This window comes from Streptacidiphilus jeojiensis, assembly GCF_042510965.1.
In the GTDB taxonomy this organism is placed as follows: Bacteria; Actinomycetota; Actinomycetes; order Streptomycetales; family Streptomycetaceae; genus Streptacidiphilus; species Streptacidiphilus jeojiensis.
The window spans coordinates 481,730-539,400 of record NZ_JBEUKS010000004.1 but is presented as its reverse complement, the minus strand read 5'-3'; the positions used below and the strand labels follow the sequence as shown (position 1 = coordinate 539,400).

Sequence of the window (57,671 nt, the reverse complement as noted above, 5' to 3'; positions counted from 1 at the left end):
GACCCGCTCGGTACACCTTCTACTCTGCTGCACGGAGCAGGGCAGCGCACCCGGCAAGCGTCCCCTTCCGGGGGGACCTTGGTCCCTTCGGGTTCACCGGGACTTTAGCCGGGGCACGGAAGGGGCAGGTGGGATCCGGCCCGGGATTGCCGTCCACGACCGGATCCGGGAGCACTAAGCTTCGGCCATAGGAGTGGGGCGCTGGGAGGCGGGCGGGGTCATGGGGCAGGCGAAGAAGATCGCGATGTATTGCCTGGTCATCTTTGTGCTCTATACGATCATCACGTCTCCGGTGCGGGCCGCCGACCTGGTGCAGGTCGGCTTCACGGGCATCTCCAGTGCGGCCAAGTCGGTGGGGACCTTCATGACCAGCCTGGTCAAGTGAGGCTGCTGTCCCGGCCGGAGCATCTGCCGGACCATCCGTCGGAGCATCCGTCGCGGGAGCCGTGAAGTAGCCTCGGGCCGTCGGACACCACTCCCGAGGAGCCATCCATGATTCGCCACCTGGTCCTTTTCAAGCTGAACGAGGGCGTCGCCAAGGACGAGCCGCGGGTACTCGCCGGCGTCGCGGCGTTCGAAGGGCTCGGCAAGGAGATCGACGAGCTGCGCGAGTGGCAGTGCGGCTGGAACCTGACGGTCCGGGACATCGCCTACGACTACGCGATCAACAGCCTGGTCGACGACACCGAGGCGCTGCAGGCCTACCTCACCCACCCCGCACACCAGGCCGGGGTCGCCCTCTGGCGCGAGTTCGCGACCTGGGTGATCGCCGACATCGAGGTCTAGGACCTCCCCTCCCGTCCAGGGCCCCCGGGGGCGCGGCAGCCCACCGGCCACACCCCGACAGCCCACCGACAGCACCCCGACAGCGCGCCCCGGCGCCGCCACCCCGGAGCAGGACCGGACGGCGGCGCCGATTCACTCCTGGGTACCGACCGAGATCAACACGCCCATATGTGGTGCTTGCCCGAATAGCATCCCTCTTGTGATGCTATGACCGGTTTGCCGGATGGTGAACTGGGGCACGCGTTGCGCCTCCATGGAGCTCGCGAGGGGTGGCGTGTCGGTGCAGACACAGGGGAGCGCAAAGGACGAAGGTGACGCGCCAGCGGCTCCCGCGCCGGTCGACTCCAGCCGTGTGGACGTCCGCACCCTCACACGCGTGCTCTTCGAACGGATGGCCGAGCTCACCCCGGGGACCCCGGAGCACGAGCACGTCCGGGCCGCGCTGATCGAGGTGAACCTGCCCCTGGTGCGCTACGCCGCCGCCCGCTTCCGCGGCCGCAGCGAGCCCATGGAGGACGTGGTGCAGGTCGGCACCATCGGACTGATCAACGCCATCGACCGGTTCGACCCGACCAGGGGCGTGCAGTTCCCGACGTACGCCCTTCCGACCATCCTCGGCGAGATCAAGCGCTACTTCCGCGACAACGTCCGCACCATGCACGTACCGCGCCGGCTCCAGGAGCTGTGGGTCCAGGTCAGTGCCGCCATGGAGGATCTGACGGTGGCCCACGGGCGGATGCCCAAGGTGCCGGAGATCGCCGCCAGCCTGCGCATCCCCGAGGAGGACGTCCGGGCCTGCCTGGACGCCGGGCGCGCCTACAACGCCACCTCACTGGAGGCCACCCAGGAGCACGACGGCGGCCTGGCCCTGCTCGACCGGCTGGGGTACGAGGACTCCGCCCTCACCCATGTGGAGCACAGGGACATGGTCCGGCACCTGCTGGTGCAGCTGCCCGACCGTGAGCGACAGATTGTGATGTTGCGTTTCTTCGGCAATCTGACGCAGTCCCAGATCAGTACCGAGCTCGGAATGTCGCAGATGCACGTATCCCGTTTGCTGGCACGGATCTTCGCCCGGCTACGCAGCAGTAACGCCTGGGAGAACTGATTCCCGGGCCCGCCCGGGGCCGTTTCAAACCTGCAGTTCACTTGGTGACAATCCGTCACTTTCCGTGCCAAAGCCAGCATTGCAGCGCGTTACCATCGCGTGACGTCTGGTCGTGTTGGGGTTTGCGATGGATGCTGAGCCGGTATCCCAGTGGAGGTACATCGAGTCGTCGCCTTGTCGACTCGGGCAGCGGCGGTTTTGTCACCATGAGGGGGTAGCGTGTCCGTAGAACTGGGCAGCCCTGAGGTTCACTCCCACGCAGCAGTCCTCCCCGCCCCCCGGGCGGCCGAGGTCGAAGCTCCGATCCTTCCGGGCGCGACGCCCGGTACGCCGGCGGAGCCCGAGATCGCCACCGAGGCGGAGGCCGGGCTCGACACCCGCTCCCTCTCCCGCAGCCTGTTCCAGCGCTTCGCCACGCTGACCCCCGAGCACCCCGACCACCCGTACGTCAGGGACACCCTGATCGAGCTGAACCTCCCGCTGGTCCGCTACGCCGCGGCCCGGTTCCGCAGCCGCAACGAGCCGATGGAGGACATCGTCCAGGTCGGCACGATCGGCCTGATCAAGGCCATCGACCGGTTCGACAACGAGCGCGGCGTCGAGTTCCCGACCTTCGCGATGCCGACCATCATCGGCGAGATCAAACGGTTCTTCCGCGACACCAGCTGGTCGGTGCGGGTCCCCCGCCGGCTCCAGGAGCTGCGGCTCTCGCTCACCAGGGCCGGCGACGAACTGGCCCAGAAGCTGGACCGCTCGCCCACCGTCGCCGAGCTGGCCGCCTGCCTGGGCGTCAGCGAGGAGGACGTGGTCGAGGGCCTCGCCGTCGGCAACGCGTACACGGCCAGCTCGCTGGACACCACCCCGACCGACGAGGACGGCGACGGCCCGCTCGCGGAGCGCCTCGGCTACGAGGACACCGCGATGGAGGGCGTGGAGTACCGCGAGTCGCTCAAGCCGCTGCTGGCCCGGCTCCCCGCCCGCGAGCGCCGGATCATCATGCTGCGCTTCTTCGGGAACATGACCCAGTCGCAGATCGGCGAGGAGATCGGGATCTCGCAGATGCACGTCTCCCGGCTGCTGACGCGGACCCTGGCGCAGCTCCGGGAGGGCCTGATCTCCGAGGGATGACCGCCGGCCGGACGGCGGGCCCGCTGCCCACCGTCCGGCTCACGAACGGACCGGCCAGGCCTCAGGCCTCCAGCGGCCCGGCGGGCCGCGCTCAGTCCTCCAGCAGGTTCTTCCGCAGCGCGGCGAGCGTGGCGGCGTCCAGGCCCAGCCCTTCGCCGAGGAAGGCGTCGAAGCTCGGCCAGCCCTGCTCGACGGCCGCGAAGGCGGCGTCCAGGTAGGCGGCCTCGGCCCGGATGACCGGCAGCATCAGGGACGGGTCCTCCATCACCCCCCTGGTGTTGAAGACCTCCATGATCCGCTCGATCAGCGCGGCCGAGCGCGTGTTGGTCAGCAGATAGTCCTCGTAGACGGTGTCGCGGTCCACACCCAGCGCGGTCAGCACGATGGCGGCGGTCCAGCCGGTCCGGTCCTTGCCGGCCGTGCAGTGGAACATCAGCGGGATCCCGTCCGGGTCGGCCAGCAGCCGGACCGCTCGGGCGAACAGCTCGCGGATCGCGGGGTCGGTGACGAACCAGCCGTACATCTCCGCCATGATCCGCTCGGCACCGCCGTCGCCCAGCAGGGCGTGCTGCTCCCGGGCGTCCTGACCGGCCAGGACGTCGCGCAGCGAGAGGTAGATGTCGTGCTCGGGCGAGTAGACCGGCAGGTGCACCAGTCGCACCGGCCCGTCGGCGCCGGCCGGGACGCTCTCGGGCAGCCGGTCGCTGCCGTTCTCCTCGACCTCGTTGAGCCCGCGCAGGTCCACCACCTGCCGCAGCCCGAGCCCGGCGAGGACGTCCAGGTCGGCATCGGTGAGCCGGTTCAGCGCGTCGCCGCGCAGGGCGACCCCGCTGCGGACGGTGCGGCCGTCCGCGGTGCGGTAGCCGCCGAGGTCGCGGGCGTTGGCGGCAGCCTTGAGGCCGAGGCTGCGGGCGCGGGTCCCGTGCTGGTCTGCGGTCACGTCGTTCTCTCCCCTGGCCGAGTGCTGCAGGCCAGTCTAGGCAGGGCGGGGAGACTCGCCCTTTCCATCTGATGACTCGTCAGTAAATTGGCGGGGTCGACGGCTCCTGCCGGGCCGACGCCTGCCGGACGCAGGGCAGCACCCCGCCGACCGGCGTGCCCCTGCGGGGTGGGCGCGCCGGTCGGCGGGGTGCTGTGCTGCTGGTGCCGGTGCTGCCGGCCACGAGTGCCGGTGGTGCAGCGGTGCTGTGGTGCTGTGGTGCAGTAGTGCTCTGGTGCAGTGGTTGCTACTTGACTGCGAGGTAGACCACAGCGGCGATGATCGCCAGCGCGACGATCACGCCGACCGTGATGACGCCCGTGCGGCTGCTCTCGCTGACAGCGGTGGCGGGCTTGGGCTGGGGCTCGTCGACGAAGGCCCGGAACATCTGCGTGCTCGCGGAGGGGTCCTCGACAGGGGGGTTCTGGTAGTCGGCCATGGCAGGTGACTCTAGCCAATCAGGGTGAGCAGTGGTCGCGCGTGTCTGTCGCAGTCCTGTACCGATCAAGTGAAACTCCTGCCTCACCAACCCGGCGTGTGCGGCTGGTAACCCGGGTGCAACCGCTGCATGTACGCGGTGTCGTCCCGGCGTCGCTGCCCGCAGTCGAGGTACAGCCGGTGCAGCCGGTCCAGGGCGTCCTGGTCCAGTTCGACGCCGAGGCCGGGGCCGGACGGCAGCGCCACCGCGCCCTCGCGGAAGGTCAGCGCGCCGGGGACGATCACGTCCTCGTCCTCGCGCTTCCACGGCCAGTGGGTGTCGCAGGCGTAGCTGAGGTGCTGGGTCGCCGCCGCGAGCTGGACCATGGCGGCGAGGCTGATCCCGAGGTGGCTGTTGGAGTGCATGGACAGGCCCACGCCGAAGGTGGCGCAGAGCGCCGAGACCTGCTGGGAGTGGCGCAGTCCGCCCCAGTAGTGGTGGTCCGACAGCAGCACCCCGATGGCCTGCTGCTTCAGCCCCGGGGCCAGGTGCTCGGGGGCGACCACGCACATGTTGGTGGCCAGCGGCATCGGCGCCTGCCGGGCGACCTCCGCCATGCCCTCGATGCCGGCGGTCGGGTCCTCCAGGTACTCCAGCACACCGTCCAGTTCGGTGGCGACCTTGAGCGAGGTGGGGACGGTCCAGGCGGCGTTGGGGTCCAGCCGGAGCGGGAGGTCGGGGAAGGCGGCGCGCAGCGCGCGGATCGCTTCGATTTCCTCCTCAGGGGGGAACACCCCGCCCTTGAGCTTGACGGCGCCGAAGCCGTAGCGGTCGATCATGCGGCGCGCCTGCCGGACGATCCCGTCCGGGTCGAGCGCCGCGCCCCACTCGTCCTCCGCGCCGCCCGGGTGGGCAGCCCACTTGTAGAAGAGGTAGGCCGAGAAGGGCACCCGGTCCCGCACCGCACCGCCGAGCAGGTCGGCGACGGGACGGCCGACGGATTTGCCCTGGGCGTCGAGACAGGCGACCTCAAAGGCCGAGAAGACCGAGAGCACGGTCTTGGAGCTGGAGGAGCCGCCGGTCAGGCCGTGGCTGTCGGCGAAGGCCCCGCCGCCGACGGCGCGGCTGACGGCCTGCTCGATCAGGCCGAGGTGGAACACATCCAGGCCGGTGATCGCGTCGGCGGCGGCCTCCAGCAGGGCGAGGAAGGCGTCGTCTCCGTAGGACTCGCCGAGACCGACGACACCGTCGTCGCAGTGCAGCTGGATGATGCTGCGCAGGGCGTAGGGCTCGTGCACGCCGACGGCGTTGAGCAGGGCCGGGTCGTGGAAGGCGACCGGGGTGACGGTGACCTGGCGGATCTTCACTTGGCCTCCTCGACGGCGGATGCGGTGGCAGTGGATGCGCTGGCGGTGGATGCGGCGGCGGCGGATGCAGCGGCTGCGGCAGCAGTGGACGCCGCCAGGACGGCCCGGCCTGCGGCGATCAGCCGGACCAGCTCGTCCACATCCTCCTCCGCCGCCTCGACCAGCGGCGGACGGACCCGCCCGACGGCCAGCCCCTCGCGCACCGCGGCGGCCTTGACCAGCGAGACGGCATAGCCGGGGACCTTGTCGCGCAGGTCCGCCAGCGGCAGCAGGAAGGCCGCGAGCAGGGCGTCGACCAGCTCGTCGTCTCCGGAGTCCAGCGCCCGGGCGAAGCCGTGGGCCAGGTCGGGGGCGAAGGAGTGCACCGCCGAGGAGTAGCTGCCGACACCGATGGCCCGGTAGGCGCGGGCCGAGAGCTCAGCCGTCGGCAGACCGTTGAGGAAGTGGAAGTCGGCGGCGCGCCGGTGCCCGCTGGTGCGGACGGTGGCGACGATCCGCTGCATCTGCTCGACGTCGCCGAGGCCGTCCTTGAGCCCGACCACCTGCTCCAGGTCCAGCAGGGCGAGGGCGGTGGCCGGGTTCAGCCGGGCATTGGCCCGCTGGTAGACGATCACCGGCAGCGGGCTGTCCCGGACCACGTAGCGGATGTGGCCGAGGACCCCCTCCGGGGTGGAGCTGACCAGGTACGGCGGCAGCAGCAGCACCCCGTCCGCGCCGCAGTCCACGGCGTCGGCCAGGTACTCACGGGCGACGGCCGGACCGCCGCCGACGCCGGCGAAGACCGGGACCCGTCCGGCGACGGTCTTCACGGCGAGGGCGACCACCTCCCGGTACTCCTCCCGGCTGAGGGCGGTGAACTCCCCGGTGCCGCAGGCGATGAACACCGCGGCGGTACCGGCGGCCACCTGCTGCTCGACATGGACGGCGAGGACGTCCAGGGCGAGTCGGTCGTCGTCGGTGAAAGGGGTCAGCGGGAAGGACAGCGGTGGGGTGAGTACGGCGTGGAGGTCCATGGGGCTCCTCAGCAGGGCATCAGGTCGTTCATGTTCATGAACTGCATTCAGTTTACTGAACGATTTGGGAGCGCGGAAACCCCACCCCTCCCACTCGGGGCGGTGATCCGATCGATAATCGGCCAGAGTTGGGGTGCTGTTCGGCTGCCGGTCGACCGCTGATCAGTCGGCGATCGGTGTGCCGATGCGCTCCCAGATGTCCAGCACATGCTCCCGGAAGAGGATCCCGGCCACCTCCGGGACGCCGCCCTGGAGCGCCGCGACCAGCGGGGTGTGGTGCTCCACGATCTCCTCCAGCCGGCCGAAGTACACCTTGTTGGACACCGCGGTGAAGCTGCGCAGGCTGGCCTCGGTCACCGTCCACATCCGCGCCAGCAGCCCGTTCCCCGCCGCCTCCCAGACGTGCCGGTGGAACGACACGTCGCTGTCCACCACTCCGGCGACATCGTCGCGGCCGGCCGCCTCGCGCATCGCCGCGACGTCCGCGTGCAGCACCTCGACCAGCCCGGCCGGGGCCAGCCGGCACACCTCGGTGGCCGCGAACTGCTCCAGCACCGCCCGCACCCGGTAGGCCTGGCGGGCGTCCTCCTCGGAGATGTCGGCGACGTAGCTGCCCCGGCGCGGGAACTGCAGCACCAGGCCGTCGGCCGCCAGCCGCCGCAGTGCGTCGCGCACCGGCGCCTGGCTGACGCCGTAGCGGCGGGCCAGCTCCAACTCGACCAGCCGGGCACCCGGCACCAGCTCGCCCGCGGTGATGGAGGCGCGGACGAGGTCGTACACCTGGTCGGACAACCGTCCGCCGAGTACGGGCTCAACAGTCATGGCGGTGCTCCTCAGTGTCGGAACCGACTCTATCGGGCGGGGGGTATCCGGCATCCATCCAATCGATTATCGTTCGTGCTGCTTCATCAGGATCCGCTGCCGTCCCACCTGCCCACCTGCCTGCCCACCTGCCTGCCCGCCTGCCTGCCCCCGACTGCCTGCGCCTGGAGACCCACCCATGGAACTCGCCACCCCCCGTCCCCCCGTCCTCGACCTGCTGCGCCGGGAGCGGCTGGTCGCCGTCCTGCGCGGCGCCGACGCCGACGCGCTCACCGCCGCCACCGCCGTCCTCGCCGCCAACGGCGTCCGGTTGATCGAGCTGACCCTCTCCAGCGACGCCGGGCTCACCGCGCTGCGCCGCGTCGCGGCCGACGGCACGCTCCCGGCCGACACCGTGCTGGGCGCCGGGACGGTGCTGACCCGGGACCAGGCCAGGGCCGCCATCGACGCGGGGGCCCGCTACCTGGTCACCCCCGGTGTCACCGAGGAGGTCCTCGCTGAAGGCGTCGACCAGGGCGTTCCGGTGCTCTGCGGAGCGCTCACGCCCAGCGAGGCGATGGCCGCGGTACGGCTCGGCGCCACCGCAGTGAAGCTCTTCCCCGCCTACGCCGTCGGCGGCGCGCGCTACCTGCGGGACCTCCGGGCGCCCCTCCCCGACGTCCCCTTCATCGCCATCGGCGGCATAGCCCTGGACGACATCGCCGACTACTTCGCCGCGGGCGCCGTCGCCGTCGGCGTCGGCTCCCCGCTACTGCGCGAGGCCGGGACGGACAGCAGCCCGGCCGCGCTGGCCGCCCTCGCCGAACGGGCCCGGGCCTACGTCGCCGCGACCTCGGCGGAGCGCTGATGCCCGGCCTGGTCACCCTGGGCGAGACCATGGCCGTGCTGGGCTCCCCGCGCCCCGGACCACTGCGGCACGCCCCCCACCTGGAGCTCTCCATCGGCGGCGCGGAGTCCAACGTCGCCATCGGCGTGCGCAGGCTGGGGCACCCGGCAGCGTGGATCGGCCGGGTCGGCGCCGACGAGTTCGGCGCGCTGGTGCTGGAGCGGCTGCGCGCCGAACAGGTCGAGGTGAGCGGCGCCCTGGTGGACCCGGACGCCCCCACCGGACTGCTCGTCAAGGAGCAGCGCACCCCGGACGTCACCCGCGTCCAGTACTACCGCACCGGCTCGGCGGGCTCCCGGCTCTGCCCGGCCGACGTGGACGCGGCCGCCGCGGTGATCACCGGCGCCGGTGTCCTGCACATCACCGGAATCACCCCGCTGCTCTCACCGAGCGCGGCCGGGGCCGTCGCCCGGGCGGTGGAGCTCGCGGTCGCGGCGCAGGTCCCGGTCTCACTGGACGTCAACCATCGCGCCGCGCTGGGCGGAGCGGAACTGCTCCGGGAGCGGCTGGCGCCGCTGCTGCCGCACCTCTCCCACCTCTTCGGCGGCGAGGAGGAACTCCTGCTGCTCGCCGACGCGACCGACGAACCGTCAGCGGTGGCCCGGCTCGGCGGTCCCGAGCTGGTGGTCAAGCGTGGAGCGCGGGGCGCCTCCGTGTATCCGGCGGACGGCGGCCCCGAACTGCACCGCGCGGCCGTCCCGGTACGGGCCCTCGACCCGGTCGGCGCGGGCGACGCCTTCGTGGCCGGCTACCTCACCGCGCTGCTGGACGGCGCCCCCGTCGCGGAACGCCTCCGGCTCGCCTGCCTCACCGGAGCCTTCGCCGTCACCGTCCCCAATGACTGGTCCGGCCAACCGACCCGCGACGAACTGGGGCTACTGGACGCGGAGGCGGGCACGACGCTGCGGTAGCGGTAGCGGTAGCGGGGCGGGGGCGGCGGTGGAAATACCCCGCCGCACCGCCGCGTTGCCCCTGATCATGACCTCTACCTCCGCTTCCGGGTCCCCCTCCCCCTGGCGCACCACGCTCGGCGCCTCCGACCTCTCGGTCTCCCCGCTCTCCCTCGGCGGCAACGTCTTCGGCTGGACCGCGGACACCGAGCAGTCGTTCGCGGTCCTCGACGCCTACACCGCGGCCGGCGGCAACTTCATCGACACCGCCGACGTGTACTCCGCCTGGGCACCGGGGAACTCCGGCGGCGAGTCGGAGACCGTCCTCGGTGAGTGGCTGGCCGCGCGCGGCAACCGCGCCGAGATCGTCGTGGCCACCAAGGTCGGCTCACACCCGGAGTACCGGGGGCTCAAGGCCGCCACCATCGCCGCCGCCACCGAGCAATCCCTGCGCCGCCTCGGCACGGACACCATCGACCTGCTCTACACGCACTTCGACGACGAGAGCACTCCGGTGGAGGAGATCGTCACCGCGCTGGACGCCCTGGTCCGGGCCGGCAAGGTCCGCCACATCGCCGCGTCCAACATCTCGCCGCGCCGGCTCACCGACTCGCTGGAGTTCTCCAGGCGCGAGGGCCTGGCCGCGTACGTCGCGCTGCAGCCGAGGTACAACCTGGTCTCCCGCGACAGCTACGAGGGCGAGCTCGCCGACGTCGCCGCGGCGTTCGGGCTGTCAGCGGTCCCCTACGCCGGACTCGCCGCCGGCTTCTTGACCGGCAAGTACCGTCCGGGCGGCGCCGCCGTCGACAGTGTCAGGGCCGCCGGCGCGTCCAAGTACCTGGAGACGCCGACCGGGCCCAAGGTGCTGGAGGCGCTGGACACCGTCGCCGCCGAGCACGGCGCCGAGCTCGGTACCGTCGCCCTGGCCTGGCTGCTGGCGCAGCCGACCGTGGCCGCCCCGATCGCCAGTGCCCGTACCGTGGAGCAGCTCCCCGGCCTGGTCGCGGCCATCGACCTGGAGCTGGGCGCGGACGAGATCCAGCTGCTCACGGCCGCGTCGGCGTAACCGGTCGGCGTAACCGGTCGGCGTAATCGTAGGAAGGGATTGGGGATTGCCGTGGAGGTCCGTCCGCTGACACCGGCAGCGCTCGCCGACACCCTCGCGGAACGGGTGCACGCGCTGCCGCTCCCAGAGGGCGGGCGGCTGCGGGTGGCGGTGGACGGGGCGCCCGCCGCCGACCCCGGCGGCCTCGCGGAGGCCGCCGCCGCACTGCTGCGGCTGCTCGGACGGCCGGTGGTGCGCGTCAGCGCGGCCGACTACCTGCGCCCGGCCTCGCTCCGGCTCGAGTACGGCCACCAGGACGCCGACGCCTACTTCGACGGCTGGCTCGACACCAACGCCCTGTTCCGCGAGGTCTTCGACCCGCTGGAGCCGGGCGGCAACGGCCTGGTCCTGCCCGCGCTCCGGGACGCCCGGGCGGACCGTGCCGTCCGCGCGCAGCCGGTACCGCTGCCGCCCGGCGGCGTCCTGCTGCTGGACGGCCCGCTGCTGCTCGGCCGCTGGCTGCCGCTGGACCTGACGGTCCATCTGCGGCTCAGCCCCGCCGCGCTGGAGCGGCGGACCCCGGAGGACGAACGGTGGACCCTGCCCGCCTTCGCCCGCTACGAGGCGGAGACCCTGCCGACGGACGCCGCCGACCTGGTCGTCCGGGCCGACGACCCACGCCGACCGGCGCTGGTCGTCGGCTGAGCGGACGTCAGTACTGCGGGTGACGTCAGTACTGCGGGTTCTGCGGGAACTGCTTGGGCATCTCGACCTGGACCGTCAGCGGGATGGTGCAGAAGGAGCAGCGGGTCGCAGCGGCCGGAACCGTGCTCAGGCACTCCGGGCAGTCCTTGGTGTGGACGTCGGGCTCCTTCGCCGGGAAGAAGCGCTCGTGCAGCCGGTTGATCGGCATGACGACGAAGTAGTAGACGACGATCGCTATCAGCACAAAGCTGATCAGGGCGGAGACCAGGGCGCCGTACGGGAAGGTGACCCCGCTGACGTTGAAGGTCTTCTTGCTGTAGTCACCCGTCGAGTTGGTGATCAGGCCGACGATCGGCGTCAGGAACGCGGTGACGAACCCGTTCACCACGGCCGTGAAGGCCGCACCGATCACGATGCCGACCGCGAGGTCGACGACGTTCCCGCGCAGCAGGAAACTGCGGAAACCCTTCATGGTTCTCTTCTCCGTACTGTCCGGCGCCAGCGACTGGGACTGGGGGCTGGGACTGGGGGGTCTGACGGGGGTTGGGACAGGGGAACTGGCGCGGGCCACACCCTCCCAGGTTTGACCCCGAACATGCGAACGGCCCCACCTCACGGTGGGGCCGTTCACGCGTCGGACACTCCTACGAGCGGTCCTACGAGGCGTCAGCTTCCTTCGCCGCTGCCTTCTCCATCGCCGCGGCCGCGGCCTGCGCCTGGGCCTGGATGCCGGAGACGCTGCGCAGCGGCACCTCCTTGATGAAGAGCACGAGCACGAAGGCCAGCACCATCACACCGGCGCCGAGCAGGAACACCAGGTGCATCGAGTCGGCGAAGCCCTGCTTGAACGGGGCCGCGAACACGTCGTCCAGCTTCTGGATGAACGAGGAGTCGCTCAGCACCGAGGCACCGCCGCCGCTGGAGCTCGGGTGCTGGATCATCTGCACCACCGGCTGGTTGCCGGCCTTCCCCGCGACGGCGGGGTTGTTCAGCGCCTGCTGGAACTGCGGGGTCTTCGCCGCGGCCGTGAAAGCGTCGTTGATCTTGTCGCCGACGGTGCTGAACAGCACCGACAGGAAGATCGCGGTACCGGCGGTGGCACCGAGCTGGCGGAAGAAGGTGGACGAGGCGGTGGCCACGCCCATGTCCTTCGCCGGGACGGCGTTCTGCACCGACAGGGTCAGCGTCTGCATGGTGAGGCCCAGGCCGATGCCGAAGAGCAGCATGAAGACCATGGTCTCCATCAGCGGGGTGTTCCACTGCACCTCGAAGTGGAACAGCAGCATGGCGACGACCAGCAGTGCGGTGCCGATCACCGGGAAGATCTTGTAGCGGCCGGTGCGGGCGGTGAGCTGACCGGTGGCGATCGAGGCGGACATCATGCCCAGCATCAGCGGCAGCATCAGCAGACCGGACTTGGTCGGCGACGCGCCCTTCACGATCTGCAGGTACTGCGGGATCATCAGCATCCCGCCGAACATCCCCATGCCCACCAGCACCGACAGCACGCTGGTCTGGCTGAACACCTTGTTGCCGAACAGCCGCATCGGGATCAGTGCGGCGTCGCCCATCCGGCGCTCCACCAGGATCCAGGCGACCACGCCGGCCACGCCGATGACGTAGCAGGCCAGCGACCGGCCGGAGAGCCAGCCCCAGGTCTGCCCCTGTTCGGCGACCAGCAGCAGCGGGACGACGCCCAGGGCGATGGTGACCGCGCCCCACCAGTCGATCCGGTGGTTGCGGCGGGTGTGCGGGACGTTGAGCACCTTGGCGACCACGACCAGCGCGACCATGCCGATCGGCACGTTCACCAGGAACACCCAGCGCCAGCCGGCGATGCCGAGGATGGTGCTCTGACCGGCCAGGAAACCGCCGACCAGCGGGCCCAGCACGCTGGAGGTGGCGAACACGGCGAGGATGTAGCCCTGGTAGCGGGCGCGCTCGCGCGGCGGCACGATGTCGCCGATGATCGCCAGCGCGAGCGACATCAGACCACCGGCGCCCAGGCCCTGGAAGGCGCGGAACGCGGCCAGCTCGATCATCGAGGTGGCGAAGGTACAGGCGATCGAGCCGGTCACGAAGATGCTGATGGCCGCGAGGAAGTACGGCTTGCGGCCGTGCATGTCGGAGAGCTTGCCGTAGAGCGGCGTGGCGATGGTCGAGGTGATCAGGTAGGCCGTGGTGGTCCAGGCCTGCTGGCTGAGGCCGTGCAGGTCGTCGGCGATGGTCCGGATCGCGGTGCTGACGATGGTCTGGTCGAGGGCGGCCAGGAACATGCCGATCATCAGACCGCTGAGGATGGTCATGATCTGGCGGTGACTCAGCCCGCCCGGTGCGGGTATGGGCTCCGGTGACGCGACCGCCGTCCCCCCGCTGCTGCTGCTACTGCTCACTTGGGCTCTCCTTGCCGTGCCGCGGCGGACGCCGTCGGGGCGGTGGCCCCGAGCGTTCCGCCGAAGAGTTCGTGGTGGTTCTCTGCGAAGTCGTCGTTGAGGCGTCCGAACAGCCGGACCAGCTCGTAGCGGTCCTCGGCCGTCCAGGCCTCGAGCAGCCGGGCCAGCCGCTGGTTGCGCAGGTCCCGGTAGTGCTGGAAGGCGAGCACGCCGGCCTCGGAGGCCGACAGCAGCGTGCCGCGGCGGTCCTCGGGGTCGGGAGTGCGCTCGACCAGGCCCCGGTCGACCAGCGAGCGGACCTGCCGGCTCACCGTGGACAGGTCCAGCAGCGTCTCGGCCGCGAGGTCGGTGGCCCGTCGCGGACCGTAGTTCACCAGGCGCGCGAGCAGCAGGCGGTCCCCGCCGCCGTTGTCCTCCCGGGCCCGGAGCTTCCACGCGTGGATCAGTCGCGTGAACCGGCTGACCTCGTCACCGAGCGCGAGTGCGGCCTCCGCCGCGGTGGCGGTGCCCCCCGGCTTCATCGGTGCCGATGCCGGTGCCGGTGTCGATGCCGGCGCCGACGCTGGTGCCGCCGTTGCTGTCGCGGTCACTGTCCGTTCCATGGCGGTCCCTCCCGGATGCTGCTGGTCGCCACTTAATTGCTTGTCTCCAGCAAGTAACTGTACACGGCATCGTTTAATTCCCTCCTACATGCCTGCCCGGCATGCCCGTCCGGTCGCCGTTGCCGTCCAGCAGGGCCACGATGTCGGCCGCGTCCCACTCGCCTTCGGCGCCAGGCCGTCCGGCGAGGTAGTCGGCGATCTTCTCGCGCGTCCAGCCGTGGGACTCCCGGAGCCCCGAGGCCAGATTGCGCAGATACGCAGCCGACGGCTTGTTCAGCGGCGCCTCGGCGCTGCGCCAGGGAGCGGTGAACGTCAGCACCGGGCAGCCGTCCAGCACCCCCAGGCAGACGAGCGTCTGGTACCGCCCGTCGCCGAGACTCGCCCGTCCAGCGATGAGAACCGCACTGAGGTCGAGGTCCTCGCCGGGGGTCTCGTACATCTCCTGAGCAGCGATGTCAGCGAACTGCGAGGCCGTCAGGAGGTAGGCCCGGGCAGGCATCTCCCCTTCGTCCAGGGGATCGTAGAAGCCCATGCCACCGGTCCAGGCCATGGACTCCAGCGCGAAGTAGAGCCGACCGGGCAGCAGCACCGGGACCGTCTCCCGCGGAGGACGCCGATCGCGGCATCCGGGGTACGTACGCCTACCACCGGGGGGCCGTCCGCCCGAGAGGTAGTAGTTCAGTCGATCAAGATGCATGTTCGACCCGTATGCGGCGTACCAGACATTGCGCGCGGTCGCGGCACGTCCAGTGGCTCGCTCCGGCCTGCGGGGTGTGATCACCCCCTGGATCATGCTCAGCCTGCCGTCCGACCATGCCGGCGACGGTCCTGTCCCGGTTTTGGAGACAGGTTCGGGCGCAGGCTCGGGGGGCGTGCGGGAGTTCGACGCGCAACCGTTCGTGCAGTTCAGGGGCCCTATCGGTGCCGGTTTTGACGGTGGGTCACGGTAGAATCAGGGGTGTACGGAGTACCTGGAGGGGGTGGTTATGGTGGGCTGGTTGGAGGACGGGGATGCGCTGGCGGCGGGGTTGGCGCGGGCGGTGCCGGGGGCGGTAAGTGTGGCCGGGATCGCCGACCTGGAGGGGCTGGAGTTGTCGGCGGCCGGGCGGATCGATGCGCTGGTGGCGGTCGCGCGGGCGCGGTGCTGGCTGGAGGCGGTGCAGATCGCCATGCTGGCCGGGCTGCAGGAGCATCCGCTGACCTGCATCCCCGGGCATCCGGATGTGTTGGGGGATTTCCTGGAGACCCAGGAGCAGGTGGCCTGTGCGCTGCGGATCTCCCCGGACACCGCCCGGGGGCGCCTGGTCGAAGCCCAGCAGCTCACCGCCCGCTTCCCGGCCGCGCTGGGGCTGCTGGCCCAGGGGCAGGTGCAGATCATGCACCTCAAGGCCCTGCTGGAGCACACCGCCGCCCTCGACGACGAGACCGCCACCCAGGTGGAGGCCCTGGTGCTGCCCAAGCTGCCGACCCAGACGGTGGGTGCGGCGCGTAAGGCGATCAGCCGCGCGGTGATCAAGGCCGACCCGGCCGGGGCCGAGCAGCGCCACACCCGCGCTCGGGAAGACCGGCGCACCACCCTGCGGGCCCACCCCGAGGGCATGGCCTGGTACGGCGCCCTGCTGACGGCAGGCGACGCCGCCCTGGTCGACGCCGCCGTCACCGCCCACGCCCACACCCTCGACGCGGACGGCCGCACCCTGCCCCAGCGCTGCGCCGACGCGCTGGTGGAACTTGTCTCCGGAACCGCGACAAGTTCCACCACCGCCACGATCGTGGTCACCGTGCCGTTCGACACCCTGATCGGCACCGCCGACCACCCCGCCGACCTGCACGGCCATGGCCCCATCACCGCCGCCCAAGCCCGCACCCTGGCCACCCGCCCCGGCAGCATCTGGCGCCGCCTGCTCACCCACCCCACCACCGGCCAGGTCCTCAAAACCGACCCCACCACCTACCGGCCGACCACCGAGGTCACCCGGCACGTGATCGCCCGCGACCCGCACTGCCGCTTCCCCGGCTGCACCCGCCCCTCCCGCCGCTGCGACCTGGACCACGTAGTCCCCTTCAACCACACCAAGCCGCACAGCGGCGGGCTGACCACGCCCGACAACCTCATCCCCCTCTGCCGCCGACACCACCTCACCAAACACCGCGCCGGCTGGCACACCCGCTACAACCACCACACCGGCAACGTCACCTGGACCGCCCCCACCGGCCACACCTACACCGACCAACCCGTGCCCGCCACTTAGGCGTGACGCCGTCAGCTCCGTACCGATACTGTCAGCGCTCACAGGATCTTCATGCGAATCACTGGTGCGAAGTAGTAGCGCATTGCACGCGCTCCTCCGCACCCGGGGGGACGAACATGCCGCGCCCACGTGCGCTCATAGGCACCATCGCCATCGCTCTGCTCTTCGGCGGCCTCGGTGCGACCACCACCGCCCACGCTGACGGCCCGGCCACAGATCTCTACGTCCGCTCCGTCAGCGGTTGCAGTAACACAGGGCCGGGCAGTTCGGCTGTGCCGTTCTGCACCCTGCAGGCGGCAGCGGACGTCGTCCAGCCCGGCCAGACAGTGCACGGGGGCGATCTGGGCCTGACGAAGCCAGTGGTGGTCAATCGGTCAGGCACCGCTGAGCAACCCATTACGTTCACCGGCGGGAGCCTCAGCGCTGGAGCTGCCTCAGACGGTCCTCTGCTGATCATCAGTGACGCCCAGTACATAACGCTGGACAACCTGACAATTGGCGATTCCGGTCACACGCCACTCAACGTGCAGGGCTCACAGCACATCACCGTCACACGAAGCACGTTTTCCTGGGGAGCGACCGCATCGCCCGTCGACGCGGTGGACATCGACGGCGCTTCGTCGCATGTGAGCCTCACGGACACCGCCTTCGACAGCAGTTCGACGGGAGACGCCGTCAAGGTGGCCTCTGGAGCTTCGTTCGTCACCATTGCGAGCTGTGCCGTCACCAACAGCACCACCGGCGGCGGGGTCACTGCTGACGGCACGACAGGCCTGATCCTGGCTGGTGACAGTGTGCAGACCAGGGGTGGTGTCGGCATCACCGTCTCCGGAACCTCGACGGGCTCCATAGAGAACACGGTTTTCTCCTCTCCCGACAACGGGACCAGGATCAGCGTCTCCTCCGACTCCGCCGCCTCGGTCACCGCCGACTACAACGTCATCTCGCTTTCGGATGCGTCCCACCCTGCGTACGTCTGGGGCAGCACCGCCTACACCTCCGTTGCCGCCTTCGCTGCCGGCACCGGCCAGGGTCGTCACGACGCCTCCGGCGCCAGCGCCACCCCAGTCCCCTCCGAAGGTTCAGGACTGATCGACTCCGGCGACGCTGACGCCCCAGGAGAGACGCCGACCGACATCCATGGGAACCCACGCGTCGACGACTCCCTGGTCCCCAACACCGGGACGGGAACCGGCACGGTCGACCGTGGAGCCTACGAGTTCCAGAACCCGCTCCACCTCGCGATCCCGGGCGCAGACTCACGGCAAGGACCGGCGCCTCTCCCGGTGACCGCCACCACCTACGTCACCAACCCCTGGTCCACGACCGGTATCGCCTACACCTTCGACTTCGGCGACGGCAGCACCCCGGTGACCTCGTCGAAGCCCACGGCAACACACACCTACACCCAGGTCGGCCCACAGGGCGGCTATCCCCTCACGGTGACGGCCACCCTGCCGGACGGAACCGAGCGAACCGCCCCCGGAAGCGGTCACGTACAGGTCAACGCACCTGGGCCGCTCTCCGCATCGCTGAAGCTGACCGGCTCCACCCGGCTCACAGCCGATCTGAAGGCCCAAGCGGCGAGTCCCTGGGGCATCCTCGACATGATGGTCGTCTTCGGCGACGGCAGTCAGCCCGCCGAGGGCGATTCGGACATGAGTCTTGTCCACACCTATCCCGCACCGGGCACCTACACCGCCACTCTGTACGTCACCGACGAGGCGCAGCAGAAACTGACGATCACTCACCGACTGACCGTGGGCTCGACACTGGTACCGGTCACACCACTCCGGGTCCTGGACACACGCGTCGGCACCGGCGCGCCGAAAGCCAAGGTCGGCCCGGGATCTGTGCTCCGCCTCAAGATCGCCGGGGCGAACGGCATCCCGACCACCGGTGTGGCCGCTGTCACCATGAACGTCACCGGCACCAACCCGACCAGCGCCGACTGGGTCGTCGCCTACCCCGACGGCAGCCCCCGGCCCCAGAGCTCCGACCTCAATGTCAAGTCCGGAGAGACCGATCCCAATCTCGTGACCGTCCCGGTCGGCGCAGACGGCTACGTCGACCTCTACAACGCCGCCGGCAGGATCGACCTCATCGCCGACGTGCAGGGCTACTACTCCACCAGCCCTTCGACGCAGTCCGATCAGGGCACGGACGGCGGCCTGTTCACCCCTGTCGTCCCGACCCGCATCCTGGACACCCGGAACGGTACCGGCGCGCCCGAGCAGCCCGCAGGCCCGGGAAGCACCACCGTCGTGGCCCTGCCGGCAGGCACAGTCCCGCTTGATGCCACAGCCGCGATCGTGAACGTGACTGCGGCCTCACCCACCACCGACGGTTTCATCACCGCCTACCCCGGCGCCGGCGCGCTGCCGAACGTCTCCGACCTCAATCTCAAGGCCGGCCAGACCACCTCCAACGCAGTGGTCCTCCCCGTCGACTCCTCACGCTCGATCAGGCTGTTCAACCGTCTCGGCCGGACGGCCCTCATCGCCGACGTCCAGGGCTACTTCAGCAGCAGTCCTGCAGGCGCCGCGTACGTTCCCACGGCACCCACCCGTCTGGTCGACACCCGGGTGGGCAGCAGGCACCTCGGTGCCGGCGCCGATCTACGCATCAAGGTCACCGGGGTACAGGGGGTCCCGGCAGGGACCGGCGCTGTCACCGTCAACCTGACCGGCACCGGCAGCACTCGAGCCACCTACCTCACCGCCTTCGGCAGCGGGTCCCTGCCCATTGCCTCCAACCTCGACCTCACACCGGGCCAGACCCGTCCAGCCCTGGTCACCGTCCCGGTCGACAGCAACGGCTACATCACCGTCCACAACGCCTACGGCACCGTCGACGTCATCGCCGACCTCGAGGGCTACTACGCGGTCGGACGGTGAGGACCGGCTTCAGGCCCCGTTCGCGAAGTGGGTCACGGCTGGGACGAAGGCGGCTGCGTCCTGGAAGAGGAAGGCGTGGCCGGCGTCCGGGTCGAGCAGGAGGCGTGAGCGGGGAATACCGTGCGCCAGGAGGACGGCGTTGGCTGCCGGGTTCAGGGCGTCCTCCGTGCCGTCAGCGACCAGGGTGGGCACGTGGATCCGGTTCAACCGATGGCCCACCGGATCGTCGCCGGCCATCCACTCCTGGATGGCGGCGGTCTGCTCGGCCTTCACGGTGCTGGGTGCTGCGTAGAAGTTCGGGTACTGGGTGATCTGGGCGGCGTAGGCCCGTAGTGCGGCCAGCTGGTCGGCCGGGAAGAGAACCGAGAGCACCACTGCCGGGTTCGGACTGTTCAGCGCGGCGGCCGCAGCAGCCGGGATCGGCAACGCCCTGCCGGTGCCGGCCTGGGTGGCGGCCAGGACGAGGCGTCCGACCTGCCCCGGGTGCCGGACGGCCAGTGCCTGGGCGATCATGCCGCCCATGGACCAGCCGAGCACGGTCGGCCTGTGCAGTCGCAGCGAGGAGATCAGCGCACTGGTCTGCTCGGCCATCGCCGCAACGTCCAAGGGCGCGGGCAGGGCACTGGTCTGACCGACCCCGGCGTTGTCGAAGACGATGACGCGGAAGTGGGCGGCGAGGGCGTCGACGAACGAAGGGGCCCAGTCGTCCATCGAGCCGCCGTAACCCATGATCAGCAGGAGCGGTCGGCCGTGGCCCACCGTGCGGTAGGCGACGTCCCCCTTGGCTGTGGATGCGATGAGCGTCGGCGCGGTCAGGATGTCCGGGGCCGGGGCCGAGATCGACGCGGCGGCCGCACCGGCTCCCGGGGTCACCGCCGCTGCGGGTACGGCGCAGCAGGCTGCGGCGATCATGGCGATGCCCGAGACCGCTGCCGCACAACGGGTCAGGGAGCGACCTCGGCCCCGGTTCCGTGTTCCGCGCTGCATACGCCTACCCCCTGGTTCGGCATGTACGGAGTTCAGCATGTACGTACGACGACCACTCGGCGACACATTATTGGCTCCGATGACGAACCGTGCCAGGGCGCACGGCAGTTACTGCTTACCCGCAGCCGCCGCCGACCGCAGCCGATAGGTCACGAAGGCCAGCAGGGCCAGCTGGTACGGCAGTTCCGCCACCGCGCGGAACTGGCTGTCGCTGAAGTTGAGGACCTGGGTGATGAGCAGGTCGACCAGCAGCGCCGCGCGGAACCACCGGTAGGCCGACTGGCGATCGGCCCGCCACCGGATGAGCCCGACCGAGACCAGTAGCAGCGAGACGCCCCGTGTCCCCGCCTCGGCGACCACCGCCCAGTCCTCGGTGCCGGGGGCGAGGTGCTCCCCGGCGCCGAGCAGGCTGGCCTGGACGAGGAAGACGATGGCCACGACCAGGTGGGACAGGAACATCAGGACCGCCACCACCTCTCCCGCCCCGTGCCGGTCGGCCAGCCGCCGGGCCCGTGCTTCGAGGCCGCGCCGGATCCGCCGGAGCACCCCGGGCCTCCGCTCGGGTGCCAGTTCCAGCAGGCGGAGCACGGCGAGGCCGGCCGGGTCCTCGCGGCCCTCCAGCGCGGCCATCGCCCGGCTGCGACGCTCCGCACCGAGCCCTGAGACCAGTCCGGTCGCCGCGATGTGCGCCGCCTCACCCAGTCGGGCGTCGCCGTCGTCGACGGTTCCCCGCTCCAGCAGCGAGGCCAGCACCAGCAGTAGGGCGAAGAGCAGGTAGATGATGGCTGCGGCGGGTCGGTAGAAGTAGTCGTCGGTGCGGGTCAGGTATTTGCCGATCTCGTCGGCGAACAGACCCAGGCCCGCGCCGCCGAGCAGCACCGTCCAGGCCCGCGAGTCCGCTCCTGTGTACATCAGGGCGACCGCGATCGCCGCCAGCATCAGCAGTCCGCCCCAGAGCGCGTGGGCGATGTGCAGGGTGCCGTTCCCGACCTGCGGGTAGCCGGTGGCGCTCAGGTAGCCGCGGGTGACGAGCACCGTGCTGATCCCGGTGATCGCCAGCCACTGCAGGCTGACGGCCCCGTCGGCGACGCGCACCAGCCGCCTGGTCCGGCGCGTCCCGGGGTCGTCCGCGTCGATGCCGGCCGCCGCTGAACGAACTGCCATGGACCTCCCCCGCCCTGGAGCCCCCGATTCGGGTCGGCCGGTTCAACGCACCGCCTGCGAGCAGGGTTCCGCAGGGGCCGGCGGGCCGATCACGGTCCGACCGGCCCGGGCCATGCGAAAGGCCCCCTGATCCGGAGTCAATCTCCGGGCCGGAGGGCCTTCGTACTGTGCGCTCAGCAGGATTCGAACCTGCAACCTCTTGATCCGTAGTCAAGTGCTCTATCCGTTGAGCTATGAGCGCCTTGCGCGGCTTCCGGGCGTTTTTCGTTCGCCCCGCTGCCTTGCGATGACTACATTACACGAGCCCCGGCCTCGGGTGAAATCGAGTTATCGGGGGCCCTGACCTGGGCTGCGGCCGGGGACGGGGTTGCGGGCTGCGGCGTGGCGCGCTGGAATCGGCGGATGAGTGGTGGCCGTGGTTCGCGGGTTCTGTACGTGATCGTTTGCGCTGCCGCGCCGGCGCCCGGGGTCGGGGAGCTGATCGGGGCGGCGATCGACGAGGGGTGGGAGGTCTGCGTGCTGGCCACCCCGGCAGCGGTGGCGTTCCTCGACGTGGCGGCGGTCGAGGCGCAGACCGGGTGGCCGGTGTTCAGCGAGTACCGGCGGCCGGGCGAGGCCAAGCGGCAGCCGCCGGCGGACGCGGTGGTGGTCGCTCCGGCGACGTACAACACCATCAACAAGTGGGCGGCCGGCATCGTCGACAACTACGCGCTGGGCTCGTTCGCCGAGGCGACCGGGCTCGGGCTGCCGGTGGTGGTGCTCCCGTCCGTCGGCGACGCGCTCGCGGGGAACCTGGTCTTCGGGCGCAGCCTGGACGCGCTGCGGGAGGCCGGGGTGGACGTGCAGATCCGGTGTGGATCCGAGGACGAGGGGTTCCCCTGGGGGCTGGCGCTGGAAGCCCTGCCGAAGTGATGCGGGGCGAGATGCAGAGAGGGCCCCTCGCCGAAGCGAAGGGCCCTCGTCACGCGGAGGCTGAGGGATTTGAACCCTCGATGGGCTTGAAGGCCCAAACCGCATTAGCAGTGCGGCGCCATAGACCGGACTAGGCGAAGCCTCCCTGCATGGGACGTGACACGCCTACTGGCGATCACGGCCGTCTGCATGGATGATGCCACAGCCACGCGGGCTGCGGCTAACCGGAGACCACGTTACTAGGCGGATCGCCGCAATCGCAAAAATGAGTGTGGGATAGTGCTTGCTGGTGAGCCTGGGGGAGGTCAGCCGACGCAGCGGCGGACCGGGCCGGTGCGGCAGGGATGTTCAGCTAGGGAGGACGGCTCGTTGTGAGCAGCAGGCCGACCCGAGGCACTGCTCGCCTCGCAGCCATACTCGACGCGCTTCCGGATGCCTTGCTGCTGGTGAACAGCAACGGCACCGTGGTGGACGCGAATGCCGCAGCCGTGCGCACGCTGCAGGCCCCGGGCAGTTCGCTGGTGGGCATGGGCGTGCTCGACCTGCTCCCGGAGTTCGACCCGAGCCGGATCCCGGGCTCGATGCGCCCGCGCACCCGGGGCGAGGACGGCGCCGAGGAGGACGACGGCGCGCCGGTGCGGATGTCGGCACGGCGGACCGACGGGACGGTCTTCCCGGTCGAGGTGTCCGGCAACGAGTTCGAGGACGACGGCCTGCTCGGCGGCGGGCTGGGCGAGAACAGCAGCAGGGACGGCTACGGCCCCTACGACTCCTACGGCGGCGTGTCCCGCTACGGGTACGGCGCGAGCGGCGGCGGCAGTGGCCGTCCGGCCGACCGGCAGCTGCTGCTGATCGTGGTGCGGGACCTCTCGGGACGGCTGGAGGTCGAGGCCGAGCTGCGGCGCCAGCACAAGCAGACCGAGATGATCCTGCGCGCCGCCGCCGAGGGCGTGCTCGGTGTGGACATCGACGGCCGGGTGGTGCTGGTCAATCCGGCGGCCGCGCACATCCTCGGCTACCGGGCCAGCGAGCTCGGCGGCCAGGAGCTGCTGCCGCTGGTCCAGCACTCCAAGCCGGATGGCACCCCGCAGCCCGCCGAGGAGTCGCCGCTCGCGGACACCCTCGCCTCGGGCCGCAAGCACCGGGTGCGCACCGCGGTGCTGTGGCGCAAGGACGGCCGCCCGGTGAGCGTGGAGCTGTCCACGGCCCCGGTGCGGGACGGGGACCAGCTGGTCGGCGCGGTGATGACGTTCACCGACCGCAGCGCCTACCTGGCCCTGGCCGCGCGGCACAAGCACCTCACCGCCGTGCTGGAGGAGGAGCTGAAGGAGCCGCTGACACGGCTTCAGACCACCCTGGAGAAGCTGGCCGCTGACCCGGCCGGGCAGCTGTGGCCGGAGGCCAACTGGGTGCTGCGGCGGCTCGCCGCCGACATCTCGCGCAGCTCGCGGCTGGTCGACGGGGTGCTGTCGTACCAGCGCTTCGACGCCGCGCTGGACGCCGGACGGGAGACCCTGGACCGTCGGCCGATCGGGCTGGACCAGGTGGTCCGGCGTGCGGTCGCGGCCGCGACCGAGCTGGTCGGCGAGGACCGGGTGCGGTTCGCGGTGCATCCGTCCGAGGTCGAGGTGATCGCCGACCAGGAGCGGCTGGCGCAGGCCCTGGGACATCTGATCGCGGACGTGGCCTCGGCCGCGGACGGCCCCGCCGAGGCTTCCTCGGGGAGCAACGCCGGCCTGTACGGGATGGCCGTGGGGGTGGCTTCCGGGCTGACCGGGACGCCGACGCAGGGCCCGACCGTGGTGATAGCGGCGGCGCAGCGCGGCTCGGTGGCACGGATCGAGGTGCGCGGGCCGAGTGCGGGCGGCAGCCCGGTGCACCTGCCGATAGCTCGGGGCATGGTGGAGCGGCACGGCGGCGTGCTGCAGTCGCACGAGCTCCCGGGCAAGCAGGGCCGCACCTATGTGGTGGAGCTCCCGCTGGACCCGGCGACCGCGCAGGAGGCGGCCGAGCGTGCCGCCGCTGCGGCGCGGACGGCGGACCGGCCGAAGGAGAACGACACGGCGATGCTGCCGGAGCTCCCCGGGATGGGCGGGCCGCAGCCGCAGGAGGCTCCCGGAGCGGGCGTCGGAGCGGCGCTGCCGGCTGCGCGGCGGAGTGACGAGAGCCTGCCGGGGCAGGCCCCGGAGCGCAGTACGGGCGGCGGTGACAGCACTGGTGGTGGTGCCGGCGGCGGTGCCGGTAATGGTGGCAGTGGCAGTGCCGGGTCGGAGACACCTGCTGAGGGGATAGACCGCTCGCGGCGGCGCAGGGCGTTGCCGGCGCCCGAGGTGGTCCGGCCGCCGCGTGCGGTGACGGAGGCTCAGCAGGCGGCCGGGCGGCAGCAGCGCGAGGAGGAGGAGCGTCGGGCCCAGGGGCAGGGGCAGGTCCAGAATCAGGGTCAGTCGCAGGGGACGGGGACCAATGGGTTTCCCGGGCTGATCGGCGGACCTGTCTACCCGGGACTCGAACACGCCCTTCCGCCCGCCGGGGCCAGGCTCGACACCCCGGCCCCGGCCGCTGTCGCCGAGCTGCCCGCGCCGAGCGGCGGCCGGCGGCGACGTCTGGCCATGCCTCCGGGCACCGATGACGGCCGTGCGAATCAGGATGCAGCAAACCAGGGTGCAGCCGCCTCGGCGCCGTTGGAGCTGGAGCCGGTGCCGGTGCCGTCGCAGGCCCCCGCGCCGGCCCAGCAGTCCCAGGCGCCGCAGCCGCAGGCCGCCTCCGGTCCGGCGGCGCTGCAGCCGGTGCCGGCGGCGGCACCGTTCGGCGGGCGGTTCGGCCCGGACGGTGGTGGCGGAACGGTCGGCGGTGGCAGCGCGGCCCTGGCGCCGTCCCCGGACTCGCGCGCGCTCGAAGCCGGCCCGGACCAGGCGGACCAGGGCGCGGACGAGGCCGCCGGTACCGAGAGTCGGCTGGAGTTCATCGCCGGGGCCGACTACCCGACCATGGTCGCCCCCGCCGCGGACGGGCGGCCGCGCCGGCTGCTGGTCTGGCCCGAGCCCGACCCCTCCACCCGCCAGGCGCTGCAGGACCGCGGCTACCGTCCGGTCATCGTCCGTACCCGCGAGGAGGTCGAGGGACAGGTCGCCGGGTTCCCTGCGGCCCTGTTCGTGGACCCGCTGACCGGACCGATCACCCGGACGGCGCTGCAGTCGCTGCGCTCTGCGGCCGGGGACGCCAATGTGCCGGTGCTGGTGACGGCCGGTCTCGGGCAGGCGACCCGGGAGGCCGCGTACGGCGCCGACCCGGCCGTGCTGCTGCGCGCCCTGGCGCCGCGCGACAGTGAGCGGCACGCGCCGCGGGTGCTGCTGGTCGAGCAGGACCCGGACATCGCGGCGGCGTTCACCGCGACCCTGGAGCGGCGCGGCATGCACGTGGTGCACGCGCTGAGCGAGAACGACGCGGTGGAGAAGGCCGGCAGCGTCCAGCCGAACCTGGTGGTGATGGACCTGATGCTGATCCGCCGCCGCCGGGTGGGCATCGTGGACTGGCTGCGCGGCAGCAACCAGCTGCACCGCACCCCGCTGGTCGTCTACACCTCGGTGGACGGACCCGCGGAGAGTTCCGGTCTGCGCTCCGGCGAGACGGTGCTGTTCCTCGCGGAGCGCTCGACCAGTGCCGAGGTGCAGGCCCGGATAGTGGATCTGCTGGGGAAGATCGGCAGCCTCGGACAGTAGGAGGGCAGGAGCAGGGCCCGGGAGTGCCTACTCGCCCTTGCGGAGGTTGGTCACGTCCAGCTCGCCCTCGGCGTAGGACTTCCTGATCACCTTCTTGTCGAACTTGCCGACCGAGGTCTTGGGCACCGACTCGACGATCGACCAGCGCTCCGGCAGCTGCCAGTGGGCCACCCGGTCGGCGAGGAAGGCGCGCAGCTCGGCCAGGCCGGTGCCGGTGCCGGGCCGCAGCACCACCGTGGCCAGCGGCCGCTCGCCCCACTTCTCGTCGGGGACGGCGACCACGGCGGCCTCCAGCACGTCCGGGTGGGCCATCAGCTGGTTCTCCAGCTCCACGGACGAGATCCACTCGCCGCCGGACTTGATCACGTCCTTGGCCCGGTCGGTGAGGGTGAGGAAGCCGTCGGGGCTGATGGTGCCGACGTCGCCGGTGCGCAGCCAGCCGTCCTCGCTGAACTTCTCCCCCGTCTCCAGTGTTTCCAAGGCTGCGTCCTTGCCCTCACCGCCGTAGTAGGCGGCGGCGATCCACGGGCCGCGGACCTCCAGCTCGCCGGCGGACTCGCCGTCGTGCGGCAGGGCGGTGCCGTCCGGGCCGATCAGGCGGGGCTCGACCGAGGCCGGGAAGCGGCCCTGGGTGAGCCGGTAGCGCCAGGTCTCCTCGGGGCCGAGCCCGGCCGGCGGGTGCGAGACGCTGCCGAGCGGGGAGGTCTCGGTCATCCCCCAGGCGTGAATGACATTGATCCCGTAGCGGTCCTCGAAGGCCTTCATCAGCGCGGGCGGGCAGGCGGAGCCGCCGATGACGACCCGGCTCAGGGTGCTGGTGTCGTAGGCCCCCGGGTGGGCGTCGAGCTCGTCCAGCAGGCCGGTCCAGATGGTGGGGACGGCGGCGCTGAAGGTGGGGTGCTCGGCGGTGATCATCGCGGCAAGCGGCTGCGGCTGCAGGAAGCGGTCCGGCATCAGCAGCGAGGTCCCGGCCATGAAGGCGGCGTACGGGATGCCCCAGGCGTTGACGTGGAACATCGGCACGACCGGGAGCACCTTGTCGGCGCTGGTCAGTCCGAAGCTCTCGGCCGAGAGCACCTGCATGGAGTGCAGGTACATGGAGCGGTGCGAGTAGGCGACGCCCTTGGGGTCCCCGGTGGTGCCGGAGGTGTAGCAGAGCGCGCCGGCGGTGCGTTCGTCCAGACCGGTCGGGTGCGGGAAGACGGTGGAGCGGTCGGCGATCAGCTCCTCGTAGCGGTGCACCCCGCCGCTGAAGCCGTCCAGCGGCGCCAGGTCGCCCTCGCCGACGACCACGATGTGACGCAGCGTCGGGTTCAGCTTCGGCAGCAACGGGGCGAGCAGCGGCAGCACGGTGCAGTTGGCGATGATGGTGTGGTCGGCGGCGTGGTTGATGATGAAGGCCAGCTGCTGCGGGGGCAGCCGCAGGTTGAGGGTGTGCAGCACGGCGCCCATGGAGGGGACGGCGAGGTACGCCTCCTGGTGCTCGGTGTTGTTCCACATCAGGGTGGCCACCCGCTGGTCGCCGGTGACCCCCAGTTCGTCGCGCAGCGCGTTGGCGAGCTGTGCGGCGCGGGCGCCGACCTCGGCGAAGCTGCTGGCCACGGCCTTCTCGCCGTCCCAGGTGGCGACGGTGGAACGGCCGTGGAAGGTCTCCCCGTGGGCGAGGATGCGGCCGATGGTGAGCGGGACGTCCTGCATCGTGCTGAGCACCTGGGTCCTCCTTGACCGTACGTGCTGCCTACCACTCAGTAGTGGCGGGTACGAGTGGTGATTGTGTCGCTCACCAGCCGTCCTGTCAGTAGCGGGCACCTACTCCGCAGCGGTCGGGAGCCGGCATCCGGCATCCGGCATCCGGCATCCGTGAGGGACGGCGGTGGTCAGCCCACCACGGCGACCGGTGCGTCCACCGCGTTGCGGTCGATGTTGATCCGGACCCCGCCGTGGCTCTCGGAGGTGTTGCCGACGAACTGGTGCACCCGCTGGTGGTACACCCACTCGCCGGAGTCCAGCGCGTTGTAACCGCTGGTGTCGTTCCGGCCGTCCCAGCGGGCGTACCAGACGATGTCCGGCAGCTCGGAGATCCGCCGGCCTGCGGCGCCACAGGCCAGGTCGGCGACGCCGCTGTCGGCGCTGCTGTAGAAGCCGGACAGGTAGCCGGCCGCGTGCACCGCGTGCGTCCAGGCGGCGGTGTACTGGAGCACGGCCCGGGTGCAGCGGTCGCTGTCGCGGTCGTAGGTCTCCATGTCGAGGTAGATCGGGCTGCCGGGCCGGATGGCCAGGTCCCTGGCGCGGTTCACGGCGTCCCGGCCCTCGGCGCCGCCCTGGCTCGCGGCGCTGCCCGGGCTCATCCTGGCCGAGCGGCCGGTGCTGATGCACGGGGACTGGAGGCCGACGTAGAGCGGCAGCAGACCCCATCCCATCGAGCTCGCCGACCGGGTCCAGCCCGCGCTGAGCTGGGGCTGGGCGCAGGCGCGGTTCCGGCCGCCGATGTAGATGCCGAGGGCGCCGTACGGGGAGTCGTGCCGCCAGGCCCGGAGGGTGCCGAGGCCGGGGGCGGCGCAGGTGTCGAAGGCCTGGCCCCGGAAGATCCTCCGGGCCCGGACGGCGGCGGGTACGGCGAAGGGGGTCGTGAGGGGTGCGGCAAGAGGTGCGGCGAGCGGGGCCGCCATGACGGCGTCGTCGCTCAGCTCGGCGAGGCGCGGTACCGCGACCGCCTCCAGGTCGGACAGCCGGACCTGTGCGAGCAGACCGGAGTCCCGGGTGGCCGGGTCCGCCACGGCGCCGGTGCAGGTGGTGGCCAGACAGCCGAGGGAGAGGATCACGCCGAGGACTACGGAGGACACGGAAGCGGAGGCGGCATCGACCGCCGTACGGAGAGTAGTCACATGCGATCGTGACCGTAATATCCCATTTATTCGGATAAGCCACGCCACAGTAACGCGGCTGCCGCCCGAACGGACCTGACGTCCGCGGCCGTGCCCGTTCGGCACGGCGGCGCGAACCTTCCGGTCGAGTTGCCGCATGGATTCCTGGGACCGGCGGCCCTCCGGCGCGACGATCCGGGGGTGATGTCACGACGCTGCCCCCTTGGAGTCCCGAGATGACGCAGTCCCGTCTGGAAGCCGCCCTGCCGTTGACCCCTCTGCAGCACGGAATGCTGTTCCATGCGCTCTACGAGGACGAGGGAGTGGACGCCTACACCGTCCAGGTGGCCTTCGACCTGCGTGGACCCCTCGGCGAGGCGGAGCTGCGCGGCGCCCTGGAGCGGCTGCTGGCCCGGCACGCGGTGCTGCGGGCCGGGTTCCAGCTGCGCAAGTCCGGCGAGCCGGTGCAGTTGATCAGCCGGTCGGTGGAGCTTCCCTGGCAGGAGGCGGACCTGCGGGGGCTGGACGAGGCGGCGCAGCGACGGGAGCTCGACCGCTACCGGACGGACGAGCGCGCCCGGCGGTTCGACCTGGCCCGTCCCCCGCTGCTGCGGGCCGGGGTGCTGCGCCTCGCGGAGCAGCGGCGCGTCCTGGTGCTCACCTACCATCACATCCTGCTGGACGCCTGGTCGTTCCAGCAGGTGCTGCAGGAGCTGTTCGCGCTCTGCCGCCCCGGGGCCGACCCCGCCGAGCTGGCACCGGTGGTGCCGTTCCGGCGGTACCTGGCCTGGCTGGAGGCGCAGGACCGGGAGGCCGCCGGGGACGCCTGGGCCTCGGCCTTCGCCGGATTCGAGACGCCCACGCTGGTGGCGCGCGGGCGGACGGCGGGCCGTGGCCCGCAGGCGCTGCCCCGGCTCGCCACGGCCGACCTGTCCGAGGAGCTGACGGCGGCGCTGCGCCGCACGGCACGGGCTGCGGGACTGACCGTCAACACCGTGGTCCAGGGGGCGTGGGCGCTGCTGCTGGCCGGACTGACCGGCACCTCGGACGTCGCCTTCGGCCAGACCGTCTCCGGTCGGCCGCCGGAGCTGGACGGGGTGGAGGAGATCGTCGGCCTGCTGATCGGGGCCGCCCCGGTGCGGGTGCTGATGGATCCCAACGAGACGCTGACCGAGCTGCTGTCGCGGATCCAGCACGAGCAGGCGGAGCTGGAGCCGCACCACCACCTGGGCCTGTCGGAGATCCAGCGCCGGGTCGGCCTCGGCGACCTCTACGACAGCACGGTCGCCTTCGTCAACGCGCCGTCCGGTGCCGCCGGCCCCGACACCGCCACCGACACCGACACGCCGACCGACGCAGCCTTCCGGGTCGACGGCACCGCGGTGCGCTTCCTCGCCGACGCCGGCGAGCAGAACGGCACAGCGACCGGCTCCACCCACTACCCCCTCAACCTCACCGCCGGCGTCGGCCGTTCGCTGCGGCTCGCGCTCAGCCACCAGACCGACCTCTTCGACGCGCTGGACGCCGACCGGCTGCTCGGCCGGCTGCGCTCGCTGCTGACGGTCTTCGCGACCGAACCCGCGACGCTCGTCGGCCGGATCCCGCTGCTGGCCGAGGACGAGCTGGAGCAGGTGCTGTCCAAGTGGAACGACACCGAGCAGCAGCTGCCGGAGCAGCTGACGCTGCCGGACCTCTTCCGAGCCCAGGTGGCACGCACCCCGCAGGCCACCGCTGCCGTCTTCGACGGGAAGGAGCTGAGCTATGCCGAGTTCGCGGAACGCGTCGAGCAGCTGGTGTTCGTGCTGCGCGCACGGGGGGTGGGCGCAGGCGACCGGGTGGCCGTCGCCCTCCACCGGTCGGTCGAGCTGGTCGTGGCGCTGCACGCGGTGCTGGAGGCGGGCGCGACCTACCTCCCCGTCGACCCCGACTACCCGGCCGAGCGCATCGGCTGGATCATGGAGGACGCGAGCCCCGCACTGGTGGTGACGAACGATCAGGTGGCCGCGGCGCTGCCGGGCGCACTGCCGCTGCTGCTGCTCGACGCGCCGCTGCCGGTCGCCCCGGCCGACGGCGGCGCCCCCGGGGCGGGCGAGGGCGCCGGGCGGCGCGGGCCGCTGCCCGGTGACGCCGCCTACCTGCTGTTCACCTCCGGATCGACCGGACGGCCGAAGGGCGTGGTCGTCCCGCACCGGGCGATCGTCAACAACCTGCGCTGGATGCAGAGCCGGTTCGCGCTGGACGGCCGGGACCGGGTGCTGCTCAAGACCTCGGCGGGCTTCGACACCTCGTTCTGGGAACTGCTCTGGCCGCTGCAGACCGGGGCCACCCTGGTGATAGCCGCCCCGGGCGGCCACCGCGATCCGGCCTACCTCACCGGGCTGATCGAACGCGAGTCGGTCACCACGGTGCAGTTCGTCCCCTCCATGCTGCAGGCCTTCCTGCTGGAGGCGGACGCCGAGCGGTGCCGGAGCCTGCGTCAGGTGATCTGCTGCGGCGAGGCGCTGTCGCCGGAGACCCGCGACCGCTTCCGGGCCGGGTTCGACGCCGAACTGCACAACCTCTACGGGCCCACCGAGGCCGCGGTCTCGATCACCGGCGGCGACGACCTCACCCTGGCGGCGGAGAACGCCCCGGTCACCATCGGACGGCCGATCTGGAACTCCCGGACCTACGTCCTCGACGAGGCGCTGCGACCGGTGCCGCCCGGCGTCGCGGGCGAGCTGTACCTGGCCGGGCGGCAGCTGGCCGACGGCTACCTGGGCCGACCCGGGCTCACCGCGGAGCGCTTCGTCGCCGACCCGTACGGGGAGCCGGGCAGCCGGATGTACCGCACCGGCGACGTGGTGCGCTGGACCGAGGACGGCGAACTCGACTACCTCGGCCGCACCGACGGGCAGGTCAAACTGCGCGGCCAGCGGATCGAGCTGGGCGAGATCCAGACGGCGCTGACCCGGCACTCCTCGGTGGCCCAGGCCGCGGTCGTGGTGCGGGAGACGGCCGGCGGCGCCAAGCAGCTGGTGGGCTACGTCGTCGCGGAGCCGGGGGCGGAGCTGGACCGGGCCGGGTTGCTCGCGCACGCGGCCGCCACCCTGCCCGACTACATGATCCCCTCGATCCTGGTCGACCTGGCCGAGCTCCCGCTGACCCCCAACGGCAAGCTGGACCGCAAGGCGCTGCCCGCCCCGGTCGCCACCACCGTCGCCGCCGGGCGGCCGCCGATGGGACCGACCGAGACCGAGCTGGCCCGGTTGTTCGCCGAGGTGCTCTACGGCGCCGAGGCGGACCAGCACTCGGTCGGGGCCGAGGACAGCTTCTTCGAGCTCGGCGGCGACTCGATCACCTCGATCCAGCTGGTGGCCAGGGCCCGCCAGGCCGAGCTGCCGTTCACGCCCAAGGACGTGTTCACCCACCGGACGGTAGCGGCGCTGGCCCGGATCGCCGGGACAGCGGCGCCGGTCGAGACCGAGGCTGCCGACGCGGGCACCGGAGCGCTGCCGGCCACCCCGATCATGCACTGGCTGGCCGAACACTCGGGACCCAAGCACGACTTCGCCCAGGCGACCCTGCTGACGGTGCCGTCCGCCCTGGGGACCGACCGGCTGACGACGGCGGTGCAGGCGCTGCTCGACCGGCACGACGCCCTCCGGCTCCGGGCAGCCGTCCCTGACGGGGACCGGGTCGGCTGGACGCTCGATGTGGCGCCGGCCGGCGCGCTGCGGGCCTGGGACTGCGTGCGCCGAGTGGCCGCCGAGGGGCTCGACCACGACGCCCTGACCGCCCTGATCGCCACCGAGACCGCCCGCGCACGCGGTGAACTCGACTCGGAACTACGGCAGTTGCTGCGCGTCGTGTGGTTCGACGCGGGACCGGCGGAGGGGCGGCTGCTGCTGGTCGCGCACCACCTGGCCGTGGACGAGGTCTCCTGGCGCACCCTGGTACCGGATCTGCGCCAGGCCTGGGAGGCCGCCGCCCGCGGCGTCGCGCCCGTCCTCGCCCCGGTGGGCACCTCGCTGCGCACCTGGGCGCACCGACTCGCCGAGGCGGCCGCCGATCCGTCCCGGGTCGCCGAACTTCCGTTCTGGCAGCGGCTTCTGACCGGCGGGGACGCTCCGCTGACGGCCCGGGCGCTGGACCCCGCCACCGACGTGAACGGCAGCGCCCGGTCGCTCTCCTGGACGCTGCCGCCGGAGCAGGCCGGGCCGCTGCTCGGCGCGCTGCCCACGGCGTACCGGTCCGGTGTGGAGGAGGTGCTGCTTACCGGACTGGCGCTGGCGGTGCAGCGTTGGCGGCCCACGGGTCGGGAGGAGGCGGCGGCGTGCGCTCCGGATCCGGCTCCGGGTCTGGGTCCGGCTCCGGCTCCGGGTCTGCTGGTGGATCTGGAGGGCCACGGCCGGCAGGAGATCGGTGCCGGTGACCCGGGCTCGGACCTGTCCCGTACCGTCGGCTGGTTCACCGACCTGCGCCCGGTCCGGCTGGATCCGGGAGCCGACGGCCCCTACGGCGCCGACGGCGACGGCGGGGCGGCCGGGCCCGGCGCGGCGCTGAAGCGGGTGAAGGAGCAGCTGCGTGCGCTGCCCGACCATGGGATCGGCTACGGGCTGCTGCGCCGGCTGAACCCGGAGACGGCGCCGGTGCTGGCCGCGCTGCCACAGCCGCAGATCGGCTTCAACTACCTGGGCCGCAGCGGCACGGTGAAGGCCGGTGCCCTGACAGCCAACACCTGGGGTCCGGCGCCGGAGAGCGCCGAGCTGGGTCCGATGGCGCATCCGCAGCTGTCGCTGGCGCACCCGCTGGAGGTGACCGCGGCCGCGGCGGACTCGCCCGCCGGTCCGGTCCTACAGCTGCAGCTGACCTGGCCGGACGCACTGCTCCCGGAGCAGGAGGCACAGGACCTCGGCGCCGCCTGGCTGGACGCGCTGCGCGAGCTGGCCGTCCACGCCGGATCCGCCGAGGCCGGCGGGCTGACGCCGTCCGACGTACTGCCGGCCGTCCTGGGCCAGTCGGAGCTGGAGGGCTTCGAGGCCGCGGAGTCCGCGCAGGGCCGACAGGTGAGCGACGTCTGGCCGCTGACGCCGATGCAGGAGGGCCTGCTCTTCCACAACCGCTACCGTCCGGAGGTGCCCGACGTCTACCAGGTGCAGCTGGTGCTGGACCTGGAGGGACCGGTGGACGGCAAGACCCTGCGCCGGGCCTGCCAGACACTGGTCGACCGGCACGCCTCGCTGCGCGCCGCCTTCCGGTCCGACGGGTCCGGGAACCCGGTGCAGCTGATCGTCGAAGGCGTCCGCCTACCCTGGAGCGAGCTGGCGGTGGACGAGCAGGCAGCAACCGCGTTCCTGGCCGAGGACCGGCTGCGCCGCTTCGACCCCGAGGCGGCTCCGCTGCTGCGGGGGACCCTGCTGCGATCGGCGGCGAACCGGTGTCGACTCGTACTGACGCTGCATCACATCCTGGTGGACGGCTGGTCGTTGCCGCTGCTGGTGGGCGAGTTGGGCGCGCTGGTCGCCGGTGCGGCGCCGGTCGCAGCGGCGGAGCCGGTCCGGCCGTACCACGCCTGGCTGGCCGGGCAGGACCGTCCGGCCGCCGCGGCAGCCTGGGCCGCGGCCCTGGCCGGTCTGGACGGCCCCACACTGGTCGCGCCCGGGGTCGACGCGGCCGCACTGCCCACGTTGCCGCTGCGGCGCACGGCCGAACTGCCGCAGCAGCTGACGCAACAGCTGACCCGGCTGGCACGCTCCAGCGGAACCACCGTCAACACGGTGGTCCAGCTGGCCTTCGCGGCACTGCTGGGCGGGGCGACCGGGCGACGCGACGTGGTCTTCGGCGCGACGGTCTCGGTCCGTCCGCCGGAGTTGCCCGGCGTGGAGTCGATGGTCGGCCTGCTGCTGAGCACGGTCCCGGTGCGGGTGCGCCTGGACGGCGCGGACTCCGTAACCGGCCTGCTCCGTCAGGTAGCGCGTCAGCAGGCCGAGTTGACTCCGCACACGCATCTGGGCGCGGTGGCGGTGCAGCGCGCGGCGGGCCTCGGCCCGCTCTACGACGCGTCAATGGTCTTCGAGAACTACCCGCAGGACGAGACCCGGCCGGCGACACCCCCCGGGGCCGGCCCTCGGATCACCGGCCTGTCCGGCAGCGACGCCTACCACTACACGTTGAAGCTCACCGCGGCACCGGGTGAACGGCTGCTGCTGGCGCTCGACCATCGGCCGGAGGCCGTCTCCGCCGAGGAGGCGGGGCAGCTGCTGGACCGGTTGCAGGGGCTGCTGGCGGGCTTCGCCGCCGCCCCGGGGGAGCCGGTCGGCGGGCTGCCGGAGGACGGTCGGGTGCGGGAAGTGGCGGCCCTGGCCGGGGAGTTGCTTGGTCGGCCGGTGGCGCCGGACGAGGACCTGTTCGCGGCCGGGCTGGACTCCGTCGGGGCGCTCCGGCTCGCCGGGCGGATCGGCGCTCGGTTCGGCATGCAGTTCGGGGCGGCTCTCAACGTCCGGACCGTCTTCCGCTGCCGCACGTCCGAGCGTCTGGCGGGGGCGACAGTCAAGGGCTGAACCACGGCAGTTGAACCACGGCAGCAGAGCAGCCGGGCACCGTTACGGTGCCCGGCTGCTCTGCTGTGTCCTGGGCCCGTTCCCGTTCCCGTTCCTGTTCCTGCCCCCGTTCCCGCCCTCGTTCCCGTTCCCGTTCCCGCTCGGGGGCCCGTTCCTGCCCCGTTCCCGTTTCGTTCCCGGCAGATTCCCTTCCGGCGCCGTCCGTTCCTGCCGAACGGTATTGCCGGGAACGAAACGGGAATTGCCGGGACGCTGCCTGGGTCGGGCTCCGGGCGACTGCCAGCATGAAGGAGAAGAAAAAACCACCCCCGAAAAAGATCCCCAGGGAAATGGAGTCGGCCATGCGCGTCGTTCTGATATCCGGGGCGTCCAGCGGTATCGGCGCAGCCACCGCCACCCGTTTCGCCGAGGCCGGCGACCGGGTCTACAACCTGGACGTCCGGCCGCCGACTGCGGCCGCGCCGGGCGTCACCTGGCTGGCCACCGACGTCGCCGACTGGGCCGCCGTGGAGGAGGCCGTCGCCGGTGTCCACCGCGAGTACGGGCGCCTGGACGTCGTGATCGCCAACGCCGGCATCAGCATCCGCCACCACGTGCTCGAAACCACCTGGGCCGAGGCCCGGCAGGTGGTGGACGTGAACCTGCTGGGGGTGTTCGCCCTGTGGCAGGCCTCGGCCCGCCGGATGGTCGCCCAGGGCGGCGGCGTGCTGCTGGCCACCGCCTCCGTCAACGGCCACCGCGGCTTCCCGCACTACGCCGACTACAACGCCACCAAGGCCGGCATCGCGGCGCTGTGCCGCACCTTCGCCCTGGAACTGAGCCCCGTGGTGCGGGTCGCCTGCGTCTCCCCCGGCGCGGTGCTGACCCCCATGCAGCTGGCCGAGTACAGCCCGGAGATGCTCGCCGCGGTGAACGAGCGGATCCCCGCCGGACGGCACGCCCGACCTGCGGAGATCGCGGCCGCCTTCTTCTACCTGGCCTCGGCCGAGGCCGCCTTCCTGACCGGCCAGGAACTCGTCATCGACGGCGGCGAGATCGCCGGCTCCACCACATCCGACTTCGGCGCGGCGGTTCCGCAGGGCTCCCTCGTCAGCTGAGCACCGACTGAGCACCCGACTGGACATCCGACTGAGCACCCATACGACACCGGAGATTCTCATGCTCACATACAGTCAAGTTTCCACTCCGTGCACGAATGGTTCACGAGTTCCCTCGTACACGCTGAACGAGGCCGAGATAGACGACATCCTGGACCGGGTGCAGGAGTTCACCGAGACCGGGATCTCGCCGATCGAGCCGGACTTCTACCGGAAGTTCGACCGGGCCCAGGAGCTGTTGCCGCCCCGGCTGCTCCGCTTCCTGGAGCAGTTCCGCGACGACCCGGCCGCCACCGTCTGCCAGGTGCACGGCTTCCCGATCGACGACGCCGAGGTCGGTCCGACCCCGATGCACTGGGAGCGGCCCGAGGGGTGCTCCGCCACCCTGCAGTCGGACATCTACCTGGCCATGTGCGGTTCCGCGCTCGGCGACCCCTTCGCCTGGGCGACGCTGCAGTACGGCCGGATGATCCAGGACATCTTCCCGATCCGCGGCGACGAGCGCCGCGAGAGCGGCCACGGCAGCGAGGGCTTCCTCTCCTTCCACACCGACGACGCCTTCCGGCCCGACTCCGCCGACTACCTGCTGCTGTTCGGGATCCGCAACATCGACGTGGTGCCGACCTTCGTCGCCGCCGTCCGCGACGCCGAACTGAGCGAGTACGACCGGGAGGTGCTGTCGGAGCCCCGGTTCCACATCGTCCCGGACGACGAGCACATCCGGCAGTTGGAGCTGCGGGCTCCGGGCGACCCCGCCCTGGAGCGGGCGATCGCGATGCGCGACCGGCCGAAGTCGGTCCCGGTGCTCTTCGACGACCCGGCCAACCCGCACGTCCGGCTGGACGTCCCGTTCATGCGCTGCCTCGGGGACGACCCGGCGGCCGAGCGGGCACTGTCCCGGCTCCGGTCCGAGCTGGACCGGGTGCGGCGACCGCTGGTGGCGGCCCCCGGCACGCTGCTGATCCTCGACAACCGGAGCGTGGCCCACGCCCGCGACTCCTTCACCGCCCACTACGACGGCACCGACCGGTGGCTCCGCAAGATCATCGTCAGCCGAGACCTGGGCGCGCACGGCGCCGACCCGCTCCAGCGGGTGCGGCTCTAGCTGGCAGTCCGGCACACCAGCCCCGCAGCACCAGCCCTGAGCACAGACCCACGGCACAGATCCACAGGACAGATCCACAGCACAGATCCACAGCACCAGCTCCTCCCCTACCCCCGTCAGTTGCACAGATCATCCGGAAAGGGACCGACGACATGAACGCGCCCACCCAGCAGGACCGGACCGCACGCGAGGCTCTGCTGCGTGAGCTGTTCGCAGCGGTCCTCGAACTCGACGTCACCGAGATCGACACCGACTCCAGCTTCTTCGAGCTGGGCGGCGACTCGATCACCTCGATCGAACTGGTGGCCAAGGCCCACGCGGCCGGCCTCGCCCTGGAGTACCGGCACGTCTTCGAGGGCGAGACGCCGGCCGCGCTGGCCGAGGCGGCACAGGACGTGGTCGCGGAGGACGCCTTCGTCGCCGCGGACGGTCCGCTGGTCCGGCTGGACGAGGCCGAGTACGCCGAACTCACCGCCGGCCACGGTCCGGTGGAGGACGTCTGGCCGGTCACCCCGCTGCAGGAGGGCCTGCTCTTCCACTCCGTCTACGACGAGCGGCAGGCCGACCCCTACCTGGTGCAGGCGCCGCTGGTGCTGTCGGGCGCGGTCGACTCCGGACGGCTCCGGGCGGCGTTCGAGGCCCTGCTGCAGCGGCACGCCGGGCTGCGCGCCGGCTTCGTGATGCGCCGGTCCGGTCAGCCGGTCCAGGTGATCCGGGCCTCGGTGGAACTGCCCTGGCAGGAGCAGGACCTGAGCGGCCTGGCGGAGCAGCCGCGCCGGGAGCGGATCGCCGAGCTGCTGCGGGTGGACCGCCTGGAGCGCTTCGACCCGGCCCGTCCGCCGCTGCTGCGGGCGCTGCTGCTGCGGGTGGCCTCCGACCAGCACCTGCTGGTGCTGACCAGCCATCACATCATCTGGGACGGCTGGTCGATGGCCCGTGCCCTGGATGAGGTCTCCCGCCTCTACGCGGCGGACGGGGATGGCGACGGGGATGCCGACAGGGATGGTGACGGCGACGCCACGGCGCCGCTGCCGGAGGTGGTGCCGTTCCGTACCTATCTGAGCTGGCTGGCGGCGCAGGACCGGGAGGCGAGCCTGGCCGCATGGGGCGAGGCGCTGGCCGGGCTGGAGGAGCCGACCCTGGTCGCCCCCGGCGCCGGGTCCACGCTGTCCGCGCTGCCGGCCCGGGTGGTGGGCTCCCTGGACGAGGAGACCACGGCGCGGGTCACCGCCTCGGTCCGGGCCCAGGGCCTGACCATGAACACCTTGCTCCAGGGCGCCTGGGCAATGCTGCTCGGCACCCTCACCCGACGCCAGGACGTGGTCTTCGGCGCCACCGTCTCCGGCCGCCCACCGGAGCTGCCAGGGGTGGAGCAGGTGGTCGGACTGCTGATCAACACCGTCCCGGTCCGGGTCTCGCTGAATCCGACCCAGCCGGTGGGCGCGCTGCTGGCCGGGATCCAGGAGCAGCAGGCCGCGCTGACGCCGCACCACCACCTGAGCCTGGCCGCGATCCAGCGGCAGTCCGGCTTCGACGAGCTGTTCGACACCCACACCGGCTTCGAGAACTTCGCCGCCGACGCCGCCTCGGGCGGGCTGTGGGAAGCCGGCTTCCTCCGCGGCGAGCAGCTCGACCTGCTGCCGGAGGAGGCCCAGGAGAGCCGCGGCTTCGGCCACTTCCCGCTCACCCTGGTCGTCTTCCCCGGCCCTGAGCTGCGGATCGAGCTGAGCTACCGTCAGGACGTCTTCGACGCAGGGTTCGTGCAGGGGCTGGTGGACTGCCTGAAGCAGCTGATGACGGTCCTGGCCGTGGAGCCGGAGCGGATGGTGGCCCAGGTCCCGCTGCTCTCGGCGTCGCAGCTGGACCGGGTGCTGCGGGAGTGGAACACCACCGAGGAACCGCCGGCGCCGGCCACCCTGGCCCAGCTGTTCGAGGCGCAGGTCGCCCGCAGCGGCGACGCCGTCGCGCTGCTCAGCGAGTCCACCGAGATCAGCTACAACGAGCTCAACGAGGCGGCCAACCGCCTGGCCCACCACCTGGCCGCCGAACACCGCGTCGGTCCGGGCACCCGGGTGGCGGTGGGGCTGCCGCGCGGCACCGACTGGGTCACCGCGGTGCTCGCCGTCACCAAGACCGGCGCCACCTTCGTCCCGGTCGACCTGGCCTTCCCGCTCGACCGCATCGAGCTGATCCTCGCCGACGCCCGGCCCGCGGCCCTGATCACCACCGGCCGTACCCCGCTGGCGCACGGAACCGCCGTCCCGCAGGTGCTGCACCTGGACGACCCGGCCCTCCGGGAGGCGCTGGGCCACCGGCCGACGACCGACCCGGTGCCGGGGATCGACCCCGCGCAGAGCGCCTACCTGATCTACACCTCCGGCTCCACCGGCGTCCCCAAGGGCGTCGACGTCACCCACCTCGGCCTGGCCGGCCTGACCCACAGCCTGGCGACCCGGCTGCGGATCACCGCCGACAGCGCGGTGCTGCAGTTCTCCTCCCCGAGCTTCGACGCCATCGTCATGGAACTGGGCATGTCGCTGCTGTCCGGTGCGCGGCTGGTGCTCGCTCCCGGCGAGTCCCGGCTGCCCGGCGAGCAGCTGGTCGAGCTCATCGCCCGGCATCGGGTCTCGCACATGTTCATCGTCCCGTCGCTGCTGGCCGCGATCGACCCGGCCGCCGTGCCGACGCTGACCACGCTGGCGGTCGGCGCCGAGGCGCTGCCGCCGGCGCTGCTGGAGCGCTGGGCGCCCGGCCGCCGCTTCCACAACGTGTACGGGCCCACCGAGACCACCGTCATCATCACCGCCTCCGAGCCGCTGAGCGCCGGGGACCTGCCGGTGATCGGCCGGCCCATCGCCGGGGCCCGCCTCTACGTCCTGGACCCGTTCCTGCGCCCGGTCCCGCCCGGCTTCACCGGGGAGCTCTACATCGCCGGACCCGGCGTCACCCGCGGCTACGTCAACGATCCCGGGCTGACTCTGGCCGCCTTCGCGGCCTGCCCGTTCGGCGCCCCCGGGGAGCGCATGTACCGCAGCGGGGACCTGGTCCGCTGGACCGCGGACGGACAGCTGGAGTTCGTCGGCCGCGCCGACCACCAGGTGAAGCTGCACGGCTTCCGGATCGAGCTCGGCGAGATCGAGGCCACCCTCAGCAGCCACCCGCAGGTCGGCCAGGCCGTCGTGCTGGTCCGCGAGGACCAGCCCGGAACCAAGCGCCTGGTGGCCTACCTCGTCCCCAACGGTGAGGCCCCGCAAGCGGACGCGCTGCGCGAGCACCTGGCCGCGACCCTGCCGCACTACATGGTCCCGGCGGCCTTCGTCCTGCTGGACGCCTTCCCGGCCACCGTCACCGGCAAGCTGGACCGCAAGGCGCTGCCCGCACCGGAGTTCAGCGGCAGCGCCGACGGCCGGGCCCCGCGCGACGACCGCGAGCGGCTGCTCTGCTCGCTGGTCGGTGACCTGCTCGGGGTGGACCGGGTCGGCATCGACGACAGCTTCTTCGAGCTGGGCGGCGACTCCATCAGCTCGATCCAGCTCGCGGCGCGGGCCAATGACGCCGGGCTGTCCCTCGCCCCGCGCGACGTCTTCGAGTGCAAGACCGTGGCCCGGCTCGCCGAGCGGGCGACCGACGCCGAGCCGGCTGCCGGGGCCCCCGTCCCGAGCGGACCGCTGGTGCCGCTGGACGACCACGAGTACGCCGAACTCACCGCCGGCCACGGCCCGGTGGAGGAGATCCTGCCGCTGGCCCCGCTGCAGCACGGACTGCTGTTCCACGCCCTCTACGAGGGCGCCGACGACGACACCGGGCCCGGCGACGTCTACGTCGGGCAGATCCCGCTGCTGGTCGAGGGCGAGCTGGAGGCGGGCCGGCTGCGCGCCGCCTTCCAGAGCCTGCTGGACCGGCATGCCGCGCTGCGGGCCGGCTTCACCGTCCGCAGCGGCGGCGACCCGGTCCAGATCATCGCCGGCAGCGTGCCGATCCCCTGGGCCGAGCACGACCTCTCCGACCTCGACGACGACCTGCGGCAGGCACGGATCCACGAACTGCTGGCCGCCGACCGGGCCACCCGCTTCGACGTCGCCCGGCCCCCGCTGGTCCGGGTGACCCTGGTCCGGCTGGCACCGCGGCAGCACGTGCTGCTGATCACCGGTCACCACATCGTCTGGGACGGCTGGTCGATGACCCGCGCGATCGGCGACGTGCTGGCCCACTACGAGGCCGACGGCGCGCCCGGGGCGCTGCCCGAACCGGTCCCCTACCGCCGCTACCTGGACTGGCTCAGCAGCCAGGACGCCGACGCCGCGCTCGACGCGTGGGCCGACCACCTGGCCGGCCTGGACGAGCCGACGCTGGTGGCGCCCGGCGCCTCCTCCGAGCTGCCCGTGCTGCCGGTCCGGGTGGTGACCTCGCTGGATCGGGAGGGCACCGAGCGGCTGTCCACCGCGGCACGATCCCGGGGGCTGACCGGGAACACCCTGGTGCAGGGCGGTTGGGCGCTGCTGCTCGCCTCGCTCACCGGCCAGCAGGACGTCGTCTTCGGGGCCACCGTGTCGGGACGCCCGCCGGAGATCCCCGGCGTCGAGGACCTGGTCGGCCTGCTCATCAACACCGTCCCGGTCCGGGTCGCGCTGGACCCCGGGCAGACCCTGACCGACCTGCTCACCGCGGTCCAGGACCAGCAGGCCGCGCTCACCCCGCACCACCACACCGGACTGCCCGCGATCCTGCGCCGCACCGGGCACACCGAACTCTTCGACACCTCGATCGTCTTCCAGAACGCGCCCTGGGACGACGACACCCTGCGCACCGCCACGCTGAGTCTGCGGCCGCTGGAGCAGGCGGGCGGGCAGGCGGGCGAACAGGCGGGCGGGCAGGCGGGCGAACAGGCAGGGGGCGGCTTCACCCACTTCCCGCTCAGCCTGGACGTCTTCCCCGGCCCCGAGTTGCGGGTAGAGGTCAGCTACCGGCCCGACCTGTTCGACGCCGACGCCGCGCTGCGGCTGGCCGAGCGCCTGAAGCGGGTGCTGCTGGCCTTCGCCGACGACCCGGACCAGCTGGTCGGGCGGGTGTCGCTGCTCTCCGAGGAGGAGCAGGCGCGGCTGGAGGCCTGGAGCGCGACCGCGGGCCAGAGCCCCGACTCCACCCTGCCGCGGCTCTTCGAGGACCAGGTCAGGGCCACCCCGGAGGAGACCGCGCTGGTGGTCGGCGGGCGCTCGCTCAGCTACGCCGAACTGAACCGCGAGGCCAACCGGCTGGCCCACCGGCTGGTCGCCCGAGGCGCCGGCACCGACGACCTGGTCGCGGTGATGCTGCCGCGGTCCGCGGATGCGGTGGTCGCCGTCCTCGGCATCCTCAAGGCCGGCTGCACCTACCTGCCGACCGAGCTGAGCTGGCCCCGGGAGCGGATCAGCGGGCTGCTGGCCGACGTCCGGCCGGTGGTGGTGGTCACCGACGCCGCCACCGAGGCCCAGGTGCCGGACGGGTCCGGCGCGTGGACGGTGCTGCGGATCGAGGACGTCAGCGTGGCTGAAGACGCGGCACAGGACCCCGAAGCCCAGGACCCCGACGACGGCGACCGGTTGCGGCCGTTGCTGCCCGCCCACCTCGCCTATGTGATCCACACCTCCGGGTCCACCGGCCGTCCCAAGGGCGTGGCGGTGACCCACCGCAACATCGTCAACATGTTCCACGCGCAGAACAACGGCTACATGCTGCCGACCGCCGCCGAGGCGGGTGTCCGCAGGCTCAAGGTCGCGCTGGTGTCGGGCTTCGGCTTCGACGCCGCCTGGGCCGACCTGCTGCGCATGGTCGCCGGGCACGAGCTGCACCTGATCGAGGAGGACCTGCGCCGCGACGCGCAGGGGCTGATCGCCTACGCGGCCCGGCACGGCATCGACTCACTGAGCGTCACTCCGATGCACGCCACCCAGCTGCTGGCGGCCGGCCTGATGGAGGTCCCCGGCTACCGGCCGCGGCTGATCTCGCTCGGCGGCGAGCTGGTCGACCCGGGGCTGTGGACCGAGCTCGGCACCGGCCCCGTCCCGGCCTACAACTTCTACGGGCCCACCGAGTGCACCGTGGACTCCACCTACAGCCGCATCGCCGGCGACGTGACCAGCAGGATCGGACGACCGGTCGAGAACGCCCAGTGCTACGTGCTGGACCCGTCGCTGCGCCCGGTCCCGCCGGGGGCACCCGGCGAGCTGTACATCGCCGGCGCCGGGCTGAGCCGCGGCTACGTCAACCGGTCGGCGCTGACCGCGGAGCGCTTCGTCGCCTCCCCGTTCAGCGCGACGGGCGAGCGCATGTACCGCACCGGGGACCTGGTGCGCTGGACCCCGGACGGCGAGCTCGAGTTCCTGGGCCGGGCGGACGAGCAGGTCAAGATCCGCGGCTTCCGGATCGAGCTCGGCGAGATCGAGACGGCGCTGCGGCGGCACCCGCAGGTGGAGGAGGCCGCGGTGGTGGCCCGCGAGGACCACCCCGGCGTCAAGCGGCTGGCCGCCTACGTGGTCCTGTCCGGCCACGCCCGGGACGGCGCGGGGCCGGACACCGCCAGCCCCGACACCGACAGTCCGGACACCGACAGCCTGCGCCGACACCTCGCGGCGACCCTGCCCGACTTCATGATCCCGGCCGCCTTCGTGGTGCTGGCGGCCATGCCGGTCGGTGCCACCGGCAAGCTCGACCGCAAGGCACTGCCCGCACCGCAGTTCACCGGCGCCGCCGACAGCCGTCCCCCCCGCAACGCCCGGGAGACGCTGCTCTGCGCCCTCTACGCCGAGGTGCTGGGACTCGACCGGGTCGGCATCGACGACAGCTTCTTCGAGCTCGGCGGGGACTCCATCACCTCCATCCAGCTGGCCACCAGGGGACGCCGGGCCGGCGTGGTCTTCGCCCCGCGCGACGTCTTCGCCGGCAAGACCGTCGCGGCCCTGGCCGAGCTAGCGGTCGACCTGGACCAGACGGTCGAGTTCACCCCGGCCGACGGCCCGCTGCTGGAGCTGGACGAGGCCGAGTTCGCCGAACTCACCGCCGGCTACAGCCGGGTGGACGAGGTCTGGCCGGTCACCCCGCTGCAGGAGGGACTGCTCTTCCACGCGCTGTACGACAGCGACGGCACCGACCCGTACGCCATGCAGATGCCGCTGCGGCTGGAGGGCGAGCTGGACCCGGGCCGGCTGCGGGCCGCCTTCGAGGCCCTGCTGGACCGCCACCCCGCGCTGCGGGCCGGCTTCACCCTGCGGACCGGCGGCGACCCGGTGCAGATCATCCCCCGGCACACCCCGCTGCCCTGGACCGAGCACGACCTCAGCGGGCTCACCCCCGAGCGGCAGCGGGCCCGCACCGCCGAACTGCTCACCGCCGACCGCTCGGTGCGCTTCGACCCCGCCGCGCCGCCGCTGATCCGCATCGCCCTGCTGCGGCTCGGCCCCGACCAGCACGTCCTGGTGGTCACCAGCCACCACATCGTCTGGGACGGCTGGTCGATGACCCGGGCCTTCGACGAGGCGCTGCGGATCTACCGCTCCGGCGGGGACGCCGGGTCGCTGCCGCAGCCGGTGCCCTTCCGCACCTACCTGAGCTGGCTCACGGCGCAGGACCAGGAGGCCGGCCTGGCCGCCTGGGGCGAGGCGATGGCCGGGCTGGAGGAGCCGACCCTGGTCGCCCCCGGCGCCGGCACCACGCTGACCAGGCCGCCGGCCCGGGTCACCGCCGAGCTGGACGCTCCGACCGCCACCGCGCTGTCGGTCGCCGCCCGCTCCCGCGGGCTGACCACCAACACCCTGGTCCAGGGCGCCTGGGCGCTGCTGCTGTCCACACTGACCGGCCGTCAGGACGTGGTGTTCGGCGCGACCGTCTCGGGTCGGCCGCCGGAGATCCCCGGCATCGAGGACCTGGTCGGGCTGCTGATCAACACCGTCCCGGTCCGGGTCACCCTGGACCCGGCCCGGACCCTCGCCGCCGTCCTCGGCGACGTGCAGGACCAGCAGGCCGCGCTCACCCCGCACCACCACACCAGCCTGCCGGCCCTGCTGCGCCGCACCGGGCACGCCGAACTCTTCGACACCGCGGTGGTGTTCCAGAACCTGGACTGGGACAACGCGACCCTGCAGTCGGAGGAGCTGCAGGTCCGCGGCTACGAGGAGGACGAGCAGCCGCCGGTCATCCACTATCCGCTGAGTCTGTCGGTGCACCCCGGCGAGGCCGGTTGGCGGCTGGAGCTCGGCTACCGGTCGGACCTCTACCGCGAGGAGGCCGTCAGCCGGCTGGCCGAGCAGCTGGAGCAGCTGCTGACGGCGCTGGCGACCGGACTGGACCGGCGGGTCGGCGAGATCGAGCTGCTGACGCCCGCTCAGCGGGAGCTGGTGCTGCGGGAGTGGAACGGGGCGCCGGTGCCGCTGGAGCCGGCCACCATGGCGCAGCTCTTCGAGCGCCAGGTCGCCCGCGACGGCGGTGCCACCGCGCTGATCTGCGACGGCACCCAGCTCAGCTACACCGAGCTCAACGAACGCGCCAACCGCCTGGCGCACCACCTGGCCGACGCCCACGGCATCGGCCCCGACGACCGGGTCGCACTGGCCCTGCCCCGCGGTACCGACTGGATCACCACCGTCCTCGCCGTCACCAAGACCGGTGCCGCCTTCATCCCGATCGACCTCGCCTACCCCGCCGACCGGATCAACCACATCCTGGCCGACGCCCGACCCGGTCTCCTGGTCACCACCGCACAGACCGGACTCGCACAGACCGGGCTCGCCCACCGGCGGACCCTCCACCTGGACGACCCCGAGGTCCAGAACGCCCTGGGCCACGAGCCCGCGGGCAACCCCGCCCCCGACACCCGCCGGCAGCACACTGCCTACGTCATCTACACCTCCGGCTCGACCGGAACCCCGAAGGGAGTCGCCGTCACCCACCAGGGGCTCGCCGCCCTCAGCCACGCGCAGACCACCCAGCTGAACGTCACCCCCGACAGCACCGTCCTGCAGTTCTCCTCCCCCGGCTTCGACGCCATCGTCTTCGAGTGCGCGATGGCCCTGCTGACCGGAGCGCGCCTGGTACTGGCGCCGGGCGAGTCCCGGCTCCCCGGCGAGCAGCTGGTCGAGCTCATCGCCGAGCACGGCGTCACCCACGCCACGCTCATCCCCTCGGTCCTGGCCGCCCTCGACCCCGAGGCCGTGCCGACCCTGACCACCCTGGTGGTCGCCGGGGAGGCGCTGACCCGACCGCTGCTGGACCGCTGGTCCGCAGGCCGGAGCATGTTCAACGCCTACGGCCCCACCGAGACCACGATCTGGGCCACGGTGTCCCCGGACCTCCGCCCCGGGGACACCCCGGTCATCGGCCGACCGATCGTCAACACCCAGGTGTACGTGCTCGACCAGGCCCTGCGCCCGGTCCCGCCCGGCACCACCGGCGAGCTCTACATCGGCGGCGACGGCCTGGCCCGCGGCTACGTCAACCAGCCCCGGCTGACCGCGGAACGCTTCGTCGCCTCACCGTTCGGCACACCCGGCTCGCGGATGTACCGCACCGGCGACCTCGCCCGCTGGACCGACGACGGACAGCTCGAGTTCGCCGGCCGGGCCGACGAGCAGGTCAAGATCCGCGGCTTCCGGATCGAACTCGGCGAGATCGAGACCACCCTGCGCGACCACCCCGACGTCGACCAGGCCACCGTGGTGGTCCGGGAGGACCAGCCCGGCATCAAGCGACTGGTCGCCTACCTGGTGCCGGTCCCCGGCAGCACACCCGACCCGGAGCGGCTGCGCGAGCACCTCGCCGGGACGTTGCCCGAGTACATGGTCCCGGCCGCCTTCGTCGCCCTGGACGCCCTTCCGGTCACCATCACCGGCAAGCTCGACCGCAAGGCACTGCCCGCACCCGAGTTCACCGGCAGCGCCGACAGCCGGGCCCCGCGCACCGAGCGGGAGGAACTGCTCTGCACCCTGATCGCCGACCTCCTCGGCCTCGGCGCCCTCGGGATCGACGACAACTTCTTCGAACTCGGCGGCGACTCCATCACCTCCATCCAACTCGTGGCCCGGGCACGCAAGGCGGGACTGGTCTTCGCACCGCGCGACGTGTTCACCGCGAAGACCCCGGCCGGCATCGCGCAGGTCGCCACCGAGGCGGACGTGACCGTGCAGCCGCAGGAACGGGCGGCGGAGCCGGAGCCGGAGTCCCTGGTCGAGCTCAGCGCCGAGGAACTGGACGAGTTCGAGGAGCTGCTCCGTGTCTGACCACCACCCCCGCAGCGCCCGCCCGCCACCACCGCACGGCGCACCACCGCACGGCGGCGGAACCCGACCGGAACACCGAAGGCACCAAGCCCTGAACATCCGTCAGATCCAGCAGAACAAGCAGAAGGAGTCCGTCATGGCCAACCCGTTCGAGAACCAGGACCAGTCCTACCTCGCCCTGGTCAACGACGAGGGACAGTACTCGCTGTGGCCCAGCTTCGCCGCCGTCCCGGCCGGCTGGACCGTGGTCCGCGGTCCGGAGGACCGGGAGACCTGCCTCAACCACATCGAGGAGGCCTGGACCGACATGCGGCCGAAGAGCCTGATAGCGGCGAGCGCCGCGGCCGCCTGACCCGTCCCGCCCGCTGTCCCGTGCCGCCCACTGTCCCACCCACCGTGCCGCCCGGTTCCTGGTCCCAGGAGCCGGGCGGCACATCTGCGTCCGCGGGTGCCGTCGGGTGCCGACGGGTGCCGGTACGGCGGTGGACCGGCACAGCGGCAACCGCACAGTTGCCGCTCGCTTTCCTTCAGCCGGTGGTGCCCCGATCGCCACACTCGCTGGTGTTCCCGAAGTTCCCCGCACCTTCGCACCCGCACCCCCGCACCCCCATCCGCTCCCGGCCGCCGGCGTGCGGCTTCGCTCCGTGGAGGACGCAGTGGTACCTACAGCTCCGATCCCGGTGGAGGCAGTGGTCCTCGCCGACATCGCCATCGTCATCGCCGTCTGCGCCGTGCTGACACGGCTGCTCCGGCGGCTGCACCAGCCGCCGGTGATCGCCGAGATCGCCGCCGGACTGCTGCTCGGCCCGAGCCTGCTGGGGATGCTCCCCGGCGACCTGCCCGACCGGCTCTTCCCCGCCGACGCGCGGCTGCCGCTGTCGGCCGTCGCCAACCTCGGCCTGGCGCTGCTGATGTTCCTCTGCGGCTGGGAACTGGACTCGCGCCAACTGCGCAGCAACACCCGCAACATAGGTGCGCTGGCGGTGCTCGCCATGGCCGTTCCGTTCGCCCTCGGCGGCGGCTTCGCCGTCCTGATCCGGCATCAGCAGGCCGGACCCGGGGTACGCCCCGCGGCCTTCGTGCTCTTCCTCGCCACCGCGTTCTCCATCACCGCGTTCCCGGTGCTGGCCCGCATCCTGCGCGACCAGGGGCTGACCCGGACCAGGATCGGCGGCATGGCGATGACCTGCGCCGCCCTCTGCGACGTGGTGGCCTGGTGCGTGCTGGTGCTGGTGACCGCGCTCGCGAAGTCCAACGGGACGGCCGGCTTCGTCCAGGTCCTGGGCCTGACCGCCGGCTTCGCCGCGGTGCTGGTGCTGGTCGTCCGCCCGCTGCTGCGGCGCGCGCTGGCCCGGCTGAACGAGCGCGGCAGCGACAGCGCGCTGACCGCCGTGATCCTCAGCGGCCTGCTGGTCTCCGCCTTCGTCACCTCCTGGATCGGGATCCACCCCATCTTCGGCGCCTTCGCCTTCGGCCTGCTGATGCCGCGCAGGACCGGGGCCGAGCGCGGGCTCGGCGACGAGCTGACGCAGCGGGTGGGGATTCCGCTGGACCGGGCCGCGGCGCTGCTGCTGCCGGTCTACTTCGTGCTCACCGGCCTCTCCGTGGACGTCCGCAAGCTGGGGCTGTCCGGTCTGCTGCTGCTGGTCGGGGCGCTCGCGGTGGCCACCGTCGGCAAGTACCTCGGCGCCGCGGTGCCGGCCCGGCTGAGCGGACTGGGCGGACGCGACGCGCTGGCCTTCGGCACGCTGATGAACACCCGGGGCCTGACCGAGATCGTGGTCCTCGGGATCGGCCGCCAGCTGGGCCTGATCTCCGCCGAACTGTTCACCGTCATGGTGCTGGTGGCGCTGCTGACCACCGCACAGGCGGGCCCGCTGCTGCGGCGCTTCAAGCTCACCGCCCCCCTCCCGGTGCCGGACCCGGTCCGGCCCGTGGTCCAGCCGTCCCGGGAGATCCAGCCCGTCTGACCAGCCCGTCCGACCAGCCCTTACGACCAGCCCGTCCGACCAGGAGAGAGAGGCACATCGCCATGGACAGGTTCACGCCCCCGTACTACGGCTACTCCCGGATCGACGAGAGCGTCGTGCTGATCACCTACCGCTGCCGCACCGTCAACAGCGTGCGCGGGACCGACCGGGTCGACGCGCTGCTGCAGGAGCTGAGCACCGGCGACCCGCAGCAGGTGCTGGAGCGCTGGAGCACCGACGCGCTCGCGGTCGGCCACGGCAGTGCGGCCTGAGAGGAAGATCCGATGACCACGACCGTCCCCGCCACGACCACTGTTCCCACCACGACCACCGTCACCGCGACAGCCGTCCCCGTCCCCGCGACAACCGCTCCCACCGTACTGATCTGCCTTCCCTTCGCCGGGGCCGGCGCCGGGTTCTTCCGCAAGTGGCGCTCGCTGGCCCCGGAGGGGCTCACCCTGCTGCCGGTCCAGCTCCCGGGCCGCGAGGAGCGCTACTTCGAGACCCCGTACACCGATGTCGACCAGGCCATGGACGAGGCCCTCCCGCGGGTCCTCGACCAGCTGGCCGCACTGGGCGAAGCCGCCGAGCGGGTCGCCCTGTTCGGCCACAGCCTGGGCGCCGAACTGGCCTTCGAGCTGACCCGGCGCCTGGCCGCCCGGGGCACCACGGTGTCCCGGCTGCTGGTCAGCGGCTCGCCCGGACCGCGCGACCGGCAGGTGGAGCGGGTCAGCCACCTGGACGACGAGGCCTTCCTGGAGGGCCTGCGCCGGGTGGCCGGCTACCGCCACCCGGCCATGGACCACCCGGAACTGCTCCAGGTGATGATGCCGTTCCTGCGCGCCGACAACGCCATGCACGAGGACTACCGCTCCGCCCACGCCGAGCTGCTCGACGTACCCGTCACCTCGCTGCGCGGCCGGGACGACGCGCTGGTCAGCGCGGCGGAGGCGGCCGAGTGGTCCGTCGAGACCACAGCCGGCTTCCGCAGCGTCGAGCTGGACGGCGGACACATGTACCTCACCGAGACGGAACACGCCGAGGCCCTGCTGCGGACCGTCGTCGACGAGCTCGAAAGGAGCCGCTGACCCATGACCGTGACCGAGGTGCCGAGCGTGACCGGAGGGCCCGCCTCCGGCTGCCCCTTCCGTCCGGCCGGGCCCGACCTGGTGGATCCACGCCTCTACAGCCACGGGGACGCCCCGCGACTCTGGCGCGAACTGCGGGCCCTGGACCACCTGCACTGGCAGCAGGTGGACGCGGACCGCGGCTTCTGGTCCGTGGTCCACTACCGCGAGGCCGACGAGGTGCTGCGGGACACCGACACCTACACCTCCGAGCGGGGCACCCTGCTCGACCTGCTCGGCACCGACGACCCGGCCGGCGGCCAGCAGCTGGCCGTCACCGACCCTCCGCTGCACACCGCCCGGCAGGCCCGGCTGAAGCGCGCCCTCACCAGCAAGGCGGTGGGGCGGCAGCGCGAGCAGATCCGTTCGCTGGTGGTCGAGCTGCTGGAACCGCTGGGCGACGGCGGGGTCTTCGACTTCGCCACCGCGATGATGGCGATGCCGATGTGGGTCACCGGCACGATGATGGCGCTGCCCCGCACCGACTGGGAGTGGCTGACCCGGGTCACCACCATGTGCATCGCCGCCGACGACCCGGAGTTCCAGGAGCCGGGCGGCCGGGCCGCCACCCTCAGCACCGCGCACCTGGAGCTGTTCGGCTACTTCCAGGACCTGATCCGGCACCGCTCCGAGAACCTCGGCCAGGACCTGCTCAGCGCGCTGATGTCGACCCGGTTCGAGGGCCGGCTGATGTCGCCGGGAGAGGTCGTCTCCAACTGCTACAGCCTGCTGCTCGGAGCCAATGTCACCACCCCGCACGCCCCCACCTTCGTGATGGCCGAGTTCGTGGACAGCGACGTGCTGTCCGACTGGGCGGCGCACCCGGAGCTGAACGAGTCCGGTTACGCCGAGGCGCTGCGCTGGGCCTCCCCGGTCAACCACGTGATGCGCTACGCCACCCGGGACACGGTGCTGCACGGCACCCCGGTCGCGGCCGGCGACGCCGTGGTGGTCTGGCTCGGCGCGGTCAACCGCGACGAGCGGGTCTTCGCGGACCCGGAGCGCTTCGACATCCGCCGCCGTCCCAACAAGCACCTGTCCTTCGGCATCGGCCCGCACTACTGCGTCGGACACAGCGTCGCCCGCGCGTCGCTGGGCCTGCTCTTCGAGGAACTCCTCTCCCGCTACCAGAACTTCAGCGCGGCCGGCCGGCCCGAACGGCTGATCTCCAACTTCGCCTCCGGCTACAAGCACGTCCCGATCACCGCACGCCGCCGTCGGTAGGCGTCGGTCCGCGCCGGACACCCGCGCCAGACACCCGCTCCAACCAGTGCGCCACAACCAGGAGGTTCGACCATGACCCAGCCCGTACTCACCGCCCACGACGCCGACCGGATCACCCTGGTCCGCGCGCTGTGGCAGGAGGTCCTCGAGGTGGACGAGGTCCCCGAGGACACCAACTTCTTCGACGCCGGCGGCGACTCGCTGCTGCTGGTGGCCCTGGTGGAGCGGATCCGGCAGGCCTTCGGGCAGCCGGTGCGCACCATGGACGTACTGCGCGCCGGCACGGTGCGGGGCCAGGCCGAGCTGCTCGCCGGAGGGGACGTGGTGGCGCGATGAGCGAGGAGGAAGACCGTATGGACTTCCCCAGCGACCTTCAGGGCCGGACCTCCTCGGGAGGCCCGGCCCTGCGGGCGTTGCCGGCACCGGACCCGCGGCTGCGGTCGGAGGTCCTGACCCGCTGCGCCAAGCTCGGCACCGGTCCGGACGCCCTGCTGCTGGCGGCGTACGCGCTGACGCTGGCCCGCTGGACCGGCACGGCTGTCGTGCCGGTTCGCTGCACGGACCGGACGGCGGTGGTCGAGGTCGATGACGGGTCGAGCACGGACGAGCTGATCAGGGCCGTGGAGCAGCAGCTGCACGGGAGCACGGCGGTGTCCGGGCCGGTCCAGGCGGGCTTCGGCCCGGACGCCGTACTCGGCGAGGGCGTGGAAGTCGTGCTGCGCGCCGACTGGAGTGCGGACCGGCCGGGGGACGGCTGGGCGGGTTCGACCGGCTGCCTGGCCGGTGTCTGGACCCCGGCGGAACTGGCGGCGTTCAGCGCCGACCTGCTGGCGGCCGTCGCCGAACTGGCGGCGGCCTCCGGCCCGGTGGAGGACGTCCGCTGCATCGCGCCGGAGCGGCGCGCGCTGCTCCGGCGGATCAACGGGACCGACCGCGACTTCCCGACGGCCTCGCTGGAGGAGCTGTTCCACCGGACCGCCCGGCGGTTCCCGGACGCGGTCGCGGTCCGGGACGGCGATGTCGAACTGACGTACCGCCAACTTGCGGCAGCGGCAGGGGAACAGGCCCGACTTCTGATCGAGGCGGGCGTCGCTCCCGGCGACACGGTGCTGATCGGCCTGCCCCGTTCGGCCGCCGAGATCGTGGCCGTGCTGGGCACGGTCCAGGCCGGCGCCGCCTATGTCGGCGTCGACCTCGGCTCGCCGCCGGCGCACCTGGCCCGGATCGTCGCCAAGTGCCGCCCCGCGGCCGTGCTGCACAGCCCGGAGGACGGCAACGGCACCGCGCCGCCGGCCGGGGTCCGCTCGGTGCCGGTCTGGAACCCCTCCTGGAACGATGAGTCGGACAGTGACCCTGACCCCGACTCCGACGCCCTGCTGCCGGGCGGGGCCGGCGAACGACTTGCCTATGTGGCCTTCACCTCCGGATCCACCGGCGAGCCCAAGGGCGTCTGCGTGCCGCACCTCGGTGTGGTCCGGCTGGTGCACGGCGCGGACTACGCCCGGCTGGGGCCCGGCGAGCGGGTGCTCCGGCTCTCCCCGCTGGCCTTCGACGCGTCCACCCTGGAGCTGTGGGGCGCGCTGCTGACCGGCGCGGCCCTGGAGGTCTACACCGAACCGCTGCCGTCGCCGACCGAGCTGGGCGAGTTCCTGGTGGAGCGCGGCGTCACCGTCGCCTGGTTCACCGCCGGACTCTTCCGGCTGCTCGCCGAGTTCGCCCCGGACTCGCTGCACGGCCTGCGGCAGGTGCTGACCGGCGGCGACGTGGTCCCGCACGAGCACGTGTCCCGGCTGCTGGAGCGCCACCCCGGACTGGTCGTCACCAACGGCTACGGACCCACCGAGAACACCACCTTCACCACCACCCACTCGGTAGCCCGCCCGGAGGACGTGGACGGCCCGCTGCCCATCGGCTCGCCGATCCCCGGCACCCGGGTCCATGTCCTCGACGGCCGGGGACGGCTGCTGCCCCCCGGGGCCGTCGGCGAGCTGTACACCTCCGGTGCCGGCCTGGCCACCGGGTACCTCGGCGACGAGGACGAGACGGCCCGGCGCTTCGGCTGCTTCTCCGCGGACCTCACCGCGGAGCGGCTGTACCGGACCGGGGACCTGGTCCGCTACGACGGCCTCGGCCGACTGCGCTTCCTGGGCCGGGCCGACGACCAGGTGAAACTGCGCGGGTACCGGGTCGAGCCGGCCGCGATCGCCTCCGTGATCGCCCGACTGCCGGGTGTGCAGGACGCGTTGGTCTTCGCGATCGGCGCCGACAGCGCCACCAAGCGCCTGGTCGCGGCGGTCGTCCCGGCGTCCGGCGGCGCACCCGCGCCGGTCGGGCTGCGGCAGGCGCTGGAGCAGCAGCTGCCGTCCTACATGGTGCCGGCGCTGTGGACCGTGGTGGACGAGCTTCCGCTCACCCGCAACGGGAAGGTGGACCGCAAGGCCCTGGCCGCCTCGGCCCGACCGGCCCGCTGACGCTGAGCTGCACGACCAACGGGAGGGCCCGGTATCGCGATCAGCGGTACCGGGCCCTCCCGTTCTCTCTGCCTCTTGTTCTCTCTGCCTCTTGTTCTCTCCGCCCCGTGTTCTGTCTTTGAACGCCGAAGGGGCGGCCGGCTCGCAGTGCGAGCGGACCGCCCCTTCGGGGTCGACGGGCTGACCCCGGGTCAGGACTTCTTGGAGAGCAGGACACCGAACTGCAGGCCGGTGGAGTCGGCGCGCGGGTCCGGGTTGGCGGAGGCCTCGACGGTCAGGCCCAGGCGCTCGAACAGCTCGTCCCACCAGGTGCGCGTCTCCAGGCGCTGCTCGGTGATGTGGTGGATCAGGAAGTAGGGGTTGTAGAAGGTCTTCGCCAGGCCGTGGCTGCCCATCACCGGCGAGAGCGGCTTGTGGTCCATCTCGACGACCAGCCAGCGGGCCTCGGGGTAGCGCTCGAAGGTCTGCGCCAGCAGGTTCTCGACGAACTCCGGGCCCTCCTGCTGCAGCACCTCCTGGAGCACGAAGGCGGTCATGAAGCAGATGCCCCGGCCGTTCTCCGGCAGGTCCAGCGTCAGCGCGTCGGCGGCGCCGCCCTGGACCACGTCGAACCGGCCCTCCAGGCCGAGTTCGGCCCGGCGGCGCTCGCCGAGCTCGACCGAGCCCTGGTTGGGCTCGACGCCGAGGCCGCGCAGGTCCGGCTGGGCCACCAGCAGGTCCATCAGGAAGCTGCCGTCACCGCAGCCGAGGTCCACCACGGTCTCCGGGCGGTTGGCCATGGCCGGGTCCAGCAGCTGCTCGACCAGCGGCAGGGCGTCGTAGGCGCCGATACCGCAGCTGCCCTCGCCCACCTTGGTGGTGTTGCGGGTGGCGAAGCGGGTGCCGTCCGCGAGGATGTCGCCGAGCTGGTCCATGGAGGGCGCGTAGCCGCCGACCATCATCTCGTACCAGGGGGCGAAGGGGAGCACCTCCAGCGCCTTGCCGCTGATGGACCAGCCGCCCTCCTCCAGTACCGCGTAGCCCTCGTTGCGCAGGTAGCGGAGGAACCCGCCGGTGCGGTAGGCGTCCAGGCCGAGCTGCTCGGCCAGCGTCTCCGCGGTGGCTCCCGGCTCCTTCTTCAGCGCGTCGAACAGGCCCACGTGCATGGCGTGGTGCAGGGCCTGGGCCAGGAAGAACTGACGGACCGGCTGGGTGTTGTCGATCAGACGGCGCTCGAAGTCGTCGGTCAGGATGGTCATGATGGTTCGCCTCTCTGGGGTGAATGCGGTGCGGGGTGAATGCGGTGTGGATGTACGGGGGTGAGAATTCGGGGAGTCCCGGGCTCAGGCCGCCCTGGGGAGGATGCGGGTCCAGGCGACGCGGCACAGGCTGCGGTCCAGCCGCTGGTGGTCCTCCCGGCTTCCGATGCTGATCCGGAGCCAGCCGGGCAGCCCGTTGCCGTCGCAGTCCTTGACCCGGACCCGGTCCTCGGCGAGGACCGTGGCGAGTGCCTCGCGTACGGCCGCCTCGGGGCGGACCAGCACGAAGTTGGTCTCCGACTCGCGGACCTCCTCGAACAGGCCGCTGGCGCGCAGCGTCGTGCACAGTTCGGCACGGGCCTCGCGGACGTACTCGGCCAGCCGGGTCATGAACTCGGGTTCCTCCAGCAGGCCGGCCGCCGCGTGCAGGCTGACCGCGTCGATCGGCATGAACCGGCGCAGCGGCCGCAGCCGGGCGATGGTGGCGGCGTCGGCGACCAGGCAGCCGAGGCGGATCCCGGCCAGGCCGGCCGCCTTGGAGAAGCTGCGGTAGACCAGGACCCCTGGCACCGGGCCGCCGGTGCGGGAGAGGATGCCGGGCTGCGCGGAGAACTCCTGGTAGGTCTCGTCGACGAAGACATGTCCGGCGACGGCGCGCAGGCCGTCGATCCAGGCGGCGGGGAGCAGGTTGCCGGTGGGGTTGCCGGGCTGGGCCAGGTAGACGATGTCGCCGGCGCCGAGTCCCGCCGGGACGCCGGGCCGGGGCTGCCAGTCCGGGCCGAGCGGGATCGGGTGGAACGGCTTGTCGTTGGCGGCCGCCCGGTCCGGGTAGCCGTCGAATCCCGGCTTCAGTCCCCAGGCCCGGTCGGCCAGCGAGAGGGTCATGTCGATGGCCTCGTCCACGCCGGCCATCAGCAGCACCTGGTCGGTGCCGACGCCGTGGTGGGCGGCGGCCAGTGCGGTGACCTCCTCCAGCAGACCCCGGGGGTAGCGGTGCAGACGCTCGGCGGCGTCGACGACCCGCTTGACGGCCAGCGGTGGCGGGCCGATCGGACTCTCGTTCCAGTCGAGCAGGGCTTCCCCGTCAGCGGACGGGTGGGCTGCGACCACGTTCTGCCTCCTTCCCCGGAGCGTCTCCGGGCTCGTTTCCTGGCGGTTCTCGGGTTGCTCAGCCGACGGGGACGGCGGTCCGGCGCAGCGCCCCGTCCAGTGCCTGCTGCACCGCGGCGCGGTTGCCCGGGTCGAGCAGGTAGAAGTGCGCGCCGGGCAGTACCTGCACCTCGCAGCCGCCGCTGGTACGCCGCTCCCACTCGTAGAGCTCGGCCGCGGGGACGTACGGGTCGTCGGCGCCGCCGAGGGCGAGCACCGGCAGGTCCAGCGGGGCTCCCTCGATGGCGGCCGACACCTCCTCGTCGAGCCGGGTGTCGCTGCGGAAGAGGTCGATCAGCCGGGCCCGCCAGAACGGGTCGGCCAGCAGCTTGGGTGCGGTGTTGCCGACGGCGCCGAAGAAGCCGACGATCTGCTCGTCGTCCAGGCCGCGCAGCGACTCCAGGGCGACGCCGGTGGGTTTGCGGGCGCTGACCGCGACGCCGTGGCACAGCTCGGGGGCGGCCAGGGCACAGGCGAGCGCCAGGCTGGCGCCCATGCTGTGGCCGAACAGCCAGGTGGGCAGGGGCGGCAGGGCGGCGAGTTCGCGGGTGACGGCGGTGACGA

39 protein-coding genes and 2 tRNA genes (1 of these 41 cut by a window edge) are annotated in these 57,671 nt (G+C 72.2%); 23 read left to right on the top strand and 18 right to left on the bottom strand.

Annotated elements, in window-relative coordinates; genetic code table 11:
• Nucleotides 1-220 precede the first annotated feature (220 nt).
• From ABUW04_RS14640 to ABUW04_RS14625, 4 genes are all read left to right on the top strand, one after another.
• Nucleotides 221-385: a hypothetical protein gene (locus ABUW04_RS14640; protein ID WP_198037441.1), complete on the top strand. Its 165-nt coding sequence runs from the start codon at nt 221-223 to the stop codon at nt 383-385.
• 107 nt (nt 386-492) lie between these two features.
• The gene (locus ABUW04_RS14635; RefSeq protein ID WP_380564947.1) at nt 493-786 is read left to right on the top strand and encodes a Dabb family protein; all 294 of its coding nucleotides are present in this window, start codon (nt 493-495) and stop codon (nt 784-786) included.
• 253 nt (nt 787-1,039) lie between these two features.
• Nucleotides 1,040-1,894, top strand: coding sequence for an RNA polymerase sigma factor SigF (locus tag ABUW04_RS14630; RefSeq protein ID WP_380564945.1), 855 nt, complete (start codon nt 1,040-1,042; stop codon nt 1,892-1,894).
• 303 nt (nt 1,895-2,197) lie between these two features.
• Nucleotides 2,198-3,022, top strand: a complete 825-nt coding sequence (locus tag ABUW04_RS14625; RefSeq protein WP_380521386.1) for an RNA polymerase sigma factor SigF — start codon at nt 2,198-2,200, stop codon at nt 3,020-3,022.
• Nucleotides 3,023-3,113: 91 nt separating this feature from the next.
• Here ABUW04_RS14625 and ABUW04_RS14620 read toward each other — a convergent pair whose 3' ends face one another.
• The 5 genes from ABUW04_RS14620 to ABUW04_RS14600 form a co-directional block, all read right to left on the bottom strand.
• A complete protein-coding gene (locus tag ABUW04_RS14620) occupies nt 3,114-3,962 on the bottom strand; it encodes a tyrosine-protein phosphatase (RefSeq protein WP_380564943.1) in 849 nt (282 codons plus the stop codon).
• Between the two features lie 286 nt (nt 3,963-4,248).
• The gene (locus ABUW04_RS14615; RefSeq protein WP_030253707.1) at nt 4,249-4,440 is read right to left on the bottom strand and encodes a hypothetical protein; all 192 of its coding nucleotides are present in this window, start codon (nt 4,438-4,440) and stop codon (nt 4,249-4,251) included.
• Nucleotides 4,441-4,523: 83 nt separating this feature from the next.
• Nucleotides 4,524-5,786 (bottom strand): glucarate dehydratase family protein, encoded by a 1,263-nt coding sequence (locus ABUW04_RS14610; RefSeq protein WP_380564941.1) that lies wholly within the window; start codon nt 5,784-5,786, stop codon nt 4,524-4,526.
• Nucleotides 5,783-6,799: a 5-dehydro-4-deoxyglucarate dehydratase gene (locus ABUW04_RS14605; protein ID WP_380564939.1), complete on the bottom strand. Its 1,017-nt coding sequence runs from the start codon at nt 6,797-6,799 to the stop codon at nt 5,783-5,785. Before ABUW04_RS14605 ends, ABUW04_RS14610 begins: the two co-directional genes overlap by 4 nt.
• Before the next feature lie 162 nt (nt 6,800-6,961).
• A complete protein-coding gene (locus ABUW04_RS14600) occupies nt 6,962-7,621 on the bottom strand; it encodes a GntR family transcriptional regulator (protein WP_380564938.1) in 660 nt (219 codons plus the stop codon).
• A gap of 178 nt (nt 7,622-7,799) precedes the next feature.
• Here ABUW04_RS14600 and ABUW04_RS14595 point away from each other — a divergent pair, with 178 nt between their 5' ends.
• The 4 genes from ABUW04_RS14595 to ABUW04_RS14580 all read left to right on the top strand — a co-directional run bounded on the left by ABUW04_RS14595 (nt 7,800) and on the right by ABUW04_RS14580 (nt 11,147).
• Nucleotides 7,800-8,468, top strand: a complete 669-nt coding sequence (locus ABUW04_RS14595) for a bifunctional 4-hydroxy-2-oxoglutarate aldolase/2-dehydro-3-deoxy-phosphogluconate aldolase (RefSeq protein WP_380564936.1) — start codon at nt 7,800-7,802, stop codon at nt 8,466-8,468.
• A complete protein-coding gene (locus tag ABUW04_RS14590) occupies nt 8,468-9,418 on the top strand; it encodes a sugar kinase (RefSeq protein ID WP_380564934.1) in 951 nt (316 codons plus the stop codon). The genes ABUW04_RS14595 and ABUW04_RS14590 overlap by 1 nt, the downstream gene beginning before the upstream one ends.
• A gap of 67 nt (nt 9,419-9,485) precedes the next feature.
• Nucleotides 9,486-10,463: an aldo/keto reductase gene (locus ABUW04_RS14585; protein WP_380564932.1), complete on the top strand. Its 978-nt coding sequence runs from the start codon at nt 9,486-9,488 to the stop codon at nt 10,461-10,463.
• 51 nt (nt 10,464-10,514) lie between these two features.
• Nucleotides 10,515-11,147 carry a uridine kinase gene (locus tag ABUW04_RS14580; RefSeq protein WP_380564930.1) on the top strand — a complete coding sequence of 211 codons (633 nt, stop codon included), beginning with the start codon at nt 10,515-10,517 and terminating at the stop codon, nt 11,145-11,147.
• A 25-nt stretch (nt 11,148-11,172) separates the two neighbouring features.
• On the opposite strand, the gene mscL is transcribed toward ABUW04_RS14580, so the two are convergent.
• From mscL to ABUW04_RS14560, 4 genes are all read right to left on the bottom strand, one after another.
• On the bottom strand, nt 11,173-11,619 hold the full coding sequence (gene mscL, locus ABUW04_RS14575; protein WP_030253692.1) for a large conductance mechanosensitive channel protein MscL: 447 nt from the start codon (nt 11,617-11,619) through the stop codon (nt 11,173-11,175).
• Between the two features lie 184 nt (nt 11,620-11,803).
• Complete coding sequence (locus ABUW04_RS14570) at nt 11,804-13,453, bottom strand: MDR family MFS transporter (RefSeq protein ID WP_380565044.1); 1,650 nt, start codon at nt 13,451-13,453, stop codon at nt 11,804-11,806.
• A gap of 83 nt (nt 13,454-13,536) precedes the next feature.
• Nucleotides 13,537-14,061: a MarR family winged helix-turn-helix transcriptional regulator gene (locus tag ABUW04_RS14565; RefSeq protein ID WP_380564928.1), complete on the bottom strand. Its 525-nt coding sequence runs from the start codon at nt 14,059-14,061 to the stop codon at nt 13,537-13,539.
• 154 nt (nt 14,062-14,215) lie between these two features.
• Nucleotides 14,216-14,731 (bottom strand): histone deacetylase, encoded by a 516-nt coding sequence (locus ABUW04_RS14560; protein ID WP_380564926.1) that lies wholly within the window; start codon nt 14,729-14,731, stop codon nt 14,216-14,218.
• A 409-nt stretch (nt 14,732-15,140) separates the two neighbouring features.
• Between ABUW04_RS14560 and ABUW04_RS14555 the strand changes: the two genes are divergently transcribed.
• Both ABUW04_RS14555 and ABUW04_RS14550 read left to right on the top strand, forming a co-directional pair.
• Nucleotides 15,141-16,394: an HNH endonuclease signature motif containing protein gene (locus ABUW04_RS14555; protein ID WP_380564925.1), complete on the top strand. Its 1,254-nt coding sequence runs from the start codon at nt 15,141-15,143 to the stop codon at nt 16,392-16,394.
• A 2-nt stretch (nt 16,395-16,396) separates the two neighbouring features.
• The gene (locus tag ABUW04_RS14550) at nt 16,397-19,291 is read left to right on the top strand and encodes a PKD domain-containing protein (protein WP_380564923.1); all 2,895 of its coding nucleotides are present in this window, start codon (nt 16,397-16,399) and stop codon (nt 19,289-19,291) included.
• A 9-nt stretch (nt 19,292-19,300) separates the two neighbouring features.
• On the opposite strand, the gene ABUW04_RS14545 is transcribed toward ABUW04_RS14550, so the two are convergent.
• From ABUW04_RS14545 to ABUW04_RS14535, 3 genes are all read right to left on the bottom strand, one after another.
• Nucleotides 19,301-20,203: an alpha/beta fold hydrolase gene (locus ABUW04_RS14545; protein ID WP_380564921.1), complete on the bottom strand. Its 903-nt coding sequence runs from the start codon at nt 20,201-20,203 to the stop codon at nt 19,301-19,303.
• Between the two features lie 183 nt (nt 20,204-20,386).
• Nucleotides 20,387-21,442 carry a hypothetical protein gene (locus tag ABUW04_RS14540; protein ID WP_380564919.1) on the bottom strand — a complete coding sequence of 352 codons (1,056 nt, stop codon included), beginning with the start codon at nt 21,440-21,442 and terminating at the stop codon, nt 20,387-20,389.
• A gap of 168 nt (nt 21,443-21,610) precedes the next feature.
• Nucleotides 21,611-21,683, bottom strand: a tRNA-Arg gene (locus tag ABUW04_RS14535).
• 194 nt (nt 21,684-21,877) lie between these two features.
• On the opposite strand from ABUW04_RS14535, the gene ABUW04_RS14530 reads away from it, so the two are divergent.
• Nucleotides 21,878-22,354 (top strand): flavoprotein, encoded by a 477-nt coding sequence (locus ABUW04_RS14530; protein ID WP_380564917.1) that lies wholly within the window; start codon nt 21,878-21,880, stop codon nt 22,352-22,354.
• A gap of 54 nt (nt 22,355-22,408) precedes the next feature.
• Here ABUW04_RS14530 and ABUW04_RS14525 read toward each other — a convergent pair.
• Nucleotides 22,409-22,499, bottom strand: a tRNA-Ser gene (locus ABUW04_RS14525).
• A 226-nt stretch (nt 22,500-22,725) separates the two neighbouring features.
• On the opposite strand from ABUW04_RS14525, the gene ABUW04_RS14520 reads away from it, so the two are divergent.
• Nucleotides 22,726-26,073 (top strand): hybrid sensor histidine kinase/response regulator, encoded by a 3,348-nt coding sequence (locus ABUW04_RS14520; protein WP_380564916.1) that lies wholly within the window; start codon nt 22,726-22,728, stop codon nt 26,071-26,073.
• Nucleotides 26,074-26,100: 27 nt separating this feature from the next.
• Here ABUW04_RS14520 and ABUW04_RS14515 read toward each other — a convergent pair whose 3' ends face one another.
• A complete protein-coding gene (locus tag ABUW04_RS14515; protein ID WP_030253674.1) occupies nt 26,101-27,783 on the bottom strand; it encodes a long-chain fatty acid--CoA ligase in 1,683 nt (560 codons plus the stop codon).
• 167 nt (nt 27,784-27,950) lie between these two features.
• A complete protein-coding gene (locus ABUW04_RS14510; RefSeq protein ID WP_051725257.1) occupies nt 27,951-28,916 on the bottom strand; it encodes a glycoside hydrolase domain-containing protein in 966 nt (321 codons plus the stop codon).
• Nucleotides 28,917-29,173: 257 nt separating this feature from the next.
• On the opposite strand from ABUW04_RS14510, the gene ABUW04_RS14505 reads away from it, so the two are divergent.
• The 11 genes from ABUW04_RS14505 to ABUW04_RS14455 all read left to right on the top strand — a co-directional run bounded on the left by ABUW04_RS14505 (nt 29,174) and on the right by ABUW04_RS14455 (nt 54,720).
• Nucleotides 29,174-35,479, top strand: a complete 6,306-nt coding sequence (locus tag ABUW04_RS14505; protein ID WP_380564914.1) for a non-ribosomal peptide synthetase — start codon at nt 29,174-29,176, stop codon at nt 35,477-35,479.
• A 341-nt stretch (nt 35,480-35,820) separates the two neighbouring features.
• Entirely contained in the window at nt 35,821-36,576 is a 756-nt protein-coding gene (locus ABUW04_RS14500; protein ID WP_380564912.1) for an SDR family NAD(P)-dependent oxidoreductase, read from the top strand.
• Nucleotides 36,577-36,736: 160 nt separating this feature from the next.
• Entirely contained in the window at nt 36,737-37,681 is a 945-nt protein-coding gene (locus ABUW04_RS14495) for a TauD/TfdA family dioxygenase (RefSeq protein WP_380564911.1), read from the top strand.
• A gap of 152 nt (nt 37,682-37,833) precedes the next feature.
• Nucleotides 37,834-47,928, top strand: a complete 10,095-nt coding sequence (locus tag ABUW04_RS14490) for an amino acid adenylation domain-containing protein (RefSeq protein ID WP_380564909.1) — start codon at nt 37,834-37,836, stop codon at nt 47,926-47,928.
• 136 nt (nt 47,929-48,064) lie between these two features.
• Entirely contained in the window at nt 48,065-48,280 is a 216-nt protein-coding gene (locus tag ABUW04_RS14485) for an MbtH family protein (protein ID WP_030253664.1), read from the top strand.
• A 304-nt stretch (nt 48,281-48,584) separates the two neighbouring features.
• Nucleotides 48,585-49,898, top strand: a complete 1,314-nt coding sequence (locus tag ABUW04_RS14480) for a cation:proton antiporter domain-containing protein (protein WP_380564907.1) — start codon at nt 48,585-48,587, stop codon at nt 49,896-49,898.
• 62 nt (nt 49,899-49,960) lie between these two features.
• Nucleotides 49,961-50,170 carry a hypothetical protein gene (locus tag ABUW04_RS14475; RefSeq protein WP_030253661.1) on the top strand — a complete coding sequence of 70 codons (210 nt, stop codon included), beginning with the start codon at nt 49,961-49,963 and terminating at the stop codon, nt 50,168-50,170.
• A 12-nt stretch (nt 50,171-50,182) separates the two neighbouring features.
• Complete coding sequence (locus ABUW04_RS14470) at nt 50,183-50,986, top strand: thioesterase II family protein (protein ID WP_380564906.1); 804 nt, start codon at nt 50,183-50,185, stop codon at nt 50,984-50,986.
• A 3-nt stretch (nt 50,987-50,989) separates the two neighbouring features.
• A complete protein-coding gene (locus ABUW04_RS14465) occupies nt 50,990-52,249 on the top strand; it encodes a cytochrome P450 (protein ID WP_380564904.1) in 1,260 nt (419 codons plus the stop codon).
• 72 nt (nt 52,250-52,321) lie between these two features.
• Nucleotides 52,322-52,585: an acyl carrier protein gene (locus tag ABUW04_RS14460; protein WP_030253655.1), complete on the top strand. Its 264-nt coding sequence runs from the start codon at nt 52,322-52,324 to the stop codon at nt 52,583-52,585.
• A gap of 17 nt (nt 52,586-52,602) precedes the next feature.
• On the top strand, nt 52,603-54,720 hold the full coding sequence (locus ABUW04_RS14455) for an amino acid adenylation domain-containing protein (protein ID WP_380564902.1): 2,118 nt from the start codon (nt 52,603-52,605) through the stop codon (nt 54,718-54,720).
• 191 nt (nt 54,721-54,911) lie between these two features.
• On the opposite strand, the gene ABUW04_RS14450 is transcribed toward ABUW04_RS14455, so the two are convergent.
• The 3 genes from ABUW04_RS14450 to ABUW04_RS14440 all read right to left on the bottom strand — a co-directional run.
• A complete protein-coding gene (locus tag ABUW04_RS14450) occupies nt 54,912-55,958 on the bottom strand; it encodes a hypothetical protein (RefSeq protein ID WP_030253652.1) in 1,047 nt (348 codons plus the stop codon).
• Between the two features lie 84 nt (nt 55,959-56,042).
• Entirely contained in the window at nt 56,043-57,068 is a 1,026-nt protein-coding gene (locus tag ABUW04_RS14445) for a pyridoxal phosphate-dependent aminotransferase (protein WP_380564901.1), read from the bottom strand.
• Nucleotides 57,069-57,126: 58 nt separating this feature from the next.
• Nucleotides 57,127-57,671: the 3' portion of a thioesterase II family protein gene (locus ABUW04_RS14440; protein WP_380564899.1), read on the bottom strand. Its footprint extends 226 nt past the window's final position; 545 of the gene's 771 nt are visible here — the last part of the coding sequence; the start codon falls outside the window, past its right edge — the gene reads right to left on this strand; it ends in the stop codon at nt 57,127-57,129.

What these genes read in the sequence shown, in the direction of transcription:
- ABUW04_RS14640 (WP_198037441.1), top strand. Translation starts at nt 221, where the DNA reads ATGGGGCAGGCGAAGAAGATCGCGATGTATTGCCTGGTCATCTTTGTG.
- ABUW04_RS14635 (WP_380564947.1), top strand. Translation starts at nt 493, where the DNA reads ATGATTCGCCACCTGGTCCTTTTCAAGCTGAACGAGGGCGTCGCCAAG.
- ABUW04_RS14630 (WP_380564945.1), top strand. Translation starts at nt 1,040, where the DNA reads ATGGAGCTCGCGAGGGGTGGCGTGTCGGTGCAGACACAGGGGAGCGCA.
- ABUW04_RS14615 (WP_030253707.1), bottom strand. Translation starts at nt 4,440, where the DNA reads ATGGCCGACTACCAGAACCCCCCTGTCGAGGACCCCTCCGCGAGCACG.
- ABUW04_RS14605 (WP_380564939.1), bottom strand. Translation starts at nt 6,799, where the DNA reads ATGGACCTCCACGCCGTACTCACCCCACCGCTGTCCTTCCCGCTGACC.
- ABUW04_RS14600 (WP_380564938.1), bottom strand. Translation starts at nt 7,621, where the DNA reads ATGACTGTTGAGCCCGTACTCGGCGGACGGTTGTCCGACCAGGTGTAC.
- ABUW04_RS14595 (WP_380564936.1), top strand. Translation starts at nt 7,800, where the DNA reads ATGGAACTCGCCACCCCCCGTCCCCCCGTCCTCGACCTGCTGCGCCGG.
- ABUW04_RS14590 (WP_380564934.1), top strand. Translation starts at nt 8,468, where the DNA reads ATGCCCGGCCTGGTCACCCTGGGCGAGACCATGGCCGTGCTGGGCTCC.
- ABUW04_RS14585 (WP_380564932.1), top strand. Translation starts at nt 9,486, where the DNA reads ATGACCTCTACCTCCGCTTCCGGGTCCCCCTCCCCCTGGCGCACCACG.
- mscL (WP_030253692.1), bottom strand. Translation starts at nt 11,619, where the DNA reads ATGAAGGGTTTCCGCAGTTTCCTGCTGCGCGGGAACGTCGTCGACCTC.
- ABUW04_RS14570 (WP_380565044.1), bottom strand. Translation starts at nt 13,453, where the DNA reads ATGACCATCCTCAGCGGTCTGATGATCGGCATGTTCCTGGCCGCCCTC.
- ABUW04_RS14565 (WP_380564928.1), bottom strand. Translation starts at nt 14,061, where the DNA reads ATGAAGCCGGGGGGCACCGCCACCGCGGCGGAGGCCGCACTCGCGCTC.
- ABUW04_RS14545 (WP_380564921.1), bottom strand. Translation starts at nt 20,203, where the DNA reads ATGATCGCCGCAGCCTGCTGCGCCGTACCCGCAGCGGCGGTGACCCCG.
- ABUW04_RS14540 (WP_380564919.1), bottom strand. Translation starts at nt 21,442, where the DNA reads ATGGCAGTTCGTTCAGCGGCGGCCGGCATCGACGCGGACGACCCCGGG.
- ABUW04_RS14505 (WP_380564914.1), top strand. Translation starts at nt 29,174, where the DNA reads ATGACGCAGTCCCGTCTGGAAGCCGCCCTGCCGTTGACCCCTCTGCAG.
- ABUW04_RS14500 (WP_380564912.1), top strand. Translation starts at nt 35,821, where the DNA reads ATGCGCGTCGTTCTGATATCCGGGGCGTCCAGCGGTATCGGCGCAGCC.
- ABUW04_RS14490 (WP_380564909.1), top strand. Translation starts at nt 37,834, where the DNA reads ATGAACGCGCCCACCCAGCAGGACCGGACCGCACGCGAGGCTCTGCTG.
- ABUW04_RS14485 (WP_030253664.1), top strand. Translation starts at nt 48,065, where the DNA reads ATGGCCAACCCGTTCGAGAACCAGGACCAGTCCTACCTCGCCCTGGTC.
- ABUW04_RS14475 (WP_030253661.1), top strand. Translation starts at nt 49,961, where the DNA reads ATGGACAGGTTCACGCCCCCGTACTACGGCTACTCCCGGATCGACGAG.
- ABUW04_RS14470 (WP_380564906.1), top strand. Translation starts at nt 50,183, where the DNA reads ATGACCACGACCGTCCCCGCCACGACCACTGTTCCCACCACGACCACC.
- ABUW04_RS14465 (WP_380564904.1), top strand. Translation starts at nt 50,990, where the DNA reads ATGACCGTGACCGAGGTGCCGAGCGTGACCGGAGGGCCCGCCTCCGGC.
- ABUW04_RS14460 (WP_030253655.1), top strand. Translation starts at nt 52,322, where the DNA reads ATGACCCAGCCCGTACTCACCGCCCACGACGCCGACCGGATCACCCTG.
- ABUW04_RS14455 (WP_380564902.1), top strand. Translation starts at nt 52,603, where the DNA reads ATGGACTTCCCCAGCGACCTTCAGGGCCGGACCTCCTCGGGAGGCCCG.
- ABUW04_RS14450 (WP_030253652.1), bottom strand. Translation starts at nt 55,958, where the DNA reads ATGACCATCCTGACCGACGACTTCGAGCGCCGTCTGATCGACAACACC.